61 protein-coding genes and 2 pseudogenes (2 of these 63 running past the window's edge) are annotated in these 56,027 nt (G+C 55.9%); 34 read left to right on the top strand and 29 right to left on the bottom strand.

Features of this window, described 5'->3' with window-relative positions:
• From PM3016_RS17270 to PM3016_RS17280, 3 genes are all read left to right on the top strand, one after another.
• Positions 1-56, top strand: the 3' end of a protein-coding gene (locus PM3016_RS17270) for a SanA/YdcF family protein (RefSeq protein ID WP_014370302.1). 619 nt of this gene lie to the left of the window's left edge; the window shows 56 of its 675 coding nt (coding positions 620-675); the start codon falls outside the window, past its left edge; the stop codon is at positions 54-56.
• A gap of 267 nt (positions 57-323) precedes the next feature.
• Complete coding sequence (locus PM3016_RS17275; protein ID WP_013916987.1) at positions 324-848, top strand: hypothetical protein; 525 nt, start codon at positions 324-326, stop codon at positions 846-848.
• Positions 849-938: 90 nt separating this feature from the next.
• Positions 939-1,781: an SDR family NAD(P)-dependent oxidoreductase gene (locus tag PM3016_RS17280; RefSeq protein ID WP_014370303.1), complete on the top strand. Its 843-nt coding sequence runs from the start codon at positions 939-941 to the stop codon at positions 1,779-1,781.
• On the opposite strand, the gene PM3016_RS17285 is transcribed toward PM3016_RS17280, so the two are convergent.
• Positions 1,753-2,322 (bottom strand): hypothetical protein, encoded by a 570-nt coding sequence (locus PM3016_RS17285; protein ID WP_014370304.1) that lies wholly within the window; start codon positions 2,320-2,322, stop codon positions 1,753-1,755. The two genes, PM3016_RS17280 and PM3016_RS17285, sit on opposite strands and share 29 nt — an antisense overlap.
• Before the next feature lie 102 nt (positions 2,323-2,424).
• Between PM3016_RS17285 and PM3016_RS17290 the strand changes: the two genes are divergently transcribed.
• Positions 2,425-2,967 (top strand): hypothetical protein, encoded by a 543-nt coding sequence (locus PM3016_RS17290; RefSeq protein ID WP_014370305.1) that lies wholly within the window; start codon positions 2,425-2,427, stop codon positions 2,965-2,967.
• Between the two features lie 73 nt (positions 2,968-3,040).
• On the top strand, positions 3,041-4,258 hold the full coding sequence (locus PM3016_RS17295; protein ID WP_013916991.1) for an MFS transporter: 1,218 nt from the start codon (positions 3,041-3,043) through the stop codon (positions 4,256-4,258).
• 76 nt (positions 4,259-4,334) lie between these two features.
• On the opposite strand, the gene PM3016_RS17300 is transcribed toward PM3016_RS17295, so the two are convergent.
• The gene (locus PM3016_RS17300) at positions 4,335-4,892 is read right to left on the bottom strand and encodes a CBO0543 family protein (RefSeq protein WP_014370306.1); all 558 of its coding nucleotides are present in this window, start codon (positions 4,890-4,892) and stop codon (positions 4,335-4,337) included.
• A gap of 239 nt (positions 4,893-5,131) precedes the next feature.
• Between PM3016_RS17300 and PM3016_RS17305 the strand changes: the two genes are divergently transcribed.
• From PM3016_RS17305 to PM3016_RS17315, 3 genes are all read left to right on the top strand, one after another.
• Positions 5,132-6,001, top strand: a complete 870-nt coding sequence (locus PM3016_RS17305) for an SDR family oxidoreductase (protein WP_014370307.1) — start codon at positions 5,132-5,134, stop codon at positions 5,999-6,001.
• Between the two features lies 1 nt (position 6,002).
• Positions 6,003-6,722, top strand: coding sequence for a DsbA family oxidoreductase (locus tag PM3016_RS17310; protein WP_014370308.1), 720 nt, complete (start codon positions 6,003-6,005; stop codon positions 6,720-6,722).
• Positions 6,723-6,950: 228 nt separating this feature from the next.
• Positions 6,951-7,334 carry a flagellar protein FlaG gene (locus PM3016_RS17315; protein WP_014370309.1) on the top strand — a complete coding sequence of 128 codons (384 nt, stop codon included), beginning with the start codon at positions 6,951-6,953 and terminating at the stop codon, positions 7,332-7,334.
• Positions 7,335-7,397: 63 nt separating this feature from the next.
• Here the strand turns inward: PM3016_RS17315 and alr are convergent, their stop codons facing one another.
• From alr to PM3016_RS17330, 3 genes are all read right to left on the bottom strand, one after another.
• Complete coding sequence (alr, locus tag PM3016_RS17320) at positions 7,398-8,564, bottom strand: alanine racemase (RefSeq protein ID WP_014370310.1); 1,167 nt, start codon at positions 8,562-8,564, stop codon at positions 7,398-7,400.
• 143 nt (positions 8,565-8,707) lie between these two features.
• Positions 8,708-9,841: an alanine dehydrogenase gene (gene ald / locus PM3016_RS17325; RefSeq protein ID WP_014370311.1), complete on the bottom strand. Its 1,134-nt coding sequence runs from the start codon at positions 9,839-9,841 to the stop codon at positions 8,708-8,710.
• A gap of 123 nt (positions 9,842-9,964) precedes the next feature.
• The gene (locus PM3016_RS17330) at positions 9,965-11,209 is read right to left on the bottom strand and encodes a PucR family transcriptional regulator (protein WP_014370312.1); all 1,245 of its coding nucleotides are present in this window, start codon (positions 11,207-11,209) and stop codon (positions 9,965-9,967) included.
• Positions 11,210-11,447: 238 nt separating this feature from the next.
• On the opposite strand from PM3016_RS17330, the gene PM3016_RS17335 reads away from it, so the two are divergent.
• Both PM3016_RS17335 and PM3016_RS17340 read left to right on the top strand, forming a co-directional pair.
• Positions 11,448-12,863: an amino acid permease gene (locus PM3016_RS17335; RefSeq protein ID WP_014370313.1), complete on the top strand. Its 1,416-nt coding sequence runs from the start codon at positions 11,448-11,450 to the stop codon at positions 12,861-12,863.
• 373 nt (positions 12,864-13,236) lie between these two features.
• Positions 13,237-13,902: a class I SAM-dependent methyltransferase gene (locus PM3016_RS17340; protein ID WP_014370314.1), complete on the top strand. Its 666-nt coding sequence runs from the start codon at positions 13,237-13,239 to the stop codon at positions 13,900-13,902.
• Between the two features lie 179 nt (positions 13,903-14,081).
• On the opposite strand, the gene PM3016_RS17345 is transcribed toward PM3016_RS17340, so the two are convergent.
• The gene (locus tag PM3016_RS17345) at positions 14,082-14,324 is read right to left on the bottom strand and encodes a hypothetical protein (RefSeq protein ID WP_014370315.1); all 243 of its coding nucleotides are present in this window, start codon (positions 14,322-14,324) and stop codon (positions 14,082-14,084) included.
• Positions 14,325-14,558: 234 nt separating this feature from the next.
• On the opposite strand from PM3016_RS17345, the gene PM3016_RS17350 reads away from it, so the two are divergent.
• Positions 14,559-15,428 (top strand): arylamine N-acetyltransferase family protein, encoded by an 870-nt coding sequence (locus PM3016_RS17350; protein WP_014370316.1) that lies wholly within the window; start codon positions 14,559-14,561, stop codon positions 15,426-15,428.
• Here PM3016_RS17350 and PM3016_RS39745 read toward each other — a convergent pair.
• Positions 15,389-15,667, bottom strand: coding sequence for a hypothetical protein (locus tag PM3016_RS39745; protein WP_238540533.1), 279 nt, complete (start codon positions 15,665-15,667; stop codon positions 15,389-15,391). The genes PM3016_RS17350 and PM3016_RS39745 overlap by 40 nt on opposite strands.
• Here PM3016_RS39745 and rpmG point away from each other — a divergent pair.
• Both rpmG and PM3016_RS17355 read left to right on the top strand, forming a co-directional pair.
• Positions 15,642-15,698, top strand: coding sequence for a 50S ribosomal protein L33 (rpmG, locus tag PM3016_RS41405; RefSeq protein WP_420798970.1), 57 nt, complete (start codon positions 15,642-15,644; stop codon positions 15,696-15,698). The two genes, PM3016_RS39745 and rpmG, sit on opposite strands and share 26 nt — an antisense overlap.
• A gap of 204 nt (positions 15,699-15,902) precedes the next feature.
• Entirely contained in the window at positions 15,903-16,082 is a 180-nt protein-coding gene (locus tag PM3016_RS17355) for a hypothetical protein (protein ID WP_236628717.1), read from the top strand.
• Positions 16,083-16,299: 217 nt separating this feature from the next.
• On the opposite strand, the gene PM3016_RS17360 is transcribed toward PM3016_RS17355, so the two are convergent.
• On the bottom strand, positions 16,300-16,557 hold the full coding sequence (locus tag PM3016_RS17360; RefSeq protein ID WP_014370317.1) for a YpbS family protein: 258 nt from the start codon (positions 16,555-16,557) through the stop codon (positions 16,300-16,302).
• 164 nt (positions 16,558-16,721) lie between these two features.
• Between PM3016_RS17360 and PM3016_RS17365 the strand changes: the two genes are divergently transcribed.
• Positions 16,722-17,375, top strand: a complete 654-nt coding sequence (locus PM3016_RS17365) for an NUDIX hydrolase (RefSeq protein WP_014370318.1) — start codon at positions 16,722-16,724, stop codon at positions 17,373-17,375.
• A 199-nt stretch (positions 17,376-17,574) separates the two neighbouring features.
• On the opposite strand, the gene PM3016_RS40810 is transcribed toward PM3016_RS17365, so the two are convergent.
• The 4 genes and pseudogenes from PM3016_RS40810 to PM3016_RS17380 all read right to left on the bottom strand — a co-directional run bounded on the left by PM3016_RS40810 (position 17,575) and on the right by PM3016_RS17380 (position 20,744).
• A complete protein-coding gene (locus tag PM3016_RS40810) occupies positions 17,575-17,859 on the bottom strand; it encodes a DUF445 family protein (protein WP_274380006.1) in 285 nt (94 codons plus the stop codon).
• On the bottom strand, positions 17,759-18,832 hold the full coding sequence (locus PM3016_RS17370) for a DUF445 domain-containing protein (protein WP_274380007.1): 1,074 nt from the start codon (positions 18,830-18,832) through the stop codon (positions 17,759-17,761). The genes PM3016_RS40810 and PM3016_RS17370 overlap by 101 nt, the downstream gene beginning before the upstream one ends.
• A 237-nt stretch (positions 18,833-19,069) precedes the next feature.
• Positions 19,070-19,942, bottom strand: a complete 873-nt coding sequence (locus PM3016_RS17375; protein WP_014370319.1) for an aldose epimerase family protein — start codon at positions 19,940-19,942, stop codon at positions 19,070-19,072.
• Between the two features lie 200 nt (positions 19,943-20,142).
• Positions 20,143-20,744: pseudogene (locus tag PM3016_RS17380) on the bottom strand (nitroreductase family protein).
• Between the two features lie 311 nt (positions 20,745-21,055).
• Between PM3016_RS17380 and PM3016_RS17385 the strand changes: the two are divergent.
• The 4 genes from PM3016_RS17385 (at position 21,056) to PM3016_RS17400 (ending at position 23,861) form a co-directional block, all read left to right on the top strand.
• Positions 21,056-21,370 (top strand): DUF1904 family protein, encoded by a 315-nt coding sequence (locus PM3016_RS17385; RefSeq protein ID WP_013917011.1) that lies wholly within the window; start codon positions 21,056-21,058, stop codon positions 21,368-21,370.
• Positions 21,371-21,894: 524 nt separating this feature from the next.
• Entirely contained in the window at positions 21,895-22,635 is a 741-nt protein-coding gene (locus tag PM3016_RS17390; RefSeq protein WP_238540534.1) for a hypothetical protein, read from the top strand.
• Positions 22,636-22,689: 54 nt separating this feature from the next.
• Complete coding sequence (locus PM3016_RS17395; RefSeq protein ID WP_238540606.1) at positions 22,690-23,172, top strand: GNAT family N-acetyltransferase; 483 nt, start codon at positions 22,690-22,692, stop codon at positions 23,170-23,172.
• 14 nt (positions 23,173-23,186) lie between these two features.
• On the top strand, positions 23,187-23,861 hold the full coding sequence (locus PM3016_RS17400) for a lipase chaperone (protein ID WP_014370322.1): 675 nt from the start codon (positions 23,187-23,189) through the stop codon (positions 23,859-23,861).
• A 145-nt stretch (positions 23,862-24,006) separates the two neighbouring features.
• Here PM3016_RS17400 and uidA read toward each other — a convergent pair whose 3' ends face one another.
• Positions 24,007-25,806, bottom strand: coding sequence for a beta-glucuronidase (uidA, locus tag PM3016_RS17405; protein ID WP_014370323.1), 1,800 nt, complete (start codon positions 25,804-25,806; stop codon positions 24,007-24,009).
• 123 nt (positions 25,807-25,929) lie between these two features.
• Here uidA and PM3016_RS17410 point away from each other — a divergent pair, with 123 nt between their 5' ends.
• The 5 genes from PM3016_RS17410 (at position 25,930) to PM3016_RS17430 (ending at position 29,569) form a co-directional block, all read left to right on the top strand.
• Positions 25,930-27,150: a helix-turn-helix domain-containing protein gene (locus PM3016_RS17410; RefSeq protein WP_014370324.1), complete on the top strand. Its 1,221-nt coding sequence runs from the start codon at positions 25,930-25,932 to the stop codon at positions 27,148-27,150.
• 363 nt (positions 27,151-27,513) lie between these two features.
• Complete coding sequence (locus PM3016_RS17415; protein ID WP_014370325.1) at positions 27,514-27,855, top strand: hypothetical protein; 342 nt, start codon at positions 27,514-27,516, stop codon at positions 27,853-27,855.
• Positions 27,856-28,006: 151 nt separating this feature from the next.
• Positions 28,007-28,300 (top strand): hypothetical protein, encoded by a 294-nt coding sequence (locus PM3016_RS17420; RefSeq protein WP_041619158.1) that lies wholly within the window; start codon positions 28,007-28,009, stop codon positions 28,298-28,300.
• A 167-nt stretch (positions 28,301-28,467) separates the two neighbouring features.
• Positions 28,468-28,719 (top strand): hypothetical protein, encoded by a 252-nt coding sequence (locus tag PM3016_RS17425; RefSeq protein WP_014370326.1) that lies wholly within the window; start codon positions 28,468-28,470, stop codon positions 28,717-28,719.
• 82 nt (positions 28,720-28,801) lie between these two features.
• The gene (locus tag PM3016_RS17430; RefSeq protein WP_014370327.1) at positions 28,802-29,569 is read left to right on the top strand and encodes a metallophosphoesterase; all 768 of its coding nucleotides are present in this window, start codon (positions 28,802-28,804) and stop codon (positions 29,567-29,569) included.
• Positions 29,570-29,652: 83 nt separating this feature from the next.
• On the opposite strand, the gene PM3016_RS17435 is transcribed toward PM3016_RS17430, so the two are convergent.
• Genes PM3016_RS17435 through PM3016_RS17445 form a run of 3 tightly spaced genes read right to left on the bottom strand, consistent with a single transcriptional unit; the run spans position 29,653 to position 31,034 of the window.
• Positions 29,653-30,339, bottom strand: coding sequence for a DUF4386 domain-containing protein (locus tag PM3016_RS17435; RefSeq protein ID WP_014370328.1), 687 nt, complete (start codon positions 30,337-30,339; stop codon positions 29,653-29,655).
• A gap of 22 nt (positions 30,340-30,361) precedes the next feature.
• Positions 30,362-30,586: a helix-turn-helix transcriptional regulator gene (locus tag PM3016_RS17440; protein ID WP_014370329.1), complete on the bottom strand. Its 225-nt coding sequence runs from the start codon at positions 30,584-30,586 to the stop codon at positions 30,362-30,364.
• A gap of 1 nt (position 30,587) precedes the next feature.
• Complete coding sequence (locus PM3016_RS17445) at positions 30,588-31,034, bottom strand: hypothetical protein (RefSeq protein ID WP_013917023.1); 447 nt, start codon at positions 31,032-31,034, stop codon at positions 30,588-30,590.
• Positions 31,035-31,603: 569 nt separating this feature from the next.
• Here PM3016_RS17445 and PM3016_RS41145 point away from each other — a divergent pair.
• Positions 31,604-31,858 (top strand): helix-turn-helix domain-containing protein, encoded by a 255-nt coding sequence (locus PM3016_RS41145; protein WP_330217413.1) that lies wholly within the window; start codon positions 31,604-31,606, stop codon positions 31,856-31,858.
• 89 nt (positions 31,859-31,947) lie between these two features.
• On the opposite strand, the gene PM3016_RS17455 is transcribed toward PM3016_RS41145, so the two are convergent.
• From PM3016_RS17455 to PM3016_RS17465, 3 genes are all read right to left on the bottom strand, one after another.
• Positions 31,948-33,486, bottom strand: a complete 1,539-nt coding sequence (locus PM3016_RS17455; RefSeq protein WP_014370330.1) for a WbcT protein — start codon at positions 33,484-33,486, stop codon at positions 31,948-31,950.
• Positions 33,487-33,661: 175 nt separating this feature from the next.
• Entirely contained in the window at positions 33,662-34,483 is an 822-nt protein-coding gene (locus PM3016_RS17460; protein ID WP_014370331.1) for a WcbI family polysaccharide biosynthesis putative acetyltransferase, read from the bottom strand.
• A gap of 325 nt (positions 34,484-34,808) precedes the next feature.
• Positions 34,809-35,909, bottom strand: a complete 1,101-nt coding sequence (locus PM3016_RS17465) for a glycosyltransferase (protein ID WP_238540535.1) — start codon at positions 35,907-35,909, stop codon at positions 34,809-34,811.
• A 607-nt stretch (positions 35,910-36,516) separates the two neighbouring features.
• Here PM3016_RS17465 and PM3016_RS17470 point away from each other — a divergent pair.
• The 4 genes and pseudogenes from PM3016_RS17470 to PM3016_RS39755 all read left to right on the top strand — a co-directional run bounded on the left by PM3016_RS17470 (position 36,517) and on the right by PM3016_RS39755 (position 40,556).
• Entirely contained in the window at positions 36,517-37,572 is a 1,056-nt protein-coding gene (locus tag PM3016_RS17470; protein ID WP_013917031.1) for a mannose-1-phosphate guanylyltransferase, read from the top strand.
• Positions 37,572-38,523 (top strand): annotated as a pseudogene (locus PM3016_RS17475) (GDP-mannose 4,6-dehydratase). Before PM3016_RS17470 ends, PM3016_RS17475 begins: the two are co-directional and overlap by 1 nt.
• A gap of 193 nt (positions 38,524-38,716) precedes the next feature.
• Entirely contained in the window at positions 38,717-39,931 is a 1,215-nt protein-coding gene (locus PM3016_RS39750; protein WP_238540536.1) for a DUF4214 domain-containing protein, read from the top strand.
• Positions 39,932-39,941: 10 nt separating this feature from the next.
• Positions 39,942-40,556, top strand: coding sequence for a glycosyltransferase (locus tag PM3016_RS39755; protein WP_238540537.1), 615 nt, complete (start codon positions 39,942-39,944; stop codon positions 40,554-40,556).
• Positions 40,557-40,582: 26 nt separating this feature from the next.
• Here PM3016_RS39755 and PM3016_RS17485 read toward each other — a convergent pair whose 3' ends face one another.
• From PM3016_RS17485 to PM3016_RS17500, 4 genes are all read right to left on the bottom strand, one after another.
• Positions 40,583-41,353: a hypothetical protein gene (locus PM3016_RS17485; protein ID WP_014370334.1), complete on the bottom strand. Its 771-nt coding sequence runs from the start codon at positions 41,351-41,353 to the stop codon at positions 40,583-40,585.
• Between the two features lie 9 nt (positions 41,354-41,362).
• Positions 41,363-41,548, bottom strand: a complete 186-nt coding sequence (locus tag PM3016_RS17490) for a hypothetical protein (protein ID WP_013917035.1) — start codon at positions 41,546-41,548, stop codon at positions 41,363-41,365.
• A gap of 70 nt (positions 41,549-41,618) precedes the next feature.
• Positions 41,619-42,743, bottom strand: a complete 1,125-nt coding sequence (locus PM3016_RS17495; RefSeq protein ID WP_187298018.1) for a DegT/DnrJ/EryC1/StrS family aminotransferase — start codon at positions 42,741-42,743, stop codon at positions 41,619-41,621.
• 17 nt (positions 42,744-42,760) lie between these two features.
• A complete protein-coding gene (locus tag PM3016_RS17500) occupies positions 42,761-43,387 on the bottom strand; it encodes an acetyltransferase (RefSeq protein ID WP_081473230.1) in 627 nt (208 codons plus the stop codon).
• A gap of 325 nt (positions 43,388-43,712) precedes the next feature.
• Here PM3016_RS17500 and PM3016_RS17505 point away from each other — a divergent pair, with 325 nt between their 5' ends.
• A complete protein-coding gene (locus tag PM3016_RS17505) occupies positions 43,713-44,522 on the top strand; it encodes a WcbI family polysaccharide biosynthesis putative acetyltransferase (RefSeq protein WP_014370336.1) in 810 nt (269 codons plus the stop codon).
• 218 nt (positions 44,523-44,740) lie between these two features.
• On the opposite strand, the gene PM3016_RS17515 is transcribed toward PM3016_RS17505, so the two are convergent.
• The 6 genes from PM3016_RS17515 to PM3016_RS17540 all read right to left on the bottom strand — a co-directional run bounded on the left by PM3016_RS17515 (position 44,741) and on the right by PM3016_RS17540 (position 49,534).
• Complete coding sequence (locus tag PM3016_RS17515) at positions 44,741-45,322, bottom strand: hypothetical protein (protein ID WP_128758962.1); 582 nt, start codon at positions 45,320-45,322, stop codon at positions 44,741-44,743.
• A 251-nt stretch (positions 45,323-45,573) separates the two neighbouring features.
• Complete coding sequence (locus tag PM3016_RS38165) at positions 45,574-46,035, bottom strand: hypothetical protein (protein ID WP_148279688.1); 462 nt, start codon at positions 46,033-46,035, stop codon at positions 45,574-45,576.
• Between the two features lie 127 nt (positions 46,036-46,162).
• The gene (locus tag PM3016_RS17525) at positions 46,163-47,797 is read right to left on the bottom strand and encodes a glycosyltransferase (protein WP_014370338.1); all 1,635 of its coding nucleotides are present in this window, start codon (positions 47,795-47,797) and stop codon (positions 46,163-46,165) included.
• Positions 47,798-48,203: 406 nt separating this feature from the next.
• The gene (locus PM3016_RS41580; protein WP_014370340.1) at positions 48,204-48,836 is read right to left on the bottom strand and encodes a DUF4386 domain-containing protein; all 633 of its coding nucleotides are present in this window, start codon (positions 48,834-48,836) and stop codon (positions 48,204-48,206) included.
• 22 nt (positions 48,837-48,858) lie between these two features.
• Positions 48,859-49,083: a helix-turn-helix transcriptional regulator gene (locus tag PM3016_RS17535; RefSeq protein WP_014370329.1), complete on the bottom strand. Its 225-nt coding sequence runs from the start codon at positions 49,081-49,083 to the stop codon at positions 48,859-48,861.
• A 1-nt stretch (position 49,084) separates the two neighbouring features.
• Positions 49,085-49,534, bottom strand: a complete 450-nt coding sequence (locus PM3016_RS17540; protein ID WP_014370341.1) for a hypothetical protein — start codon at positions 49,532-49,534, stop codon at positions 49,085-49,087.
• Positions 49,535-49,796: 262 nt separating this feature from the next.
• Between PM3016_RS17540 and PM3016_RS17545 the strand changes: the two genes are divergently transcribed.
• From PM3016_RS17545 to PM3016_RS17565, 5 genes are all read left to right on the top strand, one after another.
• Positions 49,797-50,798: an ABC transporter substrate-binding protein gene (locus tag PM3016_RS17545; protein WP_014370342.1), complete on the top strand. Its 1,002-nt coding sequence runs from the start codon at positions 49,797-49,799 to the stop codon at positions 50,796-50,798.
• Positions 50,795-52,903 (top strand): Fe(3+)-hydroxamate ABC transporter permease FhuB, encoded by a 2,109-nt coding sequence (fhuB, locus tag PM3016_RS17550; protein WP_014370343.1) that lies wholly within the window; start codon positions 50,795-50,797, stop codon positions 52,901-52,903. Before PM3016_RS17545 ends, fhuB begins: the two co-directional genes overlap by 4 nt.
• A 161-nt stretch (positions 52,904-53,064) precedes the next feature.
• Positions 53,065-54,516: an IS1182 family transposase gene (locus PM3016_RS17555; RefSeq protein WP_014370190.1), complete on the top strand. Its 1,452-nt coding sequence runs from the start codon at positions 53,065-53,067 to the stop codon at positions 54,514-54,516.
• Between the two features lie 296 nt (positions 54,517-54,812).
• Entirely contained in the window at positions 54,813-55,799 is a 987-nt protein-coding gene (locus PM3016_RS17560) for a glycoside hydrolase family 43 protein (protein WP_013917048.1), read from the top strand.
• Between the two features lie 103 nt (positions 55,800-55,902).
• A protein-coding gene (locus tag PM3016_RS17565) for a VOC family protein (RefSeq protein WP_013917049.1) crosses the window boundary here: on the top strand, positions 55,903-56,027 show its beginning. The gene runs 310 nt beyond the window's last position; only the first 125 of its 435 coding nucleotides appear in the window; its start codon is at positions 55,903-55,905; the stop codon falls past the right edge of the window.

A 56,027-nucleotide genomic window follows, 5' to 3' on the forward strand; every position in this document is an offset into this window, starting at 1 on the left:
ACCTGGGCGAAGCGATTCCGATCACGTCCGACGGCCGAGCGACCAATGACAAGTAGCGCCGGATATTCTTGGTGTTAATTATCACCGGGCCTGGGCATGAGTCTGGCTGTTACGGACAGGCCGAAGGGAGCCTCGGGCAGCGGTCCAGGCACAGGGGGAATGATATTTAATGGAGTTAACTATCAACGGCATAAATGAGTTCGTTCTTTGCTTCCCATCGCCCTTATAGACGCTGATAAGGTAGACTTTTGGCAGTAATTATGTTATGTAATAAAGAAGGCCGGACAACCAAGACCGGATGAGATTGAATAGGGGGAATGAATTTGTCCCGGCGTTTTGTGATTGAAGCGGTGCTGGTGGCCATCTACGGCGAATTGATGGTGCCGAGCCAGCCTGTGCAGTATATCATTCCGTATTCTACCATCATGGAACTATACGAGATGAAAGACAGCAAGGAACCGGTGATGCCGGATCCGGAAGACGACGCTCACGTGAAGACGAAGATCGGCGAGCTCATTGCCTTCTTCGACGATCCGTTCAACCGCAAGAAGCTCGAGCGCTCGCTGGCCGCCCCGTGGCGGCTGTCGCCTCCGCTGCCGATCAACGATAACGTGACCTTCGTCATCGTGAACGCCATGGAGAACGCGCAGTACGGCGAAGGGTTCGATCCCATCGAGACCGAGGTGGTTCTTGCTTCCATCCGGGAGCAGGCGCCGATCATCACGGATCAGGTCGAACTCATGGAGAAGATCATCCAGTCCGAAGTTCCCGTTCAAGTATACGATGTGTATGATTTCGATTTTGCTGTGGAGCAGGGCATTTCCGCGGACGATTGGATGACACCGTAACCCAAAAGGGTCCCCGTTACGGGGATTTTTTTGTTTCTGGGGCAGATGCTGCCGCTGACGGCATCCGCAGTGATGAGGAGGACGATAACAATGGGCGTTTATTTGATTACAGGAACATCCAGGGGGCTCGGGGAGGCTTTGGCCGCTCGGCTGGCAGCAAAAGGTCACCGGGTCACCGGCTTCAACCGGACACCGAATCCGCGGCTCAGGGAAGCGGCGGGGGATGATGGCAGGTACGACGAAATCGCATGCGATCTCAGCGAGCCGGTCGCCGCTGCGGCGGTATTCGAAGCTTTCCTGCAGGAGGCCGCGTGGCTGCGGGAGGCGGACGAGATTACCCTGGTCCACAACGCCGGCGTGCTCGATCCGATGGGGCCCGCAGAAGAGGCGGACCCGGCGGCCCAGCAGACGCATCTGCAAGTGAATCTCACGGCTCCGCTGCTGCTGACCTCGGCATTCATTCGTGCCGCCGGGGCGTGGCCGGCTCCGCACGGCAAGCGGGTGGTCAGCATCTCCTCCGGCGCGGGCCGCAAGCCTTATGCGGGCTGGTCGGCTTACTGCAGCGCCAAGGCGGGACTCGACATGATGACCCGCTGCATCGCGCTGGAGCAGGGGGGATGGGCCGGGGAGCGTCAAGCTCGCTTCCATCGCCCCGGGCGTAGTCGACACCGGCATGCAGGAGACGATCCGCGGCACCGACCCGCGGCGCTTCCCGGATGCCGGCCGCTTCGTGAAGCTGAAGGAGACGGGCAGCCTGTATACGCCGGAAGAAGCGGCTGCCCGGCTGGCCGCCTGGCTCGAGAGCGGAGCCATGAAGCAGGGCGACATCGTCGATGTGCGCGAGCTTGCGGCGCCGTAGAGGCTGATGGCCCGTATACTCCCGCGCATGGCGGGGGCTCCGGTATTAGGGATGCTGCAGCTGCTCCAGCTTGACTTTCAGCTCCTCGAGCGTCATGCCGCCGAACGCGGCGAAGCCGCCCTGCTTCTCGAGCGCGATGACTCTCGTGCCCTGCAGCGGGTACAAGCCCTGCCAGCCGCCGGCGAGATAGTACAGATTCGTCTGCGGCACCCGGCGCAGAAAGCAGACATAATCACCCTGAACCAGCGGTCCGGTATAGGAAAGATTGAGCGGGTCGGCCGGCAGGGGAAGCGGATCGAAGCCGTCGGTGAGCAGCTCCAGCCTGCCCGAAGAGACGGCCGTCCCGTGGAGAACGCTTCGAATCCGGAAGGTTTGTACATAATGGATCAGAGGGCGGCTGCCGACCCTGCGGCCGGTCGGGTAAGCTTTCGTGTCGTCCTCAAGCGAGCCGGCGACCACGATCTCGGCCTTGGCCGCCAGCTCCTGCGGCGTGCTCATCCGCTCCTTCGGCAGCTCAATACGGCCCGGTTTCGGCTCGGCATGGAGCGCGGCGGGGCTTGGGGCGGACAGCGTGAAGAGCAGCAGGGCCGGCAGCAGGATGCGGGGCAGATTCATAAGCGGATTCTCCTTTAGTTAGAACGGAATGGTCGGTACCTAACCTGTCCATTCCCGGCGTATTCCATGCATAATGTGATGACAGAGAGGAACGTGGCTTCCGTGTTCGATCCAACCATCTATGATAATCTCAAAACGGTGCTCGAGGGCGCCTGCTATGACCTCGATGCCGAAGGTGCATTTCTGATCACCGGCCGTGAGGACCTCGTCGATCTCGCTTCCTACTCAAGAACCTTCCGGCTGCGGATGCGGCGAACGGAGGGACGGTGCGAAGCATCGGTGGCGCTGGTAAGCGATCTGGCCGACTTCGCCGGCGAGCTGCGGAAGGTGCACATCGCCGGTGAAGCCCCCGGCGCACGGGTGCAGCTGGAGCTGCTTCTTCCCTTGTCCGTCTCCGGCCGGCGGGAAGCTGTCGAAGCTTACCTCGCGGAGCAGTGGGAGCATTCGTTCCGCATGGAGTTCGATCTCGTGACGACTTGGAGCGGGGATTCAGCGGCTGCCGGTGTGCCGGCAGCCGGACAGTGCCGCGTACGGATGATGACGACCGGCAAGCTCGATGAAGGCGACGTGGAGGGCGTGGAGGAGATCGGAGACCGGCTGTCGCAGACGCTGGCCTATCTCGAGTCTCTGGCGCAGTCAGGGTAATCAGGCGGCACTCCGGTTTAATCTTCCCCGCCGTTGGTTATGGATAAGGAATAAGAAAAGGAGTTGAGACCCTATGAGCCGCTTGGAGGTACTGCAGGACCCCAAACAGCGCAAGCTTCTGTTCTCCGCAGGGCTGAGCTGGTTGTTCGATGCGATGGATATCGGGCTGATCTCGTTCATTGCCGCGGCGGTAGCCGTGCAGTGGCAATTGACGCCCCAGCAGGTCGGGCTCTTCACAAGCATCAATTCGATCGGGATGGTCATCGGCGCGGCGCTGGCCGGCCTGCTCGCCGACCGGTTCGGCCGCAAGCCCGTGCTGCTCTGGACGCTGCTGCTCTTCTCGGCGGCCAGCGGCCTCTCCGCCTTAGCCACCGGCTTCGCGGCGCTGTGCATCCTCCGCCTGATCGCCGGCATCGGCCTCGGCGGGGAGCTGCCGGTCGCCTCCACCCTCGTCTCCGAGTCGGTGCCGGCACGGGAGAGAGGGCGGGCCGTCGTGCTGCTCGAGAGCTTCTGGGCCGGCGGATGGCTGGCCGCGGCGCTCATCGCATACTTCGTGATCCCGAAGTACGGCTGGCAGGCCGGCTTCGTCATCGGTGCGGTGCCGGCGCTCTACGCGCTCTATCTGCGGCGGGCCATCGAGGAGCCGCCGCGCTTCACCGCCCGCAGCCGCACACAGAGAACCTCGTTCGGGGAGCGGTTCGCCTCGGTCTGGGCTCCGGAGCACCGCCGGTCGACGATCATGCTCTGGATTCTCTGGTTCACCGTCGTGTTCTCCTACTACGGCATGTTCCTGTGGCTGCCGAGCGTCATGATGCTCAAGGGCTTCACGCTCGTGAAGAGCTTCCAGTACGTGCTCCTGATGACGATCGCGCAGCTGCCGGGTTATTTTACCGCCGCGTATTTCATCGAGAAGTTCGGCCGCAAATTCGTTATCGTAGCCTATCTGCTCCTAACGGCCCTCAGCGCCATCTGGTTCGGCAATGCGGAGACGGAAGGGATGCTGCTCGCCGCCGGGTTCTGCCTGTCCTTCTTCAACCTTGGCGCCTGGGGCGGATTGTACGCCTATACTCCTGAGCTGTATCCGACTTCGGTGCGTTCGACCGGTGTCGGGCTGGCGGCCTCCTTTGGCCGGATCGGCGGGGTCATCGCCCCGTTCCTGGTCGGCATGCTGGTGGCCCGCTCCGTAGGCATTCCGGCGATCTTCGCGATCTTCTTCGCCGCCATTGTCGTGGGCGCGATTGCCGTGTTCTTCCTTGGGACGGAGACTAAGGGCCGCGAGCTGACGGAATAAAGGAATAACAGCAAAGCACGAGAACCCTCCGCCAGGCGGGGGGTTCTTTTTCTCACTGCATTGTGTCATAAAGGAGTCAGGATTGAAGAGGTTGAAAGGAACGGCGTCTGCTGATCCAATGAGCGGCAGCATAGATCAGGGTGTAGATGGGGATGGAGTAGCTGTATCTCCACCAGGTCATAAAATACAAGCCGAGGACATGGAGAAGGGGCTCCCCGATATAAGAACAGAATAATCCGAAGGCGGCTGCCTTGATCCAGACGGGCGCTTGGGGCTTGTATTGGAGAAGCAGCATGACGATCACCGGAAAAAGACAGAAGTCGTAGGGAATATAGGTGGGCATGGTGGGAATCAGCAGTCCGCCATAATACCATGCGCCGAACATCAGGCCCATGAAATCCAGCCAGGATGTAATGATCAGGACAAAGAATCCGGCATGGAGCAGCCGGGAGGTGCTGTCTTTCTGCCGCAGCGGGATCCACAGCAGCCAGGGCAGCACCGTCAGGGCAAGAGTGAGCCACCAGTCCCAATGCAGGAAGATCTCCGAACGCCACAGCTTGACTAAAGACAGATGGACTGCAAAGAGTTGTTGGAAGAGGTCGGCTAATTGTTCATTGAGCTGCTGTCGGTCCATGCGGCATCTCCTGTGATCAGGGTGTGGGTATTCTCCTGTGTAGTGTTTTCCAATTCGTGGTCAGCCATTCAGGAGTTCCGTACTCCGGCTTTGGGTAACCCTATATAGGGAAAAGGAAGCGGCGGGTTGACAAACCGCCAATGCTGTAACTATACTGAATACAGGTTAAGGGCATTACCTTCTGCAGGTGGTGTCTTGAGAATATCTAATTTATCCCATTCCGAAAGGAAGTTATCCAGATGTCTATCTTGGTTACCGGCGCTACCGGCGCCCTAGGCAGTCTCGTCATTCAGCATCTTCTCCGGACCGTGCCGGGCGATCAGATTACAGCGGTTGTCCGTCATGTGGAAAAAGCTTCTTCGCTTACGGCCCTCGGCGTGGAGGTGCGCCATGGCGACTATGCGGACCCTGCCTCGCTGGAGAAGGCCTTTGCCGGCGCGGACAAGCTGCTTTTCATCTCGAGCCCTGACACCGATGACACGCTGCGCATCGTGCAGCATGCCAACGTAGTGAAGGCGGCCAGAGACGCGGGCGTCGGGCATCTTTTCTATACCTCTTTTGCGTATGCCGAAGAATCGGTCATCCCGCTCCGGCACGTGCACCTGGCGACGGAGCATATGATCCGGACAACGAACCTCCCGTATACGTTCCTCCGCAACTCGCTCTATACCGAAGTGTTCGTCAATCCGGGCCTGGCCGCATCGCTTCCGCACGGCGCTCTTGTGACCAACACGGGCAGCGGCCGGCTCAACACGGCGTTCCGCTCGGATCTCGCGGCCGCTGCTGCCGCCGTGCTGACGGGCGAAGGGCATGAGAACAAGACGTACAATCTCGTATCCGACACGGCCTGGAGCTACGACGAGCTCGCCTCGCTGATCGCCGGGATCACCGGCAAGCCGTTCGTGCACCAGGCGGTGTCTTACGAGGAGCAGGCGAATATGCTACGCTCCGCCGGTCTTCCGGAGCCGGTCGTTCAATTGGTGGCCGGAATCAACCAGGCCGTCGCGGAAGGGGAGACCTCCCGCACCTCGGGGGACTTAAGGAACCTGATCGGTGAACTGACTCCTCTGCGTACCGCGGTCGAGGACATTCTGAAGGGAAGTGTGTAAGATGAAGGTCGAAATCTGGTCGGATTTCATGTGCCCGTTCTGCTATATCGGCAAGCGGCATTTTGAGGAAGCGCTGGAGCAGTTCCCGCACCGGGAACAAATCGAAGTGATCTTCCGCAGCTTCGAGCTGGATCCGCAGTCCGAGCGGGACGTGAACTATGACGTGCATGACATGCTCGCGATCAAATACGGCATGAGCCGCGAGCAGGCGATCGCCAACAACCAGCGGGTAGGAGCTTCGGCACAAGCGGCCGGTCTTGCGTTCAACTTCGAGGGGATCGTGCTCACCAACACCTTCGACGCCCACCGGCTGACCCACTATGCCGCGGAGCATGGGAAGGGCAATGAACTGGCGGAACGGCTGTTCCGTGCCTACTTCACAGACGGCAAGCACCTGGGAGATCATGAAGTGCTCGCTTCCCTGGCTGCCGAGGTGGGGCTGGATGCCGCAGCGGCCGCTGCCGTACTCCGCAGCGGCGAGTTTGCGGATCATGTGCGTGCGGATGAGGAGGAGGCGTCGCAGCTGGGCGTCCGGGGCGTGCCGTTCTTCGTGATCGACCGCAAATACGCGGTCTCCGGCGCCCAGCCGAGCAGTGTGTTCCTCGACACGCTGAACAAGGCGTGGAGCGAAGCGTCTCCGCTGCAGGTGGTCGGCGGCGGAGAAGGCGGCGGCGCCTGCGGGCCCGACGGTTACTGCGCCCCCGGCGGAGGCGGCAAGTAAATCCGGCGAGGGCTGCCTGAGGGGAACTCGCAGCAAAGAACGCACACGGCGCCGTGTGCGTTCTTTTGGTATGGCGGCAGATATGCCGCGCAGCCGGGTCTTTTTTTGCATTGCGCCGATAGCCCCTTTGGCTCCTAAAGTTCCCCGTTCACTTTTTCCTTCCCTGTTCTTATCTTCGAGCGCCGGTTCGCCGATAACATAGTAGGCAGGCGGAGGGAGGTGGATGGTATGGATATGCCGATCTCAGGCGCTGCCGGAGCGGGCCCCGCAGCCGTTACTCCCCTCACTAAAGTGATGAACGGAGTGACGGATTCGAAGCCGCAGGCGCCGCTTCATTCCGCCGAGGAGATGAAACAGGCGGCGGCTCGGGGAGAAGAAATCTCGATGAGCGACGAGCAGGTGGCCAGGTCCCTGGAGCGGGCCATCAAGGCTGCGGAGGGGAAGCACACCGCACTGCAATTCTCCGTTCATGAACAGACCAAGCAAATCATGGTCAAAGTCCTGGATAAGGATTCAGGCGAATTGATCCGCGAGGTGCCGTCGGAAAAGCGGCTTGATTTTCTCGCGAAGCTCTGGCAGATGGCCGGTATTCTTGTAGACGAAAAAAGATAGCACCCTTCTAATCCCCTTACTTCGGTATGGGGATCTTTCTTGTGCAGAATGGGCCGCTGTGTCTCACAGCAGCCCGTTCTGCGTCTTCACAACCTGCCCGCCGCGGGTGTAGACCCGGGGCACCCGCTTGCCGATAAGGCAGACGGTCTCGTAGGAGATCGTATCCATCAGCTCCGCGACTTCGTCCACGGGCAGATCGCTGCCTCCAGAGCTGCCGAAGAGCGTCACTTCGTCGCCGACCGCGGCGCCGGGCACATCCGTCACGTCGAGCATCGTCTGGTCCATGCAGACGCGCCCGGCGATAGGCGCGCGCCGGCCGCGGACCAGCGCGCTGCCCCGTCCGGAGAGGCGCCGCGAGAGGCCGTCGGCGTAGCCGACCGGCAGCGTGGCGATCAGCGTCCCGCGCTGCGCGATGAACGTGCCGCCGTAGCTGACGGTGCAGCCCGGCGGAATGCGGCGCAGCGAGACGATGCGGGTGCGCAGCGACATCGCCGGCTGCAGGTGCCGGCCCTCCGGGCGGCACTCCTCCGAGGGCAGCAGCCCGTAGAGGGAGATGCCGAAGCGGATCAGATCCAGATGCAGCTCCGGGTAGCGCAGCGTGGCGGCCGAGTTGCAGCAGTGGTGCAGCGGCACGTGGAGGCCGTTCTGCCGCAGGGTTGCGCGGTATGCCTCGAAGGCGGCGAACTGCTCGCGGGTATAGCGGTCGTCCGGGCCGTCCGCACAGGCAAAATGCGTGAACAGCCCTTCCGTCTGCACATAGCGCGAGGCGGCGGCAAGCCGGACGAGCCGCACGAGCTCCTCCGGCGTAGTGACCCCGACGCGCGTCATGCCGGTGTCCGCCTTGAAGTGGACGCGCAGAGGCATCGCCAGCCTATCGGTACAGGCGATGGCCTCGGCCAGCACGTCTTCGGTGAAGACGGTGAGGCTTACCCCGGCGCGGACGGCGGGCTCTACGGCGTGGGGCGGGGTATAGCCCAGCACCAGGACCGGGGCGGTGATCCCGGAGCGGCGAAGGTGCAGCGCTTCATCCACGAAGGCGACGGCCAGGTGGTCCGCGCCTCCCCGCAGGGCGGCTTCGGCCGTCTCGGCGGCGCCGTGGCCGTAGCCGTCCGCCTTCACGACGGCCATGAACCGGCAGGAGGGAGCGAGCATCGCTTTGGTTGTCCTTGTATTGTGTTCGATCGCATCCAGCGAGATATCGGCCCAGGTGTCACGGAACCCCAGCGTCATGATGATTGTGCCTCCTCTGCAGCATTGAACCCGGAGGCCCCCAGACCTTAGGTTTGGGGGCTTCCGGGTGGTTTCTATATGAGTATGAGTTGCTTCATCGGATATTTCATGTCATTATTTATCCGTAGGTCAAATCGGGGGGCTCAAACCGCGGCGAGCTCGCGCTCCAGCGCTTTCTCCACCGGCACATACGCATAGCCTAGGTCCTTCGCCACCGCTTCGTACGTTACGCTGCCTGCGGCCGTATTAACCCCGAGAAGCAGCGCCCGGCTGTTCTTGATCGCGCCGAATACGCCAAGCCTCGCGATCTGCAGCGCATAAGGGACGGTCACGTTCGTCAGGGCGAGAGTCGAAGTGCGGGGCACGGCGCCCGGCATGTTGGCGACGGCATAGTGCAGCACGCCGTGCTTCACGTAGGTCGGCTCATCATGCGTCGTGATGCGGTCGGCCGTCTCGACAATCCCGCCCTGGTCGATGGCGACGTCCACGATGACGGAACCGGCCTTCATCTTCTTCACCATGTCGGCGGTGACAAGCTTCGGCGCCCGCGCGCCCGGGATGAGAACGGCGCCGATGACCAGGTCGCTCGCCGCCACTTCTTCAGCGATGGTATAAGGATTCGAGACCAGCGTCTTCACGGACGAACCGAACATATCGCTGAGCTGCCGCAGCCGCTCCGGACTCAGGTCCATGATCGTGACGTCGGCGCCGAGGCCGCTTGCGATCTTGGCGGCATTCGTGCCGACCACACCGCCGCCGATGATCGTCACCTTCGCCGGCTTGACGCCCGGTACGCCGCCGAGCAGAATGCCCTGTCCGCCCTTGGACTTCTCCAGGAACTGGGCGCCGATCTGTGCGGACATCCGGCCGGCCACCTCGCTCATCGGGGTGAGCAGCGGCAGCGTGCGGCCCGCCTCGACGGTCTCGTACGCGATCGCCGTGACCTTCTTCTCGGTGAGCGCGCGGGCCAGGGCCGGCTCGGCAGCCAGATGCAGATAGGTGAAGAGGACGAGGCCTTCGCGGAAGCAGCCGTACTCCTGCGGCAGCGGCTCCTTGACCTTCATGACCATCTCGGCGCGGTTCCAGGCTTCGGCGGCGGTGGCAACGATCTCAGCTCCGGCCGAGAGGTAATCCTCATCGGTGAAGGAGCTGCCAAGTCCCGCTCCCTGCTCGATCAGTACGGCATGTCCTTCCTTCACGAAGGCGAGCACCCCGGCTGGGGTCATAGCGACGCGGTTTTCGTTATTCTTGATTTCTTTGGGAACTCCGATGATCATGGCTTGCGGCCTCCTTAAGGGGTGGGGTTGAACTTAAGGTCAGTATAGTAGGGAACCGCAAGCGCCGCATTGTGGAGATCGGAGAATTTGAAAAGTCATGTTTGTGTTTTGTACACAAAGCTGTCACAGTCTGGGAGACTTAAGCTTCTCGGTCTTGAGATCCAGGTAGAGGGTAACCTTCTGGTCCATGCTGGCGAGGTCGATCCCGCCGATCTCGGTGATCCGCTTCAGCCGGTAGGCGAGGGAGTTCGCATGGATGTGAAGCCGTTCGGCCGCTTCCTTCAGGTTGCTGTCGCAGGAGAGATACGTCTCGAGCGTGTCGATCAGCGACCCGTGATGCTCCCGGTCATACGCCCGCAGCTTCTCGAGGCTCGGGTTCGCATAGCGGCCGGCCTCGTTGTGCTCGTGGAAGAGGGGCAGCCAGCGGTAAAAGCCGAGGTCCCGGTACAGCACCCTATGGGAGGTTTCCTCCGGAAAACGGGCCCGCAGCCCGAGGACGGTCTGCGCCTCCCGGTAGCTTTGCTCGAGCAGGCTGTAGTCCTCATACACGAGCCCGGCGCCCGCGACGCAGGATTCCAAAGGGCTGCGCTCGAGAAGCAGGCGGCCCAGCTGGGCCAGGGACTCCTCCAGGTCACGCAGGGAACGTGCGTCCCGGCATTCGGCGAGAAGAATAAGCTGGTCGCGGTGCAGGGCGAACAGCGGGAAACGGATCCGACCCGCGGCGGACAGCAGGTAGGGGATCTCGCCGGCCAGCTTCTCGGGCAGCTCGCGCCCGAACTGCAGGATGGCCGTGGCGAAGGAGGCGGGGAGGCTCACCTGCAGGCGTGCTGCCTTCTCCGCGGCGGCAGCGTGCGAGCGCAGATGCCCGGTGAGCAGCTGCCAGAAGAAGTCCTGCAGGCTCTCCTGCTCCTTGCGGCGCTGGGTCTGATGCTGCAGCAGCTTCGTTCGGGCCGCACTGACGCCGAGCAGCAGCTGCTCCAGATCCTCCTCTGTCAGCGAACGGTTCTCCTCGATCACCCAGATATGACCCAGCACAGTGCCGCTGCGGCGGATCGACACGGCCACCCGGGGGCCGAGGCCCACCTCGGCAATGCCGGGGATGCGGACAGGTTCATCGCTTTCCATCAGGCGGGTGAGCACCCCTTCCTTCCACAGGGAAGCGATCACGTGGTCGGGCACCCTGCGGGAGATGATCGTGGCGATCCGCGCCGGGTCCGTGCTCGGGGTATGGGAGCTGTAAGCGAGCAGCCGGAAGCTCGCGTCTTCAATGGTCACCGGGCAGCGGAGCACTTCGCTGATGGCATCCGCCAGTTCTTCCAGGGAGTCGAAGCTCCGCTGGTACCATAGTTCGTCAGAAGGCATGGGCATACGGATTCAAGCAACCTTTGTATGTAGAATTAGACGGAAATTACTCTAGTATTATAGTGGATTTCGGCGATCTGCACATCTTTTCCTGGAGAGGATTCGTGATTTTCCACAAAAGGCGGCCCGCAAGTTCGGGTTCTGTCACAAAGAGGAGAAGCACTCCCTGTGGTAATATCCTATCGAACAGAAGTAACCGCTTACAATAATACATAGCTGGCAACTGATTAGGAGGGAAGGTTCGATGAAAAATCAACAACCAACAGAGCTGCACCGAGGGCTCGAGCAGCGTCACATCACACTGATGTCGCTGGGGGCGGCGATCGGTGTGGGGCTGTTCCTCGGCTCCGCTTCGGTCATCAAGCTGGCGGGGCCGGGCATTCTGCTGGCCTATGCCATGGCGGGCCTGGTCATGTTCTTCATTATGCGGGCCCTGGGGGAGATGGCGATCCACCAGCCGGTCGCCGGTTCATTCTCCAGGTATGCGAGGGAATATATCTCGCCGGTGTTCGGCTATCTCACCGGCTGGAATTACTGGTTCCTCTGGATCGTCACATGCATGGCGGAGATCACGGCTGTGGGCATCTACATGGAGTACTGGTTCCCGGGCACTCCGCGCTGGATCTGGGCCCTGGGTGCGCTGGTCATCATGTCGGCAGTGAATCTCATAGCCGTCAAGGCTTACGGAGAGTTCGAATTCTGGTTCGCGCTGATCAAGATCGTGACGATTCTCTTCATGATCGTCACGGGCTTCGGCCTCATCCTCTTCGGCTTCGGTAACGGTGGAGCGGCCGTGGGCATCAGCAATCTGTGGTCGCACGGGGGCTTTTTCCCGAACGGGGTCAGCGGAGTCCTCATGTCCCTGCAGATGGTGTTCTTCGCTTATCTCGGCATCGAGATGATCGGTGTTACGGCAGGCGAGGTGCAGAACCCGCGCAGGACGCTGGCCAAGGCGATCGATTCGGTCTTCTGGCGCATACTCATCTTCTACGTCGGCGCGCTGTTCGTCATCATGTCGATCTATCCGTGGAATGAAATCGGACAGCAGGGCAGTCCGTTCGTGCTCATGTTCGGGAAGCTCGGCATCGGGGCGGCTGCCGGCATTATCAACTTCGTCGTACTCACAGCAGCCTTGTCCTCGTGCAACAGCGGCATCTTCAGTACAGGGCGCATGCTCTTCAATCTGGCGCGCCAGGGAGAAGCGCCTTCCCGCTTCGGCCGGCTGACCGGCAGCGGTGTGCCGGGCTTCGCCATCCTCGCTTCGGCGGGGGCTCTGCTCATCGGCGTCGTGCTCAATTACATCGTCCCGGAAAAGGTGTTCGTCTGGGTGACCAGCATCTCGACCTTCGGGGCGATCTGGACATGGGCGATGATCCTCATCTCGCAGATCGGGTTCCGCCGTCGTCTGCCGAAGCAGGAGCTGGCGGGGCTTACTTACCGGATGCCTCTGTTCCCGGCCGCCTCCTATCTCTGTCTGGCATTCCTGTTCTTCGTCGTCTGCCTGATGGCCTACTTCCCGGAGACACGCATCGCTCTGGTCGTCGGTCCGCTGTTCCTGGTGCTGATGTCCGGCATGTATTATCTGAAGGGGTATCACCGGACAGCGGCTCCGGACGTTCCCGCCGCACCGGATGGGGACCTGCACCCGGTGAGCAAATAAGCTCTGCAGACAACGGATGACGGTTGCATAACAAGGGGGCGCCTTGTATAATCAGGATAACTTTTCCATGACGAGGTGAAACGGATGATCTTCCGCCATGTTCGAGGTAGCTGGTTTTCGGGCTGGGTAACACGCGTGCCAGCCGCCAAGGGGGGAGTCTGCCTCCCGGGCCGCAGCGAGAACGACAGCTTCGAACAGGCGCCGGGACCGGTATCGGACTGAAGTCATCCGAGAGAGGAGCCAAGGTGCTTGCAGCGTTTGCTTTGCAGGTTGTCGGATGCCGATCTGAGGCGCCCGGAACTCTGCGAAGCAGGCGCAGATCAGGCTCTTGGCTCTTTGTTGCATTCACAACCATGGAAGGACGGATAGAATAATGACAAACCAAGATGTTAACGATATGAAATTGTATGACCGGGTAGGGCGGCTGAACGGCTGGGATTTCAGCCGGGTCCGGTGTCTGACCGAAGGAGCGAGGCCGGACTTCTACGCGGAGGCTTCCTGCTGGATGCGTCCGGAGAGCCTCATGCTGGACATCGGAACCGGCGGGGGCGAAGCGGCGCTGCAGGCAGCAGATAGGGTGCGGCTGCTGGTCGGCATCGACCGGTCCGCCGGGATGATCGACAGCGCGAAGGCCCATCTCGCCCGGGTTCCGAGACCGGGGGTGCGATTCCTGCAGATGGCTGCGGAGGAGCTGGTCTTCCCGGAGGCGTTCTTCGACCTGATCACGTGCCGGCATGCGCCGTTCTCGGCGGAAGAGACGTACCGGGTGCTTGCCCCTGGCGGCGTGTTCGTTACCCAGCAGGTGGGCGAGGGGGACAAGAACGGGCTTAAGGCCTTCTTCGGCCGCGGACAGAGTGCGGGGATCGAGCCGGGAACCCTGCTGCGCAGGTATGAACGGGAACTGAGCGCGGCCGGATTCCGGGAGATCGAATGGGAGGAGTGGGATGCCGCCGAATATTACGAGCGGTATGAGGACCCTGCTCTTCCTGCTGCTGCATACGCCGATCATCCCGGATTTCGGAAAGCAGGACGGCGATGAAGAGAGGCTCAGGCAGTATGTGGAGCGGTACGGGACTGTCCGTGGAATCCGAACCAGCGCCTCCCGGTTTAGGATGAAGGCCGTTAAATAAACAGCCCAAAAAAGCAGAAGCGGTGCCGGTCCCCGGCCTTCTTCTGCTTTTTCCCGATTCATTGCAGCTGCGCGGGGGGCCGGACAGATCAGTGATCCTCCAGCGAGGACAACCCGCCCACACGCACCCGGAACTCGCACTCCTCGCGCGAATAGATGACCCCGTTAATCGTTACGCTGCCCGGTGTGAACCGTTCGATGATGCCCCCGTCTTCGACCCGCACCGGAATGTCGTCGGCCGTCCGCTCCCATACCGAGACGCGGAGCTGGAAGAGCGAGGCGGCGAACAGCTCCGTCTCGGTGTTCAGCGCCCTTGTTTCGGACATCTCCATCTCACCTCACCCCCCTTATTCTACAGAGTAAGCGGCAAGGATTCCACCTGCCATAAGGATAGGTATGTAGACGAGCCTGATTTATGATGTTTTTCTGAGGAAGACGTGAGACTTCGATGAAGATTGGCAGCAGATGGTCATAGTCAGGAAGGTTTGTGATAAAATGGAGGAAAATTCCTGCCTATCCCGCTTGGAGTGGCGGAGATTCGGCAGGTGAGGAGGGAAAAGCATTCCATGCTGATGCTCACCGGCAGCGAGATTCAATCTTACCTGGCCCGGCTCGGGATCCCGGAGGTCCAGCCGCCAAGCCTGTCTTATCTGAGAGAGCTTCACAAAGCCCATGTGGAGAAGATCCCATGGCAGACCGTCGATATCGTTGCGGGCCGTCCGGCTCCCATTGACCCCGCTTCATCGGTCAGGCTCCTGACCACCGGCCGCAGCGGCTACTGCTTTCACCTCAACGGCGCCTTCCAGGCGCTGCTCCGCTCGCTCGGGTACCGGGTATCCTGCCACCGGGCCGGCGTTCAGCCCCTGGGTCAGGAGCCGCGCATCAACTCCTTCCACCTCGGCCTGACGGTTACTCTGCCGGATGAAGAGGAGCCGCGCTGGATCGTGGACGCCGGACTGGGGGATATGCCCTTTGAGCCGCTCCCGCTCCGAAGCGGCGAATACCCGCAGGGACCGCTCCGTTACCGGGTAACGGATTCCGGCGTGGCCGAGGGGGGCTGGAGGCTGGAGCACGATCCTTTCGCCTCCTTCACCGGAGTGGATGTGGCCCCCGAAGAAGAGAAGGACCTCTCCGTATTCGTCCCCAAGCACGAATTCTACTCCACCTCGCCGGAATCACCGTGGATCAACTTATTCCTGGTCCGGCACAGGCACGCGGAAGGCTCGAATGAGGTGCGCGGCTGTATCTGGATCCGGCATGACAGCACGGGTGTGGCGAAGACGGAGCTTCGCACCAGGGAACAGTGGCTCGAGGTTCTCGGAGATGTGTTCGGGGAGCATCTCGTGCAATACAGCCCTCTGGAGCGGGAGGAGCTGTGGAAGCGGGTGCACGGGATTCATGAAGAGTGGAAGAGGACCAGGGATCGAACAGGCTGAAGGGTCAGATAGCCCTTCGCCCGGAGAAGCCTGCAGCCCCACAGGGCGAGGAACTGTTCCACCTGCTTGCTGGTCAGGGGATGCCCCTGGGGAACGGTGAGCGTGAGGGTCTGTACCCCGCCGAATGAAGGAGAGGCGGCCGGTCCGTCGAGCCTTCCCGGAGGGTGCTCGTGCGCCGGCCCGGATGCCGTGCTGCCGCCCGGGCGGCTGGAGATAAAGAAGTACTGCCCGCGTCTCAATCGGATCACGCTCCACCGGGAAACAAGATAGGCAGGGAAGAGGGCCAGGCTCGGGTTCTGGTGACCGAAGCTCTGCCCGGGATAACGGGCCGGCCGGCAGGCATGGCGAAGCTTCCGATCGGGGCTTCGCCGTTTTTGTGTTTCCTGACCGGAGTGGACAGCAGCGGCGGTTGCTGGAATAATGGATTCGGAAGGGAGGTATGCATGCAGCATGGGGGAAGGCAGGGATCGGGAAATGGAACAGGATCGGAAGCTGAAAGAACTGGAGAACCAGGTTCGGGAGAAAGAACAGCGGGAAGCCGATCTGGAGCTCGAGCTTGAGATTCTGAGGAAGGCGCGGGATTATGCCGAGGAGCATGGATCCTTGAATGGCGTCAACCGGAGTAAAGGGAAAGAGCAAAAGAAGAGAACATAGTATATGTTATGTAAACTATTGGAGTAATCCATAGATCCCCTTAACTGACTTCCGAGATAAACGAACAGTCAGGAGGCGCTGTCCCTCACAGGGGGCCGCAGAAGAAAAGGCGGCTGCCGCCTGAAAGCGTGTAACCCGGCTAGGGCCTCTCAAGGGCATCCGGCCGGCGGTCCTGGCTGCGCCAAAGACGCTTCGTTTGCAGCCAGGCGCTGCAGGATTACTTCGAACGGCGGACGAAGTCCTCGATCATCGCCGGCGTGACATACACACGTGTCGGGGAGATGCCCTGCGTGGCATGGGCATTGATCTCGCCGGTAATGGCGTTGATCGTCTCCACGCTGAACGGCCTGCCTTCGGCGCACAGCCGGACGGCCTCGTCGATGGCCTGCTCGCGCCGCTCCTCGAGCTTCAGGAACTGCTCCAGGTGGGCGTTCTGCTTGCGGGTATGCTTGGTAATGGCTTCATGGACACTCATGATCACTGGCTCCTTTGGGCTTGCTGCGCTGCCGCGGCTGCACACCGCAGCGCGAGATGCTGGGCAGCGCGAAAACTTTACCACTCATCATACTACAGACCTGCAGCGGTGACAACGCATGAAGATGACGCGTTCGCTGCAGCGAATAACCGGAGGGATACGCCGTGGGCGTACAAGAAGAACAATTCGACATCTATGATAAGGACATGCAGCCTATCGGGACGGCCTCCCGGGAGGAGGTCCATGCGAAGGGATGGTGGCACCGTACGTTTCAATGCTGGATCTGGGATGCGGCGGAACCGGCAGGGGAGGGGAGTATTCTCTTTCAAGAACGGCATCCCGGCAAGGACACGTTCCCGGGGCTGCTGGATATCTCGTGCGCAGGTCATCTGCTGGCCGGTGAGAGCGTGGAAGACGGCGTGCGGGAGCTGCAGGAAGAGCTTGGCGTCGAAGTACCCTTCGACCGGCTTATTTCCTGCGGAATATTCGCGGAAGAGGATGAGCTGCCCGGCGGCCGGATGGACCGGGAGTTCTGCCACGTGTTCGTGCTCCCGCTGAGCCGTCCGCTGGAATCGTACCGGCTGCAGGAGGATGAAGTGACCGGCTTGTACCGCATGCCGCTGCCCGTCTTCCGCCGGCTGGTCGAAGGGCTGCCCTTGACGGCGGAGCTGAGCGGTGCCGCAGTGGACGCCAAGGGACAGCTCTTGCCTGCCGTGCAGCGCGTGACGCCGGAGAGGCTGGTTCCGCATTCGCCGGCGTATTACCGGCTCGTGCTGGATGCCGTCGAGCGGCTTACCGACGGAGGGAGGGCAGAGTAGGGCATAGGCCTGCCGCAGCATGCCCCCGGGAGACGATCGGCAAGCCGGAGGGTATGCGGCAGATGCCCGGCAAAGCGCGGCCCGCCGCCCAGCGTGTGATGCCGGAGAAGCATCTCCCGAGAGGCCGGCCCCCATGGGCCCGATTGGCCGCTTACGGCGGCGTGCGGCTGTCGGATCCATGCTGGCCGGCCGCTGCCCATCACACGATGAGCAGCCGGACGCCTTCGATGACCACGCCGATCAGGAAGCCGCAGATCGCGCCGTTGACCCGGATCCACTGCAGGTCGTTGCCCGCCTTGTCCTCGATCATGGCGATCAGCGTCTCGTCGTCGAGCTTGTCGACATTCTCGCGGACCAGCCGCCCGATCAAGGAATGGTTCTCCTCAACGTAATGCATGATCTTGCCGCGGACCCAGCGGTCCGAGGCGGCCAGCGCCGCATCGTCGCCCCGCAGCTTGTCGATGTACCGGCTCACGAGCGGCACGATATAGCGCGCGACAAAGTCCGGCTGCTCCAGCGCTTCGAGCAGCTTGCTCTGCAGGCCCCCCGAGCACGGAAGTGAGACGCTCCGGCGTCAGCAGGGCGCCGATCAGCTTGGCCTTCCAGCCTTCCAGGGCGGCGAGCAGGCCTTCGCTGTCCCTCATGGCGTCGACCTCCCGGCGGATCGCCCCGAGCAGCTTCTCGCGGTTCGGGTGCCCTTCGGTGCGCAGGCTTTCGATGTTCGATAGAAGCAGGTTCTGCAGGATGCTGCCGAGCTTGTCCTCGTTGACGAAGCCGAGGAACGCGTTGACCGCGAAGGCCATCATGCCCTGCAGCTCGATGCGCTCGATGGCCCGGATGGACATATTGCCGAAGAGCTTGCGGGTCTCTTCGAGCAGCACCCACTGTTCGGCCTTGCCGAGCATGAAATCGAGCGCCGTTTCGTCGTGACGGCTGTTCAGGATCTCATCGGCCGCGATCGTCAGCAGCGGCTTCGGGTCGACCCCGGCGGCTAAGGATGCCAGTTCGTCCTGCATCCAGGGGAGATAAGGCTCCCAGGAGAAGCTGCGTACGGCATCCTTCAGCACACCGGAGATCGCAGCCTGTACTTCCGCTCGCTGAATCTCGGCGGCGGCGATATCAAGCGCCTTGGAGGTCAGGTGGAAGCTCGCGATCCGCGCCTCAATGCTCTCCTTGTTGAGCAGGTGGGTCTCGATCATAGAGACGAGCGCATCCGTGACCTTCCCCCGGTTCCTCGGGAGCAGGCGGGTGTGCGGAATCGGGATGCCGAGCGGGTGGCGGAAGAGGGCCGTGACCGCAAACCAGTCGGCCAACCCGCCGACCAGACCCGCTTCGAAGCCGCCGTGAAGCAGCAGTCCCACCGCGCTTGTCGTATGGAAGGGGAAGGTAGCGGCCAGGCCGCCGGCCATGACGGCCAGCGAGACTCCCGCAAGACGTCTCGATTGTACTTTCTTCATGATGGTGCACCTCAGCTAATGGGATGGATAAAGGGTGGATTTCCCGGACCGCCAATTCATTTCCCAGGGCGGCTCAATCATTTCCCGGGGAAGCGCAGGACTCGATCCGTTTTTCGATTTTTCAGACATTTTCGACATATTGCATTGCGAAGAGAAGGGAGCCGTGAGACTTCTTGGCTTGTAAACACCAATCATTGCCTCCTGAGCTCCCTCATCTCCGGGAAATATGCAGTTGAATCAGGCTTGCTTGCGCCCGATGGCAAGCGTCGTCTTCAGGATGCCCCCCGCAGGTACGAGCGTCAGCTCGTCTCCCCGGTTGAGCTCATCGGTCTTGGCCATCCAGGGCTCGACGCAGATGAACTCCTTGCCGGCCACCGACCACAGCACGACATACCGGAACTCGTCCCCGTACGTCAGATGGATCACCGTTTGTTCTCTTGGAGAGAACGTGATCTCCCGCTGCTTCGCATCCAGGAAGACGACCGACTCCGGCAGCTGGTCGAGATCGATCACGCGGCCCTCATAGGGTTTTTCTTGATGATCGTTGTAATCGAAGTACCGGGTGGCGTCCGTTTCGTATGCAATGGCCTTGCGGTCTGCAGCGAAATACGGGTGAAATCCGGGGTACATCGGCATCTCCTCGCCGGAGAGGTTGTGATACTCCTGATCGATGGTCAGCACGCCTTCCTTCAGGCGGTAAGTGAAGCGGAGCAGGAAGTCGAAGGGAAACGAGCCTTTCGTATCTTCATTGCTCGAGAGGGTCAGCGTGATCGACGCCCCGTCGGTCGTATCCGTGCTCTCCACCGTCCAGGGGGAGGTGCGGGCGACGCCGTGATTGCTCATCTTATAGGCTTGTCCCTTCCATGTGTAAGCCCCCTCGGTTAGCTGGCCGGAGATCGGGAAGAGGACGGGAATGCCGCCCCGGATGTTCGCCTTCTCATCATAGAAGGTGGCCTTGTCCAGGTAGAGCAGCTCTTCGCCTCCCGTGCCGTAGGAGATCACGATGCCGCCGCGCTCGGGCGCGATTTTGAACCAGGATTCGGTGGAAGACTCCAGAGCCTCATAAATTTCATAACCATCGGTATAAGAGCGGATGTCGTATGGTTTCATCGCCGGGTCTCCTTTCGGGTTTTCATTGTCCATTCCTTTTTCTTCCCCTAGATCTTACCATAGTTTGCCCGGCGCCTTCCATCCCGCTCTTTCGCTCCTGCCTGCAGCCCGCAGGCTATGTACAAAAGGAGCTGCAAACCACAGCTCCCGTTACCCGTTTTCGATAGTTCGATGTGCGTTATTGCGGGTATCGTCGTGCGTTATCTCGAAACCTTGATCCGCTCCTCGAGCGGCTTGAACTCCTTGTCCCCCGGAGGGGCTGTCGGATGACCGAACGGCATTTGCGCGATGAGCTGCCATGTCTCCGGAATGCTCCATTCCGCCCGGACCTTCTCGTCGATGAGCGGATTGTAGTGCTGCAGCGAGGCGCCGAGTCCTTCGAGCTCCAGGGCCGTCCAGATGACGTACTGCAGCATGCCGCTGGACTGCTGCGACCAGGTCGGGAAGCGCTCGGCATAGGAAGGGAACTGGGCCTGCAGCGCTTCGACGGCAGCCTGATCCTCGAAGTAGAGAATCGTGCCGTACCCCGCACGGAAGCCTCCCATACGCTGCTGGGTCGACTCGAACTTGTCCGCCGGGACAATCGCCCGCAGGATCTCTGTCGTCAGATCCCACAGCTTGTCATGCTGCTCCCCGAACAGCACCAGCACTCTCGCGCTCTGGGGTTGAAGGCCGAAGGGGTGTGCTTTACCGCTTCGCGGACGATCTCCTGGACCCGCTCCTCGGATACCTGGATGTCTTTGCTGATGCCGTAGATCGTTCGCCGGCTGCGGACAGCCGACAGAAAGTCACTTGCGCTCATGTGGAATTCCTCCTTCTGGGTGCATAATCTGTTCCCTTGTCCTTACCCCTAACCGGGGGAATGGTAACGGCGGGGCCGTGAATGTGCGGTAATTTATGTGGTTAAGTGGTTTTCCTTGGCAAAGCTTCCTGTTTAGCCTATCCATTTGGCAGGCTCCTATTCTTTCCATTCCGGCGCGGCGTTGCGTCGGGGACCGAGTAGGCGTAGAATGGGGAGAGGGTTTGCCTGCCGCGGTGCTTCACCGGAAGTCCGAGGGAGGCGGTCCGCACTGCTTCACGCTACACCAACACCGAAGAAATGAAGGGATATCCGTGCCGTATTTACGTTTCAAAGGCTTCCCCCGGGGGGATGTCGAACAGCTTGCACCGCTCGTGGTGGAGGAATTCGCCCATATCGTGAAAGTCCCGCAGGAGATCGTCAAAATCGAGCTGCTGCCTGTAGAGCCCATTTTGAACAGCCCTTTATCCCTGGAGATCATGATGTTCCCGCGGGAGCAGGCGATACATAACGATGTTGCCGCCCGGCTGCACTCCCTGTTGAAGGAGTACGGCCATTCGCAGGTTCATATCTTTTTTATTCTGCTGAACCGGGCCTTGTACTATAAGGAAGGACAGCCGTTGGAGTGACTCAGGGGCTGGCGGGGGAAAGCGGGGAGCTGCGCTGGGGCGCTTCCCGGGCGCAGCCCCGTAGGATGTAAGAATAAAGGAACTCAGATTCTTTATTCGGTGATTTGTCAGAGGGTTCCGGCCAATAGCGGAACTGCGATTCCTTATGCGGCCCGGATGAAGTCGAAAAGGGCATCGTATGCTTCCATAGCGAACTTCAGTTCCGCTATTTCGAAAACGGGCTTGCTGGGGAGGCATATAGCGAATCGGAGTTCCGTTATTTCATTTCATTCACTCGTAAGCTTAGACTACGGGTGTCCAGCAAGGGGGAAGCGGGCGCTTCTCCTTTTTGGCTTGCCGTCCGGGTCCTGTTCGCTCCTAAAAAAGGAAATTCGGATCATGCCCTCGAATACGTTGTGGATCGAGTGCACAGCATTCAAACCACACTCGACATTCCGCCGAGGTAATCGCCCTTCATGTATGGGATAGGAAGGAAAGCAAGAGGGATAAAGGGGATGCTGGTAGGAAGTGAAGGAGACGAGGCTTTGACTGATCTGATTGCACTGCTGGCAGCAGCTGCCGTGGTGATGCTGCTGATAGCTGTTGGCCCGAAGAAAGAGCGCAGGATGGCGAGGCTGCGCATTACCCCTCCGCAGGCTCCTTGCCCGGTGGACGATACACCGGACAGGCCGATGCCCTTCGGGTACAAGTCCCAGTGGTATGCGGTGCGGACCACGGATGCCCGGGCTGTGGCCGATGCCTTCGGGCTGCAGGAGCTTGCTCCCTGCAGCTGGGAGAGCGGCTTGCGCCGGTCGCACGAGCTCTCCTCCGTCTTCGTCACACCGCCTCTCGGAGGGTGGACGCTCGTCGTTGGCTGGTCGCTGCCTGACCTGAGCTCTCCCCAGGAGGAAGCGGGCAGCGTGACGTCGCTGCTGCGGGAGCTCAGCCGGACGTTCGGCGAAGCCCACTACTACGCGACGCACCGGGTAGTCGAATACCACGCCTGGGCCAAGGCGGCCGGCGGGGAGCTTGTCCGGGCCTACGGGTATGTCGGCGAATCCGACGAGGTCTTGCTGGACGTCGGGGAACGGACGCCGGAAGAGCGGACGCTGGGCCTGATGTTCGCGGAGCCCGCGGAACCATCGGATCGCGGGGAGGGGGGCGGGCGCCCTGCTGAAGAGGATGTGCTGGCGGCAGCGGGCGCATGGAGCGTGAACCCGATGCTGCCGCCGGATGTGCCGGCGAGCATGGGGTGGACCGGAGGCCTTCCAGGCAGGAGGGCTTGATAGATATTCAAGAATGTGATTAATGGCATAAAGGAGCTGAAGCTATTGTTCAAGATGCATCAAGCGGGGGAAGCGGACGCTGAAGCGGTCGCATCCCTCTTCGAGGAACTGATCGGAGAGATTATCGAGCGTGCCGGGGGGACGACCGCAGCCGCTTTCGAGCTGGGGGAATCCGCGAAGCTCTGCGGACGTCTGCTCGCTTCCGGCTCCTACCGCGTGTGGCTTGCGGTGGCAGAAGAGGGCGGCGAGCCCGCCGGGTTCCTCTCCGTGCACGACAGCGCTTCGCTGTATGCGGGCGGAGCCTTCGGTATCATCCAGGAGCTGTACGTCCGGCCTGCTTACCGGTCGCATGGACTGGGCCGGCAGCTTATCGAGGTCGCAGCCGCCTACGCCGCGGCCGTCGGCTGGAAACGGCTTGAGGTCTGCACGCCGCCGCTGCCGGCCTTCGACCGCTCGCTTGAATTTTACAAGCGGGAAGGCTTCGAGGTGACCGGCGGCCGCAAGATGAAGCGGATGATCCAGCATCAGGATCTGTAGCGGGAGGGCTGGAGATGGATTTGCAGGAAACGGCAGCGAAGATCAACGGTCTGGTCGCATCGCCTTCTCTCCCGGCTGTCGAAGACTCTTTATATGAAGGCGTGGAGGCCCATCTTCGAGGTCTGGAGTTAAGCAAACAGCTGCAGATCCACAATCTCCTGGATGTAGAGGCGCTGCGTCTGATCTATTGCTGCCGAGAGACGAGCAGCTTAGACGATAGTGTTTTGGAACACCTGATCTGGCGCTACTTTCAGCTTATGCTCGACCTGCAGGGGAACCGTTTCACGGATGCTTTGCTGAACGAGCTTCTCACCGAGTATTCCAGAAAGCGCTCGATGGCCTTGGAGAGCATCGTCATCCGCGGTTTGAAAGAGGACCGCTTCTCTGAGGCGCAATCGGCGGAGGCGGATCTGGTGTTTACAAGCAAAGTGTACCGCAAGGAACGACTTGCATCTGTATGCAGGAGGATTGTACGGGAAGGATCCAGGCTCACTGCCGAAGAAGTGAACCGGCTGCTGGAGCTTCGCCTGTATGCGGTATTGGAATCGGCCTTGGAGAGAGGATGCTTGGAACAGGATGCTTTGGAGAAGCTGACTGCTTCAATCGCGGGGATCAACGACAGCAAAAAACGGACCCGACTGCAGGAAATGGCCCGAGAACACCAGAACAGAGGGGGCCAGACGCTGTAGCGGGGGAGGGCTGCATTCCTCACCAGCAGCACCAAAAAGCCGGCCCCGCTTGGGGCCGGCCCTGCATGAACAAGATTCCGAATCGATGCCGCACGCCCCCATCCGAATACCAAAGTCCGCTCAAGCCAGGAGGCAGCGGAATCGCTCACCCCTTATAATGAAAATCCGGTATCGCCGACCATCTGCGGCGCAGCTCATGGGCCGAGGCTTTCGGTTTTCTCTCCCGGGTAAATACTCCTTTTTTGTTGCCCTGCACGCGGATAATCCCTTGACTCGTTTGAAAATCCGCGAAATTCCACACCTGCTCCCCAACGAAGCATTGGAATTCATCGAAGATGTCATGGTTCACCCTCAAATACTCCACCTGGTATTCTTCCGTGAACATCACCGGATCGACATCGTGCAGGCCCGCCACCGTATCGGCGCCGTATTCCGTGATCATGACCGGCTTGCCGGGGCAGCGCTCGGTCCACTGCCGCAGTTCTTTGCGGAGCATGACCCTGGCCGCCGCCAAATCGCCGCCTTCGCTGTACCAGCCGTAATAGCGGTTCAGCGCCAGCACATCCACGAGCTCCGCCACTTTGCAGGTCTCCGGTGTGGACCACCCGTGGGTGACGATGGTGACCGGACGCTGCTGCGGGTCGCAGTCCCGGGTCAGCTGGACCAGCGGCTCGAAATATGCATAGGCTCCTTCCTCTTCGGAAGCGGGTTCATTGGCGACGGACCACATGACGACGCAGGGATGATTCTTGTCCCGTGCAACGAGCTCCCGGATCACGTCCTGATGGTGCCCGAAGGTTCCGACGTGCTCCCAGGTGTTCCTTCGGTTCTTTTGTCCAAACAGGGTCGCCGAGAAATTCAGATGAACCCCGACCGCCGGCACCTCGTCGATGACGACGAGCCCTTCCCGGTCCGCGAGCCTCATGAGTTCCTCGGAATAAGGGTAATGCGCAGTGCGGAACGAGTTGGCTCCCATCCATTTCATCAGGCGAAAGTCGGTCACATTCACCGCTTCATCGAAGCCGCGGCCGTGAATCGGGGAATCCTCGTGCTTGCCGAAGCCCTTGAAGTAAAACGGCCTGCCGTTGATGAGGAACTGTCCGTCCCTCACTTCCACCGTACGGATCCCGAAGGGCTGCTCGTACACGTCAATGACTCGAGCGTCCTGCTCCAGCTCCACCCGGAGCGTATAGAGATAGGCGTTCAGCGGCTCCCAGAGCCGGGCTGACGGAAGACGAAACTGCCCCTTGGCGCCCTCCAGCCGGGCGATGACCAGGCCTGATTCGTCGATGACGCTTGCTTTTACGCCGGCTTCCCCTTCGATTAACACTTCATAATGGACGATGCCCGTCGTGTCCTCCACATCCGTAACGATGGTAATATCCTTGATATAGATGGCCGGCGTGGTATACAGTTTGACGGGCCGGTGGATACCGGCATAGTTAAAAAAGTCAAAGTTCGGATGGTTGCGCACCACCTTCCCCAAGCCCTCTATGTCGGTTTCCCTGTAGACGCCTACCGGCAGCGTCGTTTCGTCGACGATGTTGTTCACGGCTACGGTCAGCCGGTTACTTCCCGGTGTGATGAGGCTCTGAATATCCGCCTCAAAGGGAGTGAACCCTCCCTTATGCTCCGCGGCCATCACACCGTTCACATACACCTTCGCCGTATGCGTAACAGAGCCGAAGCGCAGGACAAGCCGCTGGGAAGCCAGCATGGCGGGAACCGTGAATTCGCGCTGGTACCACACCCACCCGACGTGGCTGCGGATGTCTGCGTCGACCCCGACATCGTTGTAGGAGGCGGGAACAGCCATGGAAATCGCATCGGTAAGCTTCTTTTCGTACCATGCTTCCTCAAAGCCTTTGCCTTGGTCCAGCCGGAACGACCAAATGCCGTTGAGATCCAGTATGCCTCTGGTTTCGGTGGCGATAGGGTAGAGCATAAAGAACACTCCCATCTTTTTTGTAATCGCTATCATTCCTCTATTATACTTAGGCCAAACGGTTTTCTATAAGATTCAATTAACGTTTAGAGGACTATATTAACATCAAGGACGGAACAAGCGATGGATCAAGAGGCAATGATTTCAGCAGCAACGACCGTATACTACCTGACCGATCTCAACACTTATCTGTGGGACGAAGCGGCCGGGCTTCAGCTATCCTTCGAGCGTATCCCGCTGCCGGAGTTTCTCAAGGCGCCTCAGGCGGCCGAATTTTCGGCGATGCGGTCCGCGGCGCGGCTTCATCCGGAGGAGGCCTGCGTCTATACGAATGAGCTTGGCATGTCTTACGCTGCCGCGCTGTGGGAAGGGGAGGGGAGGCTGTTTGCGGCCGGTCCTTTTCTGACGCAGACTCCGGAGTTGTCCAAGCTGGCGGCCGTATCGAAGATCGATCAGAACAAGCGGATCGTTCTGGAAGCTTTTTTCCGCGGGCTGAAGCTCATGGGGCATTCCAAAATCCGCAGCATCGCCCGTATCGTAGGAGGGATCAGGGAGCTTCCTCCGATTACTCTGCATTATTCGGATGTGCGTCAAGCGCAGGCGGATCCGGGGGGACCCAAGGGATTCTCCCTGCGGGAGGTGCTGAATCAGCCGGACCCCGGCAATGCCGATCTCATTGAGCTCAGGTACACCATGGAGAAAGAAATGATGCATGCGGTCGAGCTTGGGGACGCGGCGAGGCTCAAGGAAGCGATGCGGAAATCGCGCGACTTGTTCGACTTCTCCGAGCGTTATCCGGGAAGGCCGCTGCGGGCTGTCAAAAATGGCCTCATCGTCTTACATACGATTCTGCGGATCTCGGCGGAGCGGGGGAAGGTGCCTCCTTTTTTCCTGCATCAATTATCGGAGAAGATCGCGATAGAGATCGAGCGGCTGGAGAGCCTCGAGATGCATCAGAAGCTGGTGGAGCGCATGTGCCTGGAGTACTGCTCCCTGGTCAGACAGCATACGCTTGCGGGGTGCTCGTCCCTCGTCCGGAAGGCGGCCGGTTATCTCGAGGTGCATCTCGGTCAGCCGTTCGACCTCCAGGGCTTGGCCCGTTATTGTCTGGTGCATCCGGCGCATCTCTCGAGACAATTCAAGAAAGAAACCGGCTGTACGCTGACGGATTATCTGAACGGTCTGCGAATCCGGGAAGCCAAGGTGCTGCTCCGGGGGGACCGCAGTGCCATAGAAGAGATTGCGTCGAGGGTGGGGTTTGAAGACCCTGCGTATTTTGCCCGGGTGTTCAAGAAGCAGGAAGGCGTGACGCCGTCGCAGTACCGGAATTCGGTGGATGGATGATGGGTGTGGAATATGCGGGGAGCGATATTAGGGTTGTCCCTGCTGATTCGGGTTCGGATCATGGTTAGCGAGTCGACAAATATGCACAAGGATTAAATGAGCTATCGGATGTATTGAAATAGCGGAGAGTACGATAGAGCGTAACAACCAGGGAGCGTATCACTATGTGCGATGCCGCTCCCTTCTGCATTGAAAGAACGGACAAGTGCAACTTACCGATCGTAAAAAGCGTCCAATATGAAGTAAATATTTATAATAATAGAAGATATAGTCAAAGAGGAATTGTACAGTGTATTTTTCTGTCCGGCTAGTATATTAGAAATGAATTCAAAAGAGTAATGGTGGGAGGGAATGGTGGAGTAAATGGTGATCTTGAGCTTTAACAGGAAAATACAGCTGCTTATGGCGGGTGCCGGAGTGCTTTCTATTTTCGTTGCTTTTGTTTATCTTCTAGGTTTTTATAGTACGGAATTCATGGGGCCTGAACAATCACCGAAAATTCCGCAAGCAGACTTTTGGGCATTCGTGAGTTTGGCATTCGGTGTGTGCCTTCTAGGATTACTTGCGTTCTCCTACTCCAGGCAAACGGATAAGAAGTTAATTCTTGCGAGCACGTATGGAATTATTTTTCTAGCCTTGATTCAAATAGCACCCCTGCTGATGTGGTCGTTAACTAGTGTATTTTATCCAGCCAACTTGGTCTAGACCATTCCCCACATTCTTGTGGTTTGGCTTTCGGTTTGGCTTTGCCGGTTATTTACGAACAAAACAACTTAGAGTGTGGTCACCAATTAAAGCCCAAGTGGGATTACTCGCTGGGAGAGGAAGAATTTTCTCATAATTTAAAATCTCTGCAATGGGTGCTAGAGGAATTGAACATAGAAAAATCCCTGTCAAAGTCGTCTGGATGCCCGTGAATTTCAGTCATGAATATCCGGCACAGTCGTACTGGGGACCTTTGCAGCAAAAAATCCAAGGTATCCTTGAAGAATATAACATTCCTGTTCTTGATTTAAGAAGTGCTTATACAAACCAGGATTTTCATGACTTCGTACATATGGAGAGGACAATCGGTGCACCGAAATTTACAGATGATCTTAGCAACTGGTTGGAGCAATCAAAACCAACCGAGAATGTTCACTACAAATAATCATGGGTCGACGTTCAACTAACCGAGTGTATCAGCGCGACAACACCTTGAGGCTGCCGGCACGATTAGCGGCCTTGCTGATGTGATCAGGCAGGATAATTCGGGAAGATGTTATAAAATGTTGCGGAAAATGCTGGACTCTGGATAGATCTGAAGGAGGCGGAAGGATGGCTTTAGTAAAAGACAGTACGAGCCATAAGGAGCTCGAAATCATGCATCAATCCATTTGGAGGGAGCTCCAAAACAGAGAAGAGTCGTTCGCCCGTCAATTTTTGAATAGAGAAATGGAAGAACTGCTCAAGGGGACGAGGGAGATTAGCATCAAGTCTTATCTTTCTGTGAAGGAATTTTTGACCGCTGCACTTGCAGGAATCTCTTTTGTGGTGATCATGACTTTGATCATTCTTCAACTGCCTTGAGATGGCTGGAGGGAAGGGTTCAGATCGCTCGTCATAAAAAAGTTTGGGGACAATACTATTCCAAAAGGACAGGATCCACTTCATGAACTTAATCATCCTATGCGTGATCGCCGCGGTCATCTATTTCCTTCTGATCTTTCCGACCCAGTGGCTCAAGACGGAACGGGTTCGCTCTTCTTGCGGTCTAGGCATCCGGGTTCTCCAGATCAGCGATCTGCATGTCGAGAAGCTCCGGATCGCTCCGGGCAGATTGACCCGGCTGATTCAAGAGGAAGCACCGGATTACATTGTGCTCACGGGAGACTTTACCCAAAGGTCCCGCCATCTACCCAAGGTGCAGCGGTATGCCGAAGCGATTACCAAGCCGGGTATTCCGGTGTTTGCCGTATTAGGGAATCATGATCACCGCCTGAGCCCGGCCGCGCTTCAGGAGCTCATCCGGATTCTAGACAATGTGGGGATCCAAGTTCTCAGGAATCAGTCCACCGCCGTGGATCACTTTCACATTGTCGGCATTGATGATTACAGCAGCAGGAAAAGCAAGGTGGATCAGGCATTCGAGCATGTGGATCCGAGCCAACCGATCCTGGTCCTGGCCCATGACCCCAATGTGATTCCTCATATTCAGCGCAGGTATACTTACCTGATGGCCGGCCATTTTCATGGGAAGCAGTTCAACGTGCCCCTGCTCTTCCGTTTCATTAACAAAGGCAGGCTGGCAGCAGCGGGCATCTACAAGGGAATGCACACAGGCACCCATGGCCCGTTCTACATCTCCAAAGGGATCGGTCAGGCGGGGGTGAACGCCCGGTTCCTGATTCGCAGCGAAGTTACGCTGCATGAGCTCTGAAGAGTGAAACGAAGACAGCAAACGTAAGTTTGATTATGGAGCAGATGCCGCGCGGCATCTGCTCCTGTTTTGTTTGAACCCGGTTAAGCGGGGACGGCAGACAGATTGAAGCCTTTGCGGATGAGCCATACGGCAAGGATCATTTCATTGGCTGCCACCGGCAGCGCCAGCAGCGCACCCCAGACCGAGAGCTGAGAAAATACACCGAACATAACGAGCAGGGCACACAGAAAAACAAGCACCGACCCGGTCATCCCCAGGATGGGAATAAACCGCGGGACGAGCCTGGACTTATAAAAGATATAACTGTACAGCATCGTGTTGATGCCCAGCATGAAGTTGGGACCGAGCAGGAAGGTCCAGTCATGTACGGCTTTGAGCGAAGCGGCGGAGGCGTAAAAAGAGGCGGGATCCGGAGCGGCTGCAGCTGCATATTCGCGGCCTAAGGTCAAGAGGGCGAGTACGCTGATGATGCCGACCGTGATGACGACGGCCTCGAGAAATCGGAAGAGCACATGACCGAGCGCCAGGGTTTCATTGTATCTCCGGAGATACGGGAACATGGTAATCGAGGTGCCGACGGCGGAACCGACGAGAATCAACTCCATCACGGCGCCAAGGATCACCTGGTTAGAGTGTGCGGGGCCTTGAATCAGGGGATCGGTACTGTTCAGGATCGGATCGTACAGAAGAAGACCTGCTACCGCTGACACCGCCGCAAGGATAAACAGAACGCCCGCCATTTTGGCGGCTTTTTCATTGGAATTCATTTGGACAGCTCCCTTCAGATTATCATTCACTGGGTGGATCTCCGTAGAAGAATACCTCTTCCAAAGGTAAACCAAAGGCGTGTGCAATGCGGAAAGCCAGCTCCAGCGAAGGGGAGTAGTTTCCCTTTTCCAGAGCCACGATGGTTTGTCTTGTTACGCCCACCTTGTCAGCCAGCTGCTGCTGCGTCATTTCATTATGGTTGAACCGTAATTTGCGGATGTGATTGCCGACAAGAATTTTGCCCATCTTAGACCCCTCTGCGGTAGTGATAAAGTTTGGTAAAGGACCCGGTCACATCGGAGATGAATCCGGAGGCGATGAGGATCATGAACATCACCTGGGACGGCTGATCGATGACCAGCGAACCCATGGCAAGCAGGAAGCCGAGGACAAAGACAAAGAACGAATTGCGGAATGCTTTCAAGTCAATCAGTTGATCCAGTTCATCCGCGAAGGTCGGTTCCTTCTCCCCGGTAGTGATCCTGAAGATGATGTTGAACACGATGCTGATCAGGATATGCGCGAGGATGGAAACCAGAGTCAAGCTGAGTACGAAGGAACCCCAGAACCGGAACGCTTCCGACGATTCCACCGCCCCTCCGGGATACTGCGGGTACATGTACAGACAGTAGAAGACGAAGATGAGGACGGCACTGATCAGGGATACGATGCTTTTTTTTTCTTGATAGGTCATGCACTGCGCCACCTTTCGAATGTGGAGTTAAGTTTGTTATACACAATGTAATCTATACCATTCACAATGTCAAGTTAAGTTTACATCAGCTAAACGGTTACTGCCAAGAGAACAGCAGCCCATGAAACCGCTCGTGAGGCAATAGCGGATGCTACCAAGGGAGCCTCACTGCGGAAGGCCTTGGATCATCCGTATCCCGGGAATGCCAATCTCATTGAACTCAGATACACCATGGGGAAAGAAATGATGCACACGGTTGAACTTGGAGACCCGGCGAGGCTCAAGGAAGCGATGCGGAAGTCTCGTGACTTATTCGATTTCTCTGAAGCGTTATCCGGGAAGGCCGCTTAGGGTCTTCAACAATGGCCACATCATCTTAAATATGATTCTTCGGATCTCAGCAGATCGGGGGAAGGGGCCTCCTTTTTTCTGTAGAAATCAGCGGCTGGAGAGCCTCGAGATGCATCAGAAGCTGGTGGACCGCATCACCTGGAATACTGCTCTCTGGTCAAACAGCATGCGCTTGTGAGTGGGTGGCCCTCGCCCGGAAGGTGACCGGATATCTCGAGGTGCATTTCGGGAAGCCTTTCGATCTCCAAGGCTTGGCCAGCTATTGTCTGGTACATCCGGCGCATCTCTCCGGACAATTCAAGCAAGAAACAGGCCGTGTACTGACGGATTATCTGAACGGCCTGCGAATCCGGGAAGCCAAAGCACTGCTCTGGCAGGACGGCAGTCCTATGGAAGAGATAACGTCGAGGCAGAGGTTTGGGGAACCTGCGTATTTCGCCCGAAAGCACGGATGCGTCACGCAGTCGCAGTAACAGAATTCGGCGGATGGATGAAATGATTGTTCAACACAAACAAAATAGCCTTTTCCTATGAATAGAGGACAAGGCCGCTTTATGAAGGATTATGTTATTTTTTCTACGTATACCTCGGTTACTTCCACAGTTTTCAGACCGGACCAATAAAATCGAATTTCTTTCGTTGCGTCGGCTGTTTCTGCTGATATATTAACTAATAGCGAGAAACAGTCCTCGTTATTTTGTAACATAGTGATATTTTGATAAGCATATAGAGTGAAATCGGGTATCCATACGCCCATGGCAAATATACCTATTGGAGTTGGCGTAGCATTGGGTGTCCTTATGTGTAACGAAAAACGGTATAAGCCAGGAGTCATTGAAGAAATATAATGACTTATTAAAAACCCGGCTTTATCTTTATTCGCAAGGGCTAGTCGACCTAAACTTAGCCCATAGTTATCATATCGCAGTTCTCCAATCATACCTTTAATTAATTTTATGTCATACTTATAAAGCTGTCCGATCTCCGATGGAAGGTCAGTAGTTAAGTTCCTTGGGGCAGGAGTGGTATTTGCTTTTGCAAACGGTCCGTTTAATAAATTGTTTTTCCAATAAGGTTCACAGTACTCACTTGAGAATAAATATTCCATGAATTTCTGGTTATTTTTAATGGTGTTCGTTGTATTTTGGTCATTCTGCAACAACTTTAGGATGACGGATCTTGCTTCGGAAATAGTATGGACCATAGCCGGTGAGGGCTTATCGGCAAGTCTTCCAAGTAAACTGTCGGAGTAATAGATCACAGGGGTTCCTACGATGCTTGCCTCGACAGGCGAATAATTCACATGGCGAATTTCATGGGAGTGATAATAAAATACAGCGCTGCTTTTATATAACTCCACTAACTGTTCATCACTAACATTGCTGAGTACGTGGGGGTCGTTTACGGGGCTCAGTTGCTGGCCTACGATAAAATGCGGCAGATCGCCAAATGCTTCTTTAAATCCCCTGTATATATTCGAGTAATACGGATTATCATTGATATGCGGACAAACAAAGAGGATATGTTTGCCGGACCCGTGCCACGTATTTGCATGAATCCAGAATGACCGATCAAGTCCTATAGGAAGATAGAGAGCCCGATCTTGTAAAAAAGCAGGTTCACATTCAGCCAATTGAGTATATCCTTGACCGAACCAAAATCGATTTTCCATTTTTGGTTTCAGGGATTCAAACTCGGGAATCACATATTGCAACACGGTGTTATAGGTAAGTTCATTCTGCAGACCGAACGCTCGGAATATGATTTGGCCTTTAAACTTGGTTAATACTTCTATGAGAGGATATCTTACTGCTATAGTAAAAACGGTGCCAAAGTAATGATTGATTAATGCTGTTATCTCCTCAGGCCACTCATTAGCGTAAAAGTTAAAGGAATTAAGGGTAAGAAGAGCTTCTTTAGGTATGGTAAGGGAGGAATCCGCTTCATAACTAACTCCCCCACTCCGAAAGTCGGGATCATTACTTGGAATTACTTTAGGTACAAACACTTCAAAACCCAGATTGTGAAGGATTCGAACTTCGGAGCGCAAAAGAGTCTTATGGTTAAGAAGCCAAAGTATTCGTCGATTCTTATCTTTCATGCAGCACCTCCTAACCGGACCAGGGTTAATCATAATTTATCCTACCTTTTCTTGTTCAGCGACTGCTACATATTGTATTAATGCATGAGTACTTATGTGTTGGGCAGGCATAATGAAATCATCCTTTATTTGAAAATCTAATAAACCAGTAAATTCATATGCGAGAAATTCAAAGTCAAAAGGATCCAGTTTTATTTCTTAGATATTCTATATGTTGCATCATATACTCTTGAAAGGATAGATTGAATTTTCCAAATGCGGCAAAACACCTGTCCTGAGAGGAAATGAAGCTAAGATTTAAATGCTTGATAACGCTGGGATAAATGGGCTGGGTCCAAGAGTGAAAATACGGTTCGAAAGAAATATCCGCAATTTCATGTCCGCTTATTCCGAGCATAGAAATAATTTGTCTGGCAATATAACTTGTGACATAAAATTTAGGATGATTTACCGTATAGAATAAATACTGATCCCGAAAGTTGTTTTCAATATAATTGGATATGGAGATATTCAAGTCTTTTTCCCTTGACCTTAGTTGGATTAAAGTACTGTTTAAAATAGTAGTTACATGGTGATGTGAATAATAGTCTGGATCTGACAAAATAGCGAGAATCTCATGAATGGGTTTCCCCTGCTGGACTAATGCCATCACGCCCGTATCGGCATAGGGAAAGTCTGGAAAACCGGGATCTTTGATATAGTGTGGAAAGTACCCAGTGAAATAACAATTGGGATATGAAATTCGGATGGCATTAGCCGGCAATTTGGTCATTATATAGTCAGTTGACAAGACAGGGCTGAAAGAAGGGCTCACATGCTGGTAGATAAAAAGCTCACAATTAGTTAAGTAGTGGTCGGATATGCCTGCTACTTTGTCCAGTAAATGCACCGGGAGTTCGAGAATGTTAAAATACTTAGTAAACGTACTGGATGTAAGTAAATGGTTTCGTATGGGAAGTACCTGACAATTTCCATATATAATGCAGTTTCGTTTCATTCTGAATCTCCTCCAATGCTGTAGTTTTCTCTCTTCATATTAATATGATAGAAAGATAAGCATGGATTCAGGCGATACCATTATTTTTAGGAAGATACTTCCTACCTATCACGTAACGAAACGGCCTTAATCCTGTGCAATAACGGGACTAAGGCCTCTTAAGTAAGCTTTACGAAGGGTGAGAACGTAGCGTTCAGCAATGGAATCCATGATAAGCTGGGATCATTCACTCCACGTAATACGATTTCTTCATAGAAATCGTAGTTGTTGACCATTTTACAAGCAGGAAGGACCCAGCGTCCGCTCTACGCCAGGTTCCGTTCTGCTAAAGCAGGCCAAGCTCGGTAAGCCGTTGGCGGATCGCTTGGCCGGACGCTTCCGGAGTGAGAAGCGAACGTATGGTTTGCTGTCCGGCGGAAGCGACCTGCCGCCTCCAGGGTTCGTCGGCTGCAAGCCGCTGCATATAGCCTGCCGCCTGGACAAGATCCGGCTCCGCCCAGATTTGATGAGCCTTGTAGGGTCCTGCCCCCTCACCGATCTCTTGCAGGGTGTAACCTACTGCGCAGCAGTTCTCCGGATTCATGAACGAGGTATTCCCGGACCACAGCGTGCCGATGACCGGCTTGCCCAGATACATCGATTCGGCCATCACCGAGCCGAAGCCCTCCGAGCGGTGCAGCGAGACGAACACGTCACAGCTGTCAATCAGCGCATAAACATCGCTTCGCGACAAGGTCTGCTCGATCAGGAAGATGTTCGGATACTCCGCTAATGCGGCCCGGAGCTGATCTACCTCAGCGGAATTGCTTTGGGCATTATTGATCTTGACGACGAGGCCGACATTCGGGTCTGCAGGGGCAAACGCCTGCTTGAAGGCCTCTATGGCGCCCTGCGGATTCTTCCTGAGGGCGGTGCTGTTGACATCGTACATCACGAGGAACAGAAATGAATGCCACGGTAGTGCCAGCCGGCTCCGTACTTCCGTGCGGTCGCAGGTCGAATCAAACTGCAGGCCATATGGCACATAATGCACCGGTAATGCGGTGCTCTTGGCAATGGTGTCCCGAACGAAGGGCGAAGGGGTCCAGATCTCGTGCAGCCAGGTAAAACCGTCATTCCATTCTTCTGGGAGCTCGGTCAGCTCCCAGGCCCAATAGCCGATATTGTAACGATTCCGGAAAAACTCTTCACCATAGTGCTCGCGGACAAGCCTCATCTGATCGCCGTTGATATGAATCAGATTGACTCGGTAGGGATTGTCAGCCTGCTCCCGATGAGCCCATGACCAATCCTCCATTCTTGCCGAGTTTCCGAGTTCAAAGTTGTTGACTCCAAATGGGATGCCCACCGTATCCATGGCCCGGGCCAGGAAGCGCGCCCCTTCGCCGAGTCCCATCTCGGCACGGGTGTAACCAACGAGGTTCACTCCGGCAGCAGGCTGTGCCGTGCGGGACGAAGAGGCGGCTGCGGGCCGTCTTTTCCGGCTTTTTTGGGGACGCCTTCGTTTCAGCTTATGCTTTCTTGTCAACGGACGTAAGCTTTTCTTTTTTCCCTTCCTCTTCCGCTTCACGTGCAGCGAAGTTTGGCGTACCGGCTTGCGTTTCCCCTTCCGCTTCGCCGTTGTCTTTTGGGTCTTACTCCCATTCCGATGCCTGCGTCGATGCATGAGGCAGCCTCCTTCAGTTCCTTTGCTCCCAGCCGGTCGGGCGGAAGCCTCTCCCTTACACCATATGCACAGGTCCTAGGCATCACATGGACGAATGCCTCCATCAGGCTTGAAAATAGTCGGATATCCAGCCGAAACGCGCATGCCCATGCCCTTTTTTTCAATACGGAACGAATACCCTGCCTCCGCGGGCAAGGCGACATACAATAAACCAGAAGCAAATGTCCCTGTATAGGCACATGCTATTTTCTCAAAATAGGGATAAATGTACTGTCCCCTGATGACGCATGGAAATATATTCAATAGGGCAGTACCTCCGCAGCACTTTGCCTGATTCTCTAATCGGTGAAAGAAAGGAGTGACTGGATTGAAAATTGTGATCATGGCCGGAGGGAAGGGGACGCGATTCTGGCCAAGAAGCGTGGAGGCAAAGCCGAAGCAGTTCCTTAAGCTGACCTCCGAGCAGGAGACGATGCTGCAACAGACCTACCGGCGTTTTCGGCGTTTCCTCCCTGCGGAAGATGTACTGCTGGTCGTCGGCAAGCATTATTTGCCGCTTGTGAAGGATCAGCTGCCGGAGCTGACGGATGAGCAGATCATCGTTGAGCCTGCGCAGCGGGATACGGCTCCATGTACGGCCTTGACGGCGTATCACTTTCTCCGCAAGAAGATGGACGAAGTGCTGGTCATTACTCCTTCGGATCAGTACATCCCGGATGAGCATGCTCTGATGGAGGCCCTGTATGCCGGGGCGCAAGAGGCGGAGAAGGACGGTCATGTGGTCACTCTGGGCATTGTACCTACCCGGCCGGAGACGGGGTACGGGTATATAGAGTCGCAGGACCAGGGCTTTATGGTTGACGGGAAGGAAATCAAACCGGTGAAATCTTTTATTGAGAAGCCGGATGTCCATAAGGCACAGCAATTGATCAAGAACCCGAATGTCTATTGGAACAGCGGCATTTTCATTTGGAAGCCCTCGACCATCGAGTATTACATGAGAATCCATCAGCCCGACCTATGGAACAGCATCACCAAGCGGTATGGGCAGCTGTCGGAGGAATATGCCCTCCTGCCGAAGATCTCGATTGATTACGCGATTCTGGAAAAGGTGGACCGGATCCTGACCATTCCGGTGAGCTTCATTTGGGATGACGTAGGTGCCTGGACCTCCCTGGAGCGCATATTTCAGGCGGATCCGGAAGGAAACATCGTGCAGGGCGATATTGCCGCAGAGCAGGCATATGACAATATTCTCTACGTGGAGAACCAGAGAGCCGCCGTCATCGGTGTCCGGGATTTGATTGTGGTTTCAACACCCGACGGGCTGTTGATCTGCCACAAATCCGAGGAACAAAGCATCAAGCAGATGATTGCTCGCATGGAGTCCATGGAGTCCAATAAAGGAGGAAATGAAACGTAATGAAAGCATTGATTACCGGAATCACCGGATTTGTCGGCAGCCATATGGCGGAGTATCTGCTGAATAATAACATTGAGGTGTACGGAACCATTCGGCACCGCAGCAGAATGAACCACATCAGTCATCTCGTCGACGACCTGAACCTGGTGGAGTGCGAACTCCGGGATCCGTTCTCCGTAGAGTCGGTGATCGGGCACGTCAAGCCTGATCTGATCTTCCATTTGGCTGCGCAGAGCTTCGTTCCGACCTCCTGGAATTCTCCGATGGACACCATTCATAACAATGTGGCCGGACAACTGAACATCTTCGAAGCGGTCCGGCGTCTCGGTCTGAACAGCAAAATTCAGATCGCCTGCTCCAGTGAAGAATACGGGCATGTGGAACCGAGTGAGGTACCGATCAAGGAAACCAACCCGCTGCGTCCGCTCAGCCCGTATGCGATCAGCAAGGTAACACAGGATTACTTGGGCTATCAGTACTACAAGAGCTACGGGCTGCATGTCGTTCGTACCCGGACCTTCAATCACACGGGGCCCCGCCGTGGCGAGAACTTCGTGACATCGAACTTCTCCAAACAAATCGCGGAGATCGAGAAAGGAATTAAGCCTCCGGTGATCCACGTCGGTAATCTGCAGGCGAAACGGGACTTCACCGATGTCCGTGACATTGTAAGGGGCTACTGGCTGGCGCTGGAGAAGGGCGACCCTGGAGACGACTATAACATCGCCTCGAATACGTGCTGGACGATTGAGGAGATGCTGAATCTGCTTCTGTCCTACAGCAAGGTGGAGGTGCAGGTTCAGGAGGATCCGGCGCGCCTGCGGCCGTCTGATGTCGAAATTCCTGCTCGGTGACTACTCCAAGTTCCATCAGAAAACCGGCTGGAAGCCGGAAATCCCCTTCGAGCAGACGATGCTGGATCTATTGAATTATTGGCGCGACAGGGTGTAACAGAGGTGAAGGGAGGATAGACTCGTCCATGTCCAAATTCGTACTGGCGGCAGCAGGGAGAACCTCCAAGATCAGCGCTGCCTCACCTTCAACCCTCAAAAAACGCCGCAAAAGGCATCGCATCAGAAAGAAACGTATGCCTCTGCGAGCCAAGGTTGTTAAGCCTGCGCGCAAGCGGCGAAAGGCCAAATGGGTGGGGAAAGGGCATTGGCTTCGGAGGAGGCTCAGGCTGCAAAGGGCCAAAAAGCTGAAGAAGCTCGTCAACAAGAAGAGAAGACGCATCCGGCATAGGGACGAGAGACAGGATACTCCCGTTCCCGTCTCCATTGCAGGATACCAGCCGCCTGAGGGCGCGCAGCTGGAAGAGCAGGATACGATTCTTCATAAGCTGTACCGGAGCATGCTGCTGGATGGGGAAGGCTTCGTCCGTGAACTGCACAGGCAGGTGCTTCATCGGGATGCGAGTGATCAGGAGGCTGCTGAATTGACTCAGCAGCTTTCCTCCGGCACCGATAAGGTGCATATTGCCGAACTTGTCATGCTGTCAGAGGAAGCACAGCGATTGTATGAGCAGCCGTTTCTGTCGGCCGGGCGCAGCAACCGGGATACGATCGGTGCGATCATCAATCAGGCTTACGCTTCCAGTCATTTATTTTTCGTGCACTTTTTGTACTATGAATTGTTATCCCGGCTGCCTGAGGAATCCGAGCTGCGGGGTCACATGGAGCATCTGGTTCGCGGAGTTCCCCGATCCCATCTCATCCGGGCTTTCCTCCTTTCCGAGGAATGCCGTGGACTGCTCTCCTCGCATGAGCCGCCCAGAAGACCGGTTAAATATTTGCGGAACCCAAGCGACCCTTCGACCGGTGAAGTCAGTATCGGTATTTTTATGGGATTCCCTCACGTTACGCCTCTGGACGGCGAAGGCATCGGCAGGTTCAGTATCCGGCTGATCGACGGAATGCTGAGTACATGGGACCGTCTGAAGGTGTATATCACGACGACGGAAACCAACTATGACGAGTATCATAAAATTTTCGCAAGGCAGCTGGAGCAGTATGCCGGACGGCTGGTTCTGATGAAATCCGACAGCATGGAGACGATCAACCGCACGGTTCCCGTTCATGTGTGGCTCGTGCCTTACGTGGGTCTGGAACTGGCGGTCTATTTACAGCGACCTTATGTTCTTTGCCTGCATGACCTGGTCTATCTGCATTTTAAAGAGCTGTATTTCCGGAAGTCGCCGGAATTCTGCGATTGGATGGAACGGGTCGTATACCGGATGGCCGAAAGGGCGGCAGCCGTCGTATTCAACTCCGATTACATCAAGCGTAAGGAAGGGATGGAGTACCTGGGTCTGCAGGAGCCGAAAACGCAGGGTGATTCGGCTCGCCTCTCCTCAGGATGAATACAACTTTATGGGTCTGGTTCCGGAAGCGGAATTTCGGATCAAGTACGGCCTCGCTGACGAGTACATTGTCTTCCCCTCGGTCATACGGTTTCATAAGAACCACAGCCGCCTCATAGAGTCGTTCATCGCTTATAAGAAGATTAAGCCGTCTAGATTGCAGCTGGTGATCACGGATCAACTGACACCGGACGGACTGAACAGCGATCTCTACGGCGAGCTCGGCCGTTATCCCGCCGAATTGCTCGCAAGCGTGAGATTTATCGGCCGATTGCCATCGGGTGAGCTCCCTGCATTGTACAAATATGCTAAGGGAACCATCGTACCGACCCTCTTCGAGGGTAGCTGCCCGTTCCCGATTCTTGAATCTCTTACGATGGGAACGCCGGTGGCTGCGGGCCGGCTGGAGGTGACGCAGGAGGTGATCCGGGATATGGAGGCCTTCATTACCTTCAATCCTTACTCCGTGAGCGAGATGGTGGCCGCGATCGCTCAGCTGGACCAGCCGCAGGCAGCCTTGGCCGTAAGGCAGCAGGCGGCGATTCAGGAAACCCTGCAGAGGACCTGGTCCCACGTCGCCGGCGAGTATACGCAGCTGCTGGAGCATGTAGGGAAAGCGAACTGAGAATAAATAACCCGCGATGCTATGCATCAGCGGGTTATTTGTGTTTGAGGTTTCCTTTCAACGGCCTGAGCCGGGAGTGTGAAGGTGACGGTGGCGGCTTCAGGCGCGTTACCGGCCGCAGCCTCCGAGGACTCCACTGGCACCTTCTGCAGCTCGAAGGTGACGATACGGCGTAAGGATCGCAGATTTCCTTGATTTACTACTTCAACGTTACCGTCGGCGGTCAGCAGGAATTCGGCGGTCAGAGGTGCATCGGGGCCAGGAAGGGAAACGTCGACCCTGATCTGGCCGGACGGTTGATCGTCTGCCGGGGAACGGGGGGAGGCCGGTGCAGGAGGCTGACTTTCCGCGCTGACATCGGAATTGACCTCAGTCTGTACCTCATAGATGTTGTTCTCGTAAGAGCTCGTGTAGCTGGCATTATAAGTATCCGTGTAAGTATCGGTGTAAGAAGTAATCGTCGTACCCTCCTGTATGGAAGGACACGGAGGAAGGGGAGGCGTGTCAGGAGTGACAGGAGAGACAGCGGTTGTCGCAGGGACTTCCTGGGCATCCGTCTTGAGGCTGGAAGGCTCATTGGAATAAGAGGCAGGTGCTGGCGAAGCCGGTAACGATGAGGTCCGGCCGGCCCGCTTGAGCCGGTTATGACTCAATAACGCTTCCCCTACCCGTTCCATGGCTTGAATCAAGCGCTCCCGCGAGCCCGCGATCTTCCCCTCTCTGTATAACCGGTCCGCTCTTCGAAGGAGGGAGAGGGCTGCTTCAATCTTACGCTTGCAGTATCGTTTTTCATTCACACGGATCACTCACCCTCTTCGTTTTCTGCCCTTGGGTTTGGCGGTCGCCTTCAATGCCCTGGTGATCATGAGGAGAGCTGCAGACAGCTGATCCTCGGCTGACTCTGCATGGTCCGTTTGAATGGAGCTTTTGGCGCGTTCCAGGTAATGTTCTGCCGACCTCAGGGCCGTCAAGGTTGTTTTCTTTTTGTGCACCGCAGACCCTCCTTATACAAAAGTTTGACCAAGTTCGTAGAGGGAACTTGGTCGAAAGTGGGGAGTCAAGCTATAAGCCGGCAAGAATCTCCTTGAGCTGCTCGCAAATATAAGCAATATCGCCGGTTTGCAGCGCACCATGTGAAGGGACATTCAAGCCGGTCGCCGCAATCCGGTTGGCAACGGGGAATTCGTCGGGCTGCTGCAGATGCTTGAAGGGGGGGAGGATGTGCATGGGGTAGAAGAACGGCCTGGTTTCGATGCCTCTTTCCCTCATCCGGCTCATCACTTCATCACGCTGCTTCTCCGTGCCGTCCTTGAGCACTACACTGAACATCCAGAATACATTCTTTGCCCATTCTTTCTCGGTGGGGAGAAGCAGGGAATCAACGCCCTCCAGATGCTTGACATACTCGGAGGCCGCGCTCAGTCTGCGTTCGATATGCCAGGCGATATTCTCCATCTGTCCGCATCCGATGGCCGCTTGAATATTTGTCATCCGGTAATTGTAGCCAATCACAGGGAACCAGTACTTGCGCCGGGGGTCGATCCCTTGGCCCTTCAGCTGTCTGATTCGGGCGGCGAATTGATCATCGTCGGTGGTCACGACGCCGCCTTCCCCGGTGGTAATAATCTTATTGCCGAATAAGCTGAAGGTGGCGCTGTGTGCGATGGATCCGACCATACGGCCCTTGTATTTGGCCCCAAGAGCCTCGGCCGCATCCTCGATGACGAAGAGGCCGTGCTTTTGTGCGATATCCAGAATCGGGTCCATATCCGCCGGATGCCCATACAAATGCACGGGGATAATGCCTTTGGTTCTCGGCGTAATCTTGGCTTCAATGGCACGCGGATCGATGTTCCAGGTCTCGGGCTCCGAATCCACAAAGACCGGCGTGGCTCCACAGTAGGCGACTGCATTGGCTGTCGCCACGAAGGTGAACGTCGGTACGATGACTTCATCGCCTGGACCGACGCCATGCGCCAAGAGGGTCAAGTGAAGTGCGGTCGTTCCGTTGCTGACGGCGATCGCATGCTTGGTTTGACAGAATGCTGCAAACAGGTGCTCGAATTTCTCAATATAGGCTCCATTCGAGGAGATCCAGGTTGTATCCACACAATCCATCACGTATTTCTTCTCATTCCCGTTCAGTACGGGAAGAGCAATGGGGTAAAAGTCACCAGCCACCAACATGACCTCCTAAGTCGATACTAGTCGTCCGTTCTCAGCTTAATGACACGGCAGGGCACGCCTACTGCGGTGCAGCGTCCCGGCAGGGGGCGGGTGACAACCGACCCGGCGCCGACCATGGCCCAGGGGCCGATCTCGATGGCATCGATTACGCGCGTGCCCGTGCCGAGGAAGGTGCCCTTGCCTACCGTAACATTGCCTGAAAGTGCACTGCCCGGAGCGATATGACATGCCTCTCCGATATCGCATTCATGATCGACGGTTGCACCGGTGTTGATAATCGACAGCCGGCCGATCTTCGCTTCCGCATTAATGACGGCGCCTGGCATGACAGCCACGCCATCCCCCAATTGAGCGGAGTCGGATATCCAGGAGAAAGGGCTGATGGCGCTGACCAGGCGGAACCCGAGGGATTCGAGCTGCTGGCCGAGCTGCTGCCGAACACGGTTGCTGCCGATCGCGATAAAAGCGTGCTGAATCCCTTGGGCATGGAGGCCGGCGAGAAGGGAATCGTCCCCGAGGACCGGCAGTCTGGCCACACTGCGCAGGGAGGGGTCCTTGTCTATGCAGCCGACCAGCTCTATCTTCGGATCCGCACGCAGGATATCGATGACCACTTTGGCGTGGCCGCCTGCACCAAGAACCACAACTTTTTTTCGGTTTGCTTCAAGCAGAGCGCTTCACTCCTTCCGCCACGGTTCGGGATAAGAATAGGACTATCCCATTGTATGTTCTGGTACTAACGTTGGTATAAACGGGTAACCAGCCTCCCGAAATTAGGCGGGTAGGAGCGGTTGGTCAATTGCATTGCCTGCAGCCTGTGGGATCACTATCTTCTTTGAAAGGTCTCAGCTAGGGATTTTTTCTATATTTGATATATATTGTATCAATCGCCGTCTCCAAATCGTGCATAGCAACATATTCTTTTAATGTAATAGGTTCAGCTTAATGGTAGGGAAGGAGAAATGCCCGTTGAAGAAGAGAAAATGTATCATTTACGGGAATTGTCAGACCACACCCCTTCAAAATTATTTAAAATCATCGCCTACTTTTTTATCTCACTTTACGATATTTGAGATTCCGCAGGTTCATCATGCAGACAGGTTGAGGGGCCTTCCCGACGGTTATTTCACCGATTGTGATTTGTTTATCTACCAAAAGGTAAGTTCCAGCTACAGCTACAAGCTATCCTCGGATTACCTGTTAAGCCTGCTGCCTCGCAAGTGCATTACGATCAGTTTCACCAACTGCTATTTTACCGGCTATTTTCCCCAGTTTGTTGTAGACCCAAACGGCTTTACCTATGGAGATATCAATGTCGTGAGATTACTTGAGAGGGGGGTGGGCAAGCAGGACATTCAGGCCATCCTGGCTGACGAGAGTTATTATTCCGCCGACTTCCTGGAATCGAATCTGGCCAACACCCTTTATGAGCTTAGGCGCCGTGAAGCAGGTGTGGATATCCAAGTGGCTGATTATATTGAGAAGATGTTTCGGGTGGAGAGGCTGTTCTATACGTATAATCATCCAAGATACTATTTGACCTGGTACGTGGCACAGAAAGTCCTTCAGCAGCTGGAAATTTCGCCGCTCGAAATAGCCCCGATTGTTTCTGAGTCTTATGCAAGCGACCAGACGCATCCAATCTACCCGAGTGTACTGAAACATTTGAACATCCAGTTCCAGAACCCGAGTGACTATCAGCTGTTTATGAATGGTTATCCTGTCTGCTTTGGGGAATACATGTCTTACTATATTGATTATGTCAAAACCAAGATGTAACACCGGCGCCCCCGGTTCATTTCAACTTCTCGACGTAGAACTCGGAGACTTCAATAGAGGCTTGGCCCTCCCAATGAAACCTGATCTCTTTTAATGCATGAGTGGTATTGTCATTAATATGAATATGAAGGGTAAACAAGTGGCGGCCCTGCTCCAGGTTTTTGATATGATGAATGGCATACAAGGTAAAATCGGGTATCCAGGCACCCATGTAGAAGCTACCGACCAGCCGGTCGGACCGTTCTTGAAGCGGTAAGGATGATCGAGAAGGCATAGACACCTGCAGGCATCGTTTGGATATATTCCGCAATTAGCAGGCCTGGGGCATCACGGCCGGCTTCTGCTTGTCGGCAGACGAAGCTTTCGTTCTTCCCATAAACCGAGGTGCCGGTGAACGCTCCAATCGTTTCCAGGCTGAAGGCTGTGAATTGACCGGTATGAGCAGGAAGATTGGTCTTGATACTCGGCTTGCGATAGAGTGGCTTAATCTCTTCTTTGACAAAGGGAGCTTGGACGTGGCGGTCGCTTCTCTCGGGAAGTCCGTCCTGGATTTGCCGGTAAAAACGCTTCAGCTGCTGCAGCGCATAAGTTCGGCTGAATACGTTACGGAACAGCGCATACTGCCTTCGCGATATGTCTTCCAACGCTTCGAGATTGTGGAACAGCGATGAGGCCCGAAGCTGAAGCTCGTGAACCGAGGAGCACATGCCTGTTTCATTCAGCAGGTCCAGGCTGACGCCGTGATCCAAGGCTTCTTTCGTCAGTCCGGATTGATATAGGAACAATACCGGAACTCCCATACACATCGCTTCGAGCGGTGTGAAGTGAAGGTGGTAGAACGAATGAAATCCGATGTAGATGAACAGGCGCGAGGAGGCGATCTTGGAGTAAATGAGGTGGAATCCAAATAACCGGATACCTGCCCGCCGCTTTGCCCCTTCGTACGATTTTTGCCGAGTACAATGTACAGCAGTTCGGAAAAAACGGGATGCAAATTCGGAATAGACATCCTGTGCAGGGTGGGCACCGTCCAGGTAAGAGATGGCGGTGCTTAGGTAGGGCTCGGACTCTCCGGACCTCCACCGGAATCCAAGCCGTACAGGATCGGGGACCAGATATATTTATCGGATGCAGCGAACTTGGCCTTATCTATGCGCAGAAACTCCATCGGCTTGGTATAAGAACTGAAATCTCCATGACCGAATACGCGAAAAATGACATAGCCGTTGAACCAATCGAGAGCACTAGCGACCATATCCGGAAAACTGGCGATATAGAGAACGTCAATATGCTGATTGATGAGAGCAGCCTCCCGGAAGGTTACCCTTCCCCGCTTGCCGACAATATCAATTCGCCGGATCTCAACCGTAATATAAGTAGGCAGAGTACAGTATTTCCTCCAATGGGGATAGAGCTTGTGCGCTTCGTTATCATAATATTGGTCGAACTTGACCAACGTGGGATCGCCGAGGCAGGGGATGATCTCAGCCCCCTCTTCAATCAGGAGAGGCACCTCCCAACTCTATGGCTTATACACATTATATTGGGGGATTGGACGAATGGTTCGGGCGGTTGGCTCGGGTTCGGGTTTTATCGAATGAAAAGCCCCGGTCTATGGAAGCGCCGAGGCATAGATAAGCTCATGTGAGCTTTTGGATATAAAGATTCGATATTTCGATGGGATGGTTGCCCTCCCAGTAGAAGCGAAGCTCCTTCGTAGCTTCGGAGGATTCAGGCGAAACATTGACCATTAACGTAAACAGGCTTTCTCCTGCCTGAATGGATCCAATACGGTGGGTCGCATACAGTACGAAGTTAGGAATCCAAGTGCCCATGGAGAATGTGCCTATTGGCTGCGAAGTGGGCTGGTAGGCTTTGATATTCACGGAAACGGCATATAGCCCTGTCTCCATAAATTCGATATATTCTCCTATAAGCATTCCGGGCGTGTCGACACCGGGCACCGCAAGACGTGCAATGAAGTCGCCGTTATTGCTGTGTACCGGTCTGCCGGTCAGGGAGCGGATGGTGTCCATACCGAAGCGGAACATTTGCCCCTGTTCTTTGGGCAGATCCTGTTTGATGGTTAGTTTTCTGAACAGCGTACCGGGGGAGGCATTCATCAGGGCAGGCTCCTGATAGGGTTCCTGACGGTTTTGCACGACATACTCCTGAACCCGGTTGACTAAAGTTCGTGCTGCTGCAAGAGCTCTCGTGCGGCTGAACACCTGCCCCAGAATAATACTTTGGTTTAACGTTAGGTTTTCAAGAAAGTCAAAGTGATGGAAGGCTTCCTTAACCGCTTGGGACAGCTCTTGTATATCCCGGTACATCCCGATTTGGCGTAGGGTTGCGTTACTGACTCCGAAGTCCCTTGCCTCTTGAGCAAGACCCGAGCGCTCCAGAAACAGCACCGGCACTCCCATGCTGATGGCTTCGATCGGGGTGAAATGCAGATGGAAGTTAGAATGAAAGCCAAGATAAATGAACATGCGGCTGCAGGCAATTTTGCTGTGGAATGTGCTTGTATCCGTATAGCCCGCGATATTGTCAGCAGAGCCGGTAAAGGCACTCTTCGTGTTTTTTCCCAAGACGAGAGACGGAATATCCTTAAAATGCTTGGTGAATTGATCATAGATCTCCCGGGCAGGATGTTTCCCGTCCATGTAAGAGATCGTTGTGCTGATGTAAGGCTGGGATTTCCTGCCGATCCATTGGGAGCCCAGCCGCTCCGGAGAAACAAACGCATTCAGGTAAAGCTTATTCTTGACAATGCGAGGATCCTCGGGCAGGTCCAGGCTGGCTAGGATGGGGGACCAAATATACTTGTTATGCTGATGGAACTTATTCTTATCCATTTTGTAGAAATCCATGACCCGGGAGTAGTTAGTAAAATCGCCATGCCCGAATACGCGAAACAACGGATAACCCCGGAACCAATCCATGACGTTGTTCACAATATCGGGAAAGCTTGCGATATACATGACATCGATCCAGCGATTGAACAGTTCTGCCTCTGCGTGGTTGAGCTTTCCGCGTTTGCCGATGATATCAATACGGCGGAGCTCCTCCAGCACGGGGGTCGGAATGGTGCAGTGCTTGCGCCAATGAGGATATAATAGATGGCTTTCATTGTCATAATGGGAATCGAATCGAAGTAAGGCAGGGTCCCCTAGGCAGGGGATGACTTCCGCACCAGCTTCAACGAATAGAGGGATTTCCTCATATCGTAATGTTTCATGGGAGCATAACCAAAATATACGCGGAGCGGCCAAGTGAGGTCACATCCTTTCCCAAATGAATGCTATCAATATCCTATCTTATTGTAGGAGGTATGCATCCGTTCGGGCTAATCTACATGGGAAGAATGAAAGGGCTGATGTCAAGAAGAGCAGGGGGGAGAGGGGCGCTGCCCTTATCGCCTCAAAAGAGTTCTATAAAAGAAAGCGGAACGACCGTTCAGCTCCGCTAGAGTCCACACCACTTCATCAGCATACCCGATTGAACAAAGTCCTTCTCCGAATCCGTAGTTGAGAAGCGGATCTCCTTCATGGAGTAAACGCTTTGATCCCGGGCGAGCAGGTTCTTCATGGCATCAACTTACCTTCGGCATAGCCTCAGGCAGGGTGTAAGGGACGGCAGACAGATTGAAGCCTTTGCGGATGAGCCATACGGCAAGGATCATTCATTGGCTGCCACCGGCAGCGCCAGAACCGCACCCCAGACCGAGAGCTGAGTAAATACACCGAACATAACGAGCAGGGCACACAGAAAAACAAGCACCGAACCGGTCATACCCAAGATGGGAATAAACCGCGGGACGAGCCTCGACTTATAAAAGATATAACTGTACAGCATCGTGTTGATGCCCAGCATGAAGTTGGGACCGAGCAGGAAGGTCCAGTCATGTACGGCTTTGAGCGAAGCGGCGGAGGCGTAAAAAGAGGCGGGATCCGGAGCGGCTGCCGCTGCATATTCGCGGCTTAGGGTCAAGAGGGAGGGAGAGTACGCTGATGATACCGACTGTAATGACAACGGCCTCGAGAAATCGGAAGAGCACATGCCCGAGTGCGAGCGTTTCATTATATCTGCGCAGATACGGGAACATCGTAATCGAGGTGCCGATGGCGGAACCGACGGAATTAACTCCATCACCGCACCCAGAACCACCTGGTTGGCATGTGCAGAGCCCTGAATCAGGGGATCGGTACTGTTCAGGATCGGATCGTACAAAAGAAGACCTGCTACCGCTGACACCGCCGCAAGGATAAACAGAATGCCCGCCATTTTGGCGGCTTTTTCATTGGAATTCATTTGGACAGCTCCCTTCAGATTATCATTCACTGGGTGGATCTCCGTAGAAGAATACCTCTTCCAAAGGTAAACCAAAGGCGTGTGCAATGCGGAAAGCCAGCTCCAGCGAAGGGGAGTAGTTTCCCTTTTCCAGAGCCACGATGGTTTGTCTTGTTACGCCCACCTTGTCAGCCAGCTGCTGCTGCGTCATTTCATTATGGTTGAACCGTAATTTGCGGATGTGATTGCCGACAAGAATTTTGCCCATCTTAGACCCCTCTGCGGTAGTGATAAAGTTTGGTAAAGGACCCGGTCACATCGGAGATGAATCCGGAGGCGATGAGGATCATGAACATCACCTGGGACGGCTGATCGATGACCAGCGAACCCATGGCAAGCAGGAAGCCGAGGACAAAGACAAAGAACGAATTGCGGAAGGCTTTCAAGTCAATCAGTCGATCCAGTTCATCCGCGAAGGTCGCTTCCTTCTCCCCGGTAGTGATCCTGAAGATGATGTTGAACACGATGCTGATCAGGATATGCGCGAGGATGGAAACCAGGGTCAAGCTGAGTACGAAGGAACCCCAGAACCGGAACGCTTCCGACGATTCCACCGCCCCTCCGTGATACTGCGGGTACATGTACAGACAGTAGAAGACGAAGATGAGGACGGCACTGATCAGGGATACGATGCTTTTTTTTCTTGATAGGTCATGCACTGCGCCACCTTTCGAATGTGGAGTTAAGTTTGTTATACACAATGTAATCTATACCATTCACAATATCAAGTTAAGTTTACATCAGCTAAACGGTTACTGCCAAAAGAACAGCAGCCCATGAAACCGCTCGTGAGGCAATAGCGGATGCGTTTCAAATATAATCTATTGACTTTATCAATGAGAATTATTATCATTCTGATATAGATTGATAATGATAATTATTATCGATTAATGATGGTAGGGCACGAGGGGGAAACATGCAGTGCGTAATGTTAGGACGTTTATCTTGATCGCATTTACTTTGGCCATTGTTCTGGCGGGCTGCGGCGGAGGAGCAGGTACCGATGCCAACACCGGCGGCGGAACCGCGGCATCACCGAATTCCGCAGCACAGACACGAACCATCAAGCACGCCTTGGGCGAAACGACCATTACGGGGGTGCCGAAGCGGATTGTAGCCTTGGAGTGGCTGTATGCCGAGGATGTGCTGGCACTTGGCATTCAGCCTGTCGGCATTGCAGATATTGCCGGGATGAACAAGTGGGTCAATATACCGGTGGAGATCGGCCCGGATGTGACCGACGTCGGCACCCGTCAAGAGCCGAATCTGGAGATGATCGCATCCTTGAAGCCGGACCTGATCATCGGTCTGAAATCAACGAGCAGAACGAATTATGAGTCCCTCAAAGGGATCGCGCCGACGCTCGTCTTCGACCCCTATCCGCCGGAGGGGGCGGGCGATCAGTATGGGGAGATGATCAGCACCTTCCAGACCATCGCGGAGGTGCTCGGCAAGAAGGACGAAGCCGCCAAAGTACTGAGCAGTCTGGATCAGACCTATGCGGATGCCAAAGCCAAGCTGACCGCGGCAGGGATGACGGAGAGGCCGTTTGCCCTCGCGATGGCTTACAGCAACCAGAATGCCGTAACGTTCCGGATCTCAACGGACAATTCCCAGGCGGTCAAGATTCTGGAACACGCCGGGCTGAAGAATGCATACAAGTCCGAGAAGTTCGAAATTTACGGGTTCACGACTACGGATGTAGAGGCGCTGCCCGCCCTGCAGGACGCGAATTTCCTGCATATTATCCAGGGAAGCGATAATGTGATTGAGAATCAGCTTAAAGATAATCCCGTCTGGAAAGGCCTGAATTTCGTTAAAGAAAACCGCGTGTATGCGCTTGGCGGTGACATGTGGCCATACGGCGGCCCGTTGTCTGCCCAGGTGATGGCCAAGAAGACGGCTGAACTGCTTACACCATGATTCCCAGTGAGAATCCTGCTCAAGCTTCCAGGCAGGCAGGCATCCATCCGGCCCCGTCCGTTACTTCCGGAAGGGGCTGGAAGCCGTTATGGATGCTGGCTGGGGGGCTTGCAGCGTTGTTCGTTCTTACCTTCGTCAGCCTGACTCAGGGGCTGGCGGACATCTCCGTCATGACGGTGGTGCAGGCCTTGGTGTTTCCCCAGGATACGGCGGATCATCATATGATCCGGAGTGTACGCCTGCCGCGGACGGTCATGGGTCTCCTGGCCGGGGCCGCCTTGGCGGTGTCGGGTGTGCTCATGCAGACCGTCACGCGCAATCCGCTCGCTTCGGAAACCACACTCGGGGTGAACGCGGGTGCTTATCTGGCCGTCGTCGCCGGGATGCTCTTCTGGCCGGGGCTTCTGCATCAGTATGCTCTGCCCCTGGCGGTGGCGGGAGGCACCTTGGCAGCCTTGGCCGTCTATGCGCTGGCCGGGAGAACGAAGGGCTCACCGCTTCGGATTGCCCTCTCCGGAATGATCGTTACTCTGGTCCTGTCGTCCGTCACGAGTGCGCTGATTCTGCTGAACCAGCAGACGACGCAGGGCATTTTTCTATGGGGCTCCGGCTCCCTGGTGCAGAATGACTGGGACGGCGTCAGGTTTACATGGCCGTGGATTCTGGGCGGGGTGATCGTTCTGTTCCTGGCGGCACGGCAGTGGGATGTGCTGACGCTGAGTGAGGAGTCTGCGCGTTCGCTCGGCCAGAATGTCGGCACTACCCGGTTCCTGGCGATGGGGGCGGCCATTGTACTGGCCTGCGTTACGGTGAGCGTGGTTGGTCCGATCGGCTTCCTCGGCCTGGTCGTTCCCCATCTGGTCCGCCTATCCGGCGTGTCCAAACATGCGGGATTGATCCCGCTGGCTGCCTTATGGGGAGCCGGGCTCCTTGTGGGGGCCGATGCGGTCTCCCGCATGTTCGTCAATGCCTACGGCGAGCTGCCGGTCGGCGCCATTACGGCCATGCTCGGCGCGCCATGCCTGATCTGGCTTGCCATGCGGGTGTCCCGCTCGATGGCCGGCGGACGCGATAGCTCCGGAGGCTCGATGATGGCGGGGACCGGCCTGCGGCGCCTTCCTTACCCGGCGCTGGCTGCGCTGACGGGCGTACTGCTGGTGCTGGTGTGGGGACTCAGCCTGAGCAGCGGCACCCTGCGCATTCCTTTGGCGGAAGTGGCAGCCGTATTGACAGGGGGCGGTGAACCGATGCACCGCCAGATCCTGCTCGAACACCGGCTGCCGAGGCTGCTTACGGCGGGGCTGTCCGGGATGGCGATTGCCGTCAGCGGCAGTCTGCTGCAGCATGCGGTACGCAACCCGCTTGGCGATCCCCAGGTCGTAGGCGTAACCAGCGGCGCAGGGGCAGGGGCGCTGCTGCTCATGATCGGCTTCCCGCAGCTGTCCGCCGGCTGGATTCCGGTTGGCGCTGTGCTCGGCGGGATCGCTGCCGCGGCATTGGTCTATGCCGTCTCCTGGAAAAGAGGGCTTCATCCGACCATCGTTACGCTGGTCGGCATTGCTGTAGCCGCATTCGGCTCCGCGATCATCAATCTCCTGATTATATACGCGAAGGTCGACGTGGCGCCGGCGTTATCCTGGATGGCCGGGAGCACCTATAACCGCGGCTGGACGGAGGTGCAGCGGATCGTGCCGTTCCTGCTTATCCTGCTGCCGTTGGCCGCTTGGCTCGGGCGCAGGGTGGATCTGCTGACCTTCAGCGAGGAGACCTCCACCGGTCTGGGGCTGCCCGTGCGGAAGACGCGCATGTATGTCGCTGTGATCGCCGTGCTGTTGTCTTCGATCGCCGCCGCGAATGTCGGTTCGGTCGGGTTCATCGGGCTGCTGGCACCTCATGCGGCCAGAATGCTGGTTGGTGTCAACCATCGGCAGTCGGTGGTCATTGCCGCGCTGCTTGGCGGGATCCTGCTGGCCGGCGCGGATTGGATCGGACGGATCGTCATGATCCCGAAGGAACTGCCGTCGGGTATTGTGACCGCGCTGCTCGGAGCTCCCTATTTGTTGTACTTGATGACGAAGTCCAATGGGACGAAGAGGATAGGATAGGCTCAGTGAAGCCGTGATCGGATAGAAGAGACAGGAGACCTGGCGAAGAAGGAGGCCACTGAAAAAGTCCGTCTTAAAAAAGCACAGCCCTTCAAGAAAATTGAAGAGGCTGTGCTTTTTTTGACGTATAATGGAGTCATCTCGAAAAGCGGGTGAGACGGATGATTCAACAACAACAAAGCTTGGTTCTGAGCCCTTACGCGGCTCTGTATGATATCGTCGTGCCGAAGGACAACATGCTCCGTCAAATCAACGAACTGGTGAACTTCACTTTTATCTTTGAAGAACTGCAGACAAAATATTGTTTGGACAACGGACGTAACGCCATTGACCCCATCAGAATGTTTAAATATTTGTTGCTGAAAGCCATCTTTGAACTATCTGACGTAGATATTGTCGAGCGTTCTAAGTATGACCTGTCGTTTAAGTATTTCCTGGGCATGGCACCGGAGGATCCGGTCATCGACCCGAGTTCTCTGACAAAATTCCGCAAACTGCGGCTCAAAGACATCAACTTATTGGACATGCTCATTGGTAAGACGGTAGACCTCGCTATCGAACTGAAAATCCTGAAGAGCAACTCCATAATCGTCGACGCTACGCATACAAAAGCGCGCTACAATCAGAAGTCGCCGCTAGAAATTCTGCGAGACCGTGCACGAAAGCTGCGAAAGTCCGTTTACACGATGGATGAATCGCTCAAAGCCAAAATGCCCGCAAAGAACACGAGCGACGTACTCGAAGACGAAATCGAGTATTGTCAAAAGCTTGTGACCTTCATCGAGTTGGAATCCGGGATCGCGCAAGTACCAAAGGTTTTGAATCCGTTACACCTGCTGAAGGAAACGGTGGAGGATGACATCGAACAGCTTCGTCTAACGGCGGATCCGGATGCTCGAGTGGGACATAAAAGCGCCGATTCTGCATTCTTTGGATATAAAACTCATCTGGCCATGACGGAGGAGCGCATCATAACGGCAGCTGTCATTACAACAGGCGAGAAGAATGACGGCAAGCAGCTGCAGACGCTCATCGAAAAAAGCAATGCAGCAGGAATGCAAGTTAAGACCGTCATTGGCGATACCGCCTACTCCGAGAAGGATAATATTTTGTACACAACGAACAATGAGATTGAACTTGTAGCAAAACTCAATCCGCTGATCACGCAAGGCAGCCGTAAGAAAGAAGAGGAATTTCTATTCAACAAAGATGCCGGCATGTACGTATGCCCGGCTGGTCACATGGCGACTCGAAAGGCCCGGCAAGGCAAAAAAGGCGTCGGTAAAAACCAACAGGATACCTATTATTTTGACGTAGAGATCTGCAAGAGCTGTCCGCTCAAGGAGGGCTGTTACAAAGAAGGCGCCAAGAGTAAAACTTATTCCGTAACGATTAAATCTGATGAACACGCGGAACAGATGGCGTTCCAGGAAACGGAATATTTCAAGGCGAAATCCAAAGAGCGCTACAAGATCGAAGCGAAAAACAGCGAACTCAAACATAGACACGGGTATGATGTTGCCACATCTTCGGGTCTGATTGGCATAGAAATGCAAGGTGCAATGGCCATATTCGCTGTAAATCTTAAGCGTATACTGAAGCTGGTAGATTGAAAAAAACGTATCGAGCAGACCAATTTTAAGCCTATAAAAAAGCCATCTGACCCTAAAAATGGGGGTAGATGGCTTTTTTATGACTTATACGAGGCTCCTGAGGAAAAAGCGTAAGTTCTTCAGTGGCCTCCGAAGAAGCCGGGTCTCTTTTAGATGAACTATACTTTTTACAGAAAGTTCTTTAATTCCTGCATCTCCATCGATCGTCGATATCCTCTACAATGGAAATGACCCCCGAGGGGAGATTATGCGAATATACGGGGATACTGAACGTCCCTTAGAAAGGAAGCGATTGCATGCTGTCCAAACCGGTGAAACCTGGCGAACCGCTGGTCACCCATATCTATACGGCGGACCCTTCCGCACATGTATTTGACGGGAAGATTTATATTTATCCTTCCCATGACCTGGATCGCGATCATGCCTCCAACGACAATGGCGATCAGTACGATATGGAAGACTACCATGTTCTCTCTATGGAGGACACGGAATCGGCCTGCATCGATCATGGCGAAGCGCTTCACGTCAAGAATGTTCCATGGGCTTCCAAGCAGATGTGGGCTCCCGATGCCGCTTACAAGAATGACACCTACTACCTGTTCTTTCCGGCCAGAGATCAAGAGGACATTTTCCGGATTGGAGTAGCCAAGGGGGACTCTCCGGCCGGTCCGTTCCTCCCCGAGCCCCAGTACATCCCGGGAAGCTTCAGCATTGATCCGGCCGTCTTCGTGGATGAGGACAACCGGGCCTATATGTATTTCGGCGGACTGTGGGGAGGACAGCTGGAAAAGTGGCAGACAGGCAAATTCATGGCCGATGCCGAGGGGCCTGGCCCGGATGAGCCGGCACTCGGACCGCGTGTGGCCGAGCTCAGCGAAGATATGCTGACTTTCCGGGAAGCTCCCGAAGAAATCATCATTCTCGACGAGCAGGGGAACCCTCTGACAGCCGGAGATGAGGACCGAAGATATTTTGAGGGACCCTGGGTCCACAAATACAGGGGGCTCTACTACCTGTCCTATTCCACGGGGACAACCCATAAGATCGTGTATGCCGTGAGTGCTGATCCGAAAGGCCCGTTCGTCTTCAAAGGCACCATCCTGACTCCCGTGATCGGCTGGACGACGCACCACTCGATCGTACAGTTCCAGGGCAAATGGTATTTATTCTACCATGACAGTTCGCTGTCGGGAGGCGCAGATAACAAGCGCTGTGTCAAATTCACGGAGCTTGAATATCTCGAGGACGGCACGATCCGCACGATTGATCCTTACGATAAGTAAGGGGAGTGAATCCGAATTCAGCAATCGAGAAGAAATCTTGCAGGGCTATTTGGGGTACAATGAACATAGTTCTTCAATTGATCCCCAAAAGGAGCTGGCAAAGATGTCCATGAGTTTGAATCCTTATTTGTGTTTGGAAGGCACCACGAGAGAGGCCGTCTATTTCTATGAGAAGGCGCTGGGAGGGAAAGTGGTAGGCATCATGACTTTCGGGGATATGCCGGCGGA

Source organism: Paenibacillus mucilaginosus 3016, from assembly GCF_000250655.1.
Lineage (GTDB): Bacteria > Bacillota > Bacilli > Paenibacillales > NBRC-103111 > Paenibacillus_G > Paenibacillus_G mucilaginosus.

Bases quoted from the DNA above. Each gene is read 5' to 3' on its own strand.
- PM3016_RS17560 (WP_013917048.1), top strand. From the start codon at position 54,813: ATGCTGTCCAAACCGGTGAAACCTGGCGAACCGCTGGTCACCCATATC.
- PM3016_RS17425 (WP_014370326.1), top strand. From the start codon at position 28,468: ATGGCTTTAGTAAAAGACAGTACGAGCCATAAGGAGCTCGAAATCATG.
- PM3016_RS17310 (WP_014370308.1), top strand. From the start codon at position 6,003: ATGAAGGTCGAAATCTGGTCGGATTTCATGTGCCCGTTCTGCTATATC.
- ald (WP_014370311.1), bottom strand. From the start codon at position 9,841: ATGATCATCGGAGTTCCCAAAGAAATCAAGAATAACGAAAACCGCGTC.
- PM3016_RS17440 (WP_014370329.1), bottom strand. From the start codon at position 30,586: ATGGGCAAAATTCTTGTCGGCAATCACATCCGCAAATTACGGTTCAAC.
- PM3016_RS17280 (WP_014370303.1), top strand. From the start codon at position 939: ATGGGCGTTTATTTGATTACAGGAACATCCAGGGGGCTCGGGGAGGCT.
- PM3016_RS17455 (WP_014370330.1), bottom strand. From the start codon at position 33,486: ATGAAAGATAAGAATCGACGAATACTTTGGCTTCTTAACCATAAGACT.
- PM3016_RS17515 (WP_128758962.1), bottom strand. From the start codon at position 45,322: ATGGGAGTTCCGGTATTGTTCCTATATCAATCCGGACTGACGAAAGAA.
- PM3016_RS17555 (WP_014370190.1), top strand. From the start codon at position 53,065: ATGATTCAACAACAACAAAGCTTGGTTCTGAGCCCTTACGCGGCTCTG.
- PM3016_RS17315 (WP_014370309.1), top strand. From the start codon at position 6,951: ATGGATATGCCGATCTCAGGCGCTGCCGGAGCGGGCCCCGCAGCCGTT.
- PM3016_RS17400 (WP_014370322.1), top strand. From the start codon at position 23,187: ATGGATTTGCAGGAAACGGCAGCGAAGATCAACGGTCTGGTCGCATCG.
- PM3016_RS17300 (WP_014370306.1), bottom strand. From the start codon at position 4,892: ATGGACCGACAGCAGCTCAATGAACAATTAGCCGACCTCTTCCAACAA.
- PM3016_RS17410 (WP_014370324.1), top strand. From the start codon at position 25,930: ATGGATCAAGAGGCAATGATTTCAGCAGCAACGACCGTATACTACCTG.
- PM3016_RS17355 (WP_236628717.1), top strand. From the start codon at position 15,903: ATGGAACAGGATCGGAAGCTGAAAGAACTGGAGAACCAGGTTCGGGAG.
- PM3016_RS17285 (WP_014370304.1), bottom strand. From the start codon at position 2,322: ATGAATCTGCCCCGCATCCTGCTGCCGGCCCTGCTGCTCTTCACGCTG.
- PM3016_RS17375 (WP_014370319.1), bottom strand. From the start codon at position 19,942: ATGAAACCATACGACATCCGCTCTTATACCGATGGTTATGAAATTTAT.
- uidA (WP_014370323.1), bottom strand. From the start codon at position 25,806: ATGCTCTACCCTATCGCCACCGAAACCAGAGGCATACTGGATCTCAAC.
- PM3016_RS17295 (WP_013916991.1), top strand. From the start codon at position 3,041: ATGAGCCGCTTGGAGGTACTGCAGGACCCCAAACAGCGCAAGCTTCTG.
- PM3016_RS17535 (WP_014370329.1), bottom strand. From the start codon at position 49,083: ATGGGCAAAATTCTTGTCGGCAATCACATCCGCAAATTACGGTTCAAC.
- PM3016_RS17415 (WP_014370325.1), top strand. From the start codon at position 27,514: ATGGTGATCTTGAGCTTTAACAGGAAAATACAGCTGCTTATGGCGGGT.
- PM3016_RS17430 (WP_014370327.1), top strand. From the start codon at position 28,802: ATGAACTTAATCATCCTATGCGTGATCGCCGCGGTCATCTATTTCCTT.
- PM3016_RS39755 (WP_238540537.1), top strand. From the start codon at position 39,942: ATGGGTCTGGTTCCGGAAGCGGAATTTCGGATCAAGTACGGCCTCGCT.
- PM3016_RS17445 (WP_013917023.1), bottom strand. From the start codon at position 31,034: ATGACCTATCAAGAAAAAAAAAGCATCGTATCCCTGATCAGTGCCGTC.
- PM3016_RS17350 (WP_014370316.1), top strand. From the start codon at position 14,559: ATGCTGATGCTCACCGGCAGCGAGATTCAATCTTACCTGGCCCGGCTC.
- PM3016_RS17435 (WP_014370328.1), bottom strand. From the start codon at position 30,339: ATGAATTCCAATGAAAAAGCCGCCAAAATGGCGGGCGTTCTGTTTATC.
- PM3016_RS17360 (WP_014370317.1), bottom strand. From the start codon at position 16,557: ATGAGTGTCCATGAAGCCATTACCAAGCATACCCGCAAGCAGAACGCC.
- fhuB (WP_014370343.1), top strand. From the start codon at position 50,795: ATGATTCCCAGTGAGAATCCTGCTCAAGCTTCCAGGCAGGCAGGCATC.
- PM3016_RS41580 (WP_014370340.1), bottom strand. From the start codon at position 48,836: ATGAATTCCAATGAAAAAGCCGCCAAAATGGCGGGCATTCTGTTTATC.
- PM3016_RS17340 (WP_014370314.1), top strand. From the start codon at position 13,237: ATGACAAACCAAGATGTTAACGATATGAAATTGTATGACCGGGTAGGG.
- PM3016_RS17460 (WP_014370331.1), bottom strand. From the start codon at position 34,483: ATGAAACGAAACTGCATTATATATGGAAATTGTCAGGTACTTCCCATA.
- PM3016_RS17345 (WP_014370315.1), bottom strand. From the start codon at position 14,324: ATGGAGATGTCCGAAACAAGGGCGCTGAACACCGAGACGGAGCTGTTC.
- PM3016_RS17495 (WP_187298018.1), bottom strand. From the start codon at position 42,743: ATGTTGGTGGCTGGTGACTTTTACCCCATTGCTCTTCCCGTACTGAAC.
- PM3016_RS17305 (WP_014370307.1), top strand. From the start codon at position 5,132: ATGTCTATCTTGGTTACCGGCGCTACCGGCGCCCTAGGCAGTCTCGTC.
- PM3016_RS17370 (WP_274380007.1), bottom strand. From the start codon at position 18,832: ATGAAGAAAGTACAATCGAGACGTCTTGCGGGAGTCTCGCTGGCCGTC.
- PM3016_RS17330 (WP_014370312.1), bottom strand. From the start codon at position 11,209: ATGCCCATGCCTTCTGACGAACTATGGTACCAGCGGAGCTTCGACTCC.
- PM3016_RS17335 (WP_014370313.1), top strand. From the start codon at position 11,448: ATGAAAAATCAACAACCAACAGAGCTGCACCGAGGGCTCGAGCAGCGT.
- PM3016_RS17395 (WP_238540606.1), top strand. From the start codon at position 22,690: ATGCATCAAGCGGGGGAAGCGGACGCTGAAGCGGTCGCATCCCTCTTC.
- PM3016_RS17420 (WP_041619158.1), top strand. From the start codon at position 28,007: ATGGGTGCTAGAGGAATTGAACATAGAAAAATCCCTGTCAAAGTCGTC.
- alr (WP_014370310.1), bottom strand. From the start codon at position 8,564: ATGACGCTGGGGTTCCGTGACACCTGGGCCGATATCTCGCTGGATGCG.